Genomic DNA, 57,671 nt, shown 5'->3' with positions numbered 1-57,671 from the left:
ACCGCGTTTACCCATCTCTCTAATTGCTATCAGTAATTCTTCAATCAAAAAACCAGCTAAATCAGAATGCCCCCCTTTAGGCTTTGGCATCTCCACAATCACCCCATCATGTAATTCATAACGTACTTCTGAGTTTTCTGGATACCATTCGATAAATTCATCGAAGGTCAGTAGCTTTAGTTCCGATTGTGTTTGACTCATAAAAGTTACTGGATTTATTTTTACTGTTCATTTATCCTTTTTATTATGCTAACGAAGCGATGATGCTCCCTATGAAGGCTGAGTCCTCGTGTAAACCCTGTAACCCACAGCGTACACCCGATCTCAGCCCCAGCGATCGCTCACACATCATTTCAAGCCAAAAACCCCAAAGCATACTTACTGGCACACACTGAAAGGAATCATAACTAATACCATTTTGGATTTTAGACTTCGGCTACGCTCAGTCGAACGATTTTAGATTTTGGATTGTGAAACATCCATTGGATAAATGTTTCAGTTTTCCATCTGTCGCAATCATTTTTCAAATTGGTATAATTAGCCGGACATGATATTATAAGTTCTAATTTGTCTTTACGACCAAAAAACTAAATCACCTCCTGGCATTTTTCCAATAAAAGAGTTAATTGTTATACGTTCTCCAATGCCTGGTAAGACTTCATGAAAATTACGGCTGTTGAAAATGACCAAATCTCCTGTGAGTGGAATATTATGTTTTACTTCTGAGGTAGCTATTAAGGAGCGATCGTAGCCATAGGAACCAGGAGTTTTATATTTTTCATCTTCAGGCTGCCACTGTCGGTTATAGACTTTGCAAACACCTCCTTGGCTAGGCGCTTTGATATAGAGATTCCATACTAGCTGCGAGGTAATATTTCCTATTACCCAATTTGGAGCATCTAACCCTGCAAAGTCTATGTGTAGCAAAGCAACATTAATCTGACGTATTAATCCAGCGAAGTAATATCCATAGGCTTCATTTTCGTAAGCAATTTGTACTTGACTAGAGACATTCTGCCGGAGAATTGTTGCCAAACGTTTTAGTGGGTCAAAAGATAAGGAAGTTACCTGATTATAAGTTTTGTTAGCTTTTTCAACCGCATCAAAATATCCCCTCTTATCCCTTTTTATGTATTCAAATTGGGTTATTCCAATTCTTCCTATTGGTGGTTCCACATTTTTATAAAAATTAAACCCAACTTTTTCAATTGCCAAAGCTAATTTGTGACATTCTTCAGATGAAGCAAATTTAGAAATGCGAATTGATGGAATTTCATTTCTCAGCAATGCTTGGAAATTTTGCTGATTCATTTCACAGTCATTTAAGGTTTGCCACTTTGTTGCTCTTAGCATGTTAACTTTTTCACTCATAATTTTTGATAAATTAAGTTGTTGCCAAAACAGAAAATGATGGAAATAAAGATAAAATCAAAGTTAGTTTTTTATTTTGTCTTTAAGCTGTCAAACCCACATTCTGTAGGTGCGATCGCCATCAGCCAAAAAAGAGAGTGTCGCCTTCTCCCCACACTATAAGCAGGGGGAGAAAAAGTCTTAGTGAAGCCTATCAATTAAATAACTTATTTTTTGGACTTCGTTAAACTCTCACCCATTTCAACACTTTGGGATCTTTGTCATAGCGATAGGTTAAGCCATCCCTAGTAGTGATAGACTCCCCTTTACTTGCCTTACTTCTAATAGTGGAAACCGAATAGTTCGTTAATGCATTCATTTCTTTATGAGAAAACCTTTCGCTTGTACTGATTTCTAAGTCTTGTGATTCATTATTAGGTAAAACATCTATTGCAACTTCAGCCTTTTCAGAAGTATTATTGACAATTTCTCTTGCTTTTTGCAGTCGATAATCTTGCACAGTCACAAGTTGCCAACTGGAATCTTGTGATAGTTCTAAAACCCATTGATGATAATTAAATAGACTTTCTCGATGTCCAACACTAATAAATGTTGTTTTTGTCTCTTGTAGCTGTTGATATAAACTCCCTTCATTTCTTAAATCTAAAGCACTCGTTGCCTCATCTAAGATAGTGAAGCTAGGATGAGTAACTAATAGTCGAGCAAATGCCAAACGTTGTTGTTCTCCCAAAGATAATATGTTTTCCCAAGGAACTTCAGTATCAAAGCCTTCAACTCGACTGAGCAAGTTTTGCAGGTTTACTTGTTGCAAAACGTCTTTGAGTTCTGCATCTGTCATCTGACGATTTGTATTAGGATAAAGTAATTGTTCGCGCAAAGTTCCCAAAATAATGTAAGGACGTTGGGGTAAGAATAAGACTTCTTCTAGCGGAGGACGCACCAGACGGCCAGTTCCCGCATTCCACAAACCTGCGATCGCTCTCAATAAAGAACTTTTACCTCGACCACTTGGCCCGACAATTAATAAACCTTCTCCAGACTGAACGTTTAATGACAAGTCTTCGACTATCACTTGTTCATAGTTAGGTGTTTGTAATGTGACATGCTCAAAAGCAAATTGCTTCTCTTCTATTGTTTTAATAGTACTGACATTTTCGGGTTGTTTAGTTACTTCTTCTAAGGCATCTGAAAACTCAGATAAACGCTCAACATAACTAGAAAATCGCCCAGAAACACTAAATTCTCGAATTAATTCTTCTAAAGCACCAGCAAACATATAGCAAGCTGTAGTAGCTTGTCCAACTTGTCCGAAATCAATTTCACCTTTAATATATAAAGGTGCAAGTACTACGAGTGCGATCAGTTCGATAACAGCCCGATATCCTCTGTTAAAAATTTCCTTACTTCTTTCCCAATCAATCTTTCGTTTAATATCTTTGATCAAAATACTAAATCGGCGTTGAACTATATTTAGTTCTTGTTCTTCTCCTCGAAAAAAAGCTATCGACTCAGCGTGATTGCGAACATGAGTTAGAGAATAACTATAATCAGCTTTAGCCTCAAGTTCTGCCTGATTAATTTTAATTAATTCTTGATTTAAGTAAATAGCAATAAAGTTGCCTACAATTGTATAGATAATTAGTGCAATAGCTATCTGTTGCGAAATTGTCCAGACAACTATTAAAAAAGTTATCATTTGCAGTACTTGTTCTAGAAAAGTAGCTGAAAAACTGAGGGCATTACCAGTAACTGGTTCAATTTCTTGAGATAAACGTTGATCTGGATTATCAATATCTGATTGAAAATTAATTTTATAATAAGCACGTTTGTTTAAATATTTAGTTAAAACATAATTATTGAGCCATTGATACCAATCAAGAGAAATTTGCTTTCTGACAAATTTAGTTAGTCCTACTAAAAGCGTTATTAAGACAAGTCCAACAGCATAAAAAGCTATAGTATAAGTAAATTTAGAAGCATCTTTCTCTTGAATAATAACATCGATTAAATAGCGATGAATAAAACTATTAAAAGTAGTTACACCTACAAGAGTAAAGATGAGAAATATTAGGAGAATCAGCATTGCCCAGGCACGGATAACGTCTGAAAAAGCTCTTTCTCCTGGCTTGTTTGGATACCAATAAGGGCCAGCGATCGCTTTTACATTTTCCCAAAATCGAATAAAGTCTGTAAAAAAATTTGTTGCGGGTTTAGCTTGAATAACTTGGGTTGACATATTTGATAAATAAACTGGAATTTCTGAAAATTATATTTCATAGTTTTTAGTGTTGAATAATCAGTAATAATTACCGAATCAAGAATTACCATTCACCACTACTTATTCAAATCATATTGCCTAACTGTTGAGTGCGGCTCAAAGCAGTAAGCACTGCATTAGAGATGACAGTTCGCATCCCACCTTTTTCTAACTCGTAAAGACCAGCAGCAGTCACTCCTCCAGGACTTGTTACCTTGTTGCGTAAGACTGCTGGATGTTCATCAGTCTGAAACATCAGTTCTACACTGCCAGCAATCGTATGCAATGTGAGTTCTTGGGCTTGTGCGCGAGTTAAACCCATCTGTACCCCAGCATCAATCATCGCTTCGATGTACAGAAATATAAACCCAGTGCCGGCGCTACTTAACGCCGTTGCCATATCCAGATAATGTTCATTTTGGGTAGTAAATTCTTTGCCTAATGCTTGTAAAATGACTTGGGTATGCGATCGCTGTATTTCTGTTACACTTGGTGATGCGCTCCACACCGTAGTCCCATGACCAACTTGTACAGCAATATTCGGCATTGTACGCACAACAGCAGGATGATTCAACCCTTCGCACAGAGATGCAATACCTACTCCACCGACGATACTAATTACTAAAGCATCAGGTGAAATTTTATCCTTCAGCATAGCCATAACAGAGGTTAAAACCTGCGGCTTCACCGCCAATATCACAATCGATACGCCTTGTATAGCTTCTATATTGGAGGTTGTAGTACGTACTCCATATTCCTTTTCTAAATGCAGGCATCGTGTAGAAAGTGGGTCACTGACTATAACTAAATCGGGTTGTTGAATAGTTTTTGTCGATAACAATCTACTAATTATCATTTCGCCCATCGTACCACCGCCGATCAAGGCAAATTTTAAATCTTTGAGCATATCTTTCTCCTTATTTTATATGTTGTTGGTATCAATATAAATTAGGTTGAATTACAGCTTTTAATACAGAGCCTTGTTCTACATCCGCCAGAGCTTGATTAATTTCTTTTAATTTGTATGAACGACTAATTATGCTCTCCCAAGCAATATTTTTTCTGGAATCGCTATGACGTTTTAATAATTCAATCATTCTGTAAAAATGGCTGAAATCAATTCCCCAAGTTCCGCGAATATCAATATGTTTGAGATTAATTTCTAGGTGAGGATTGATGAGAATCTCACCCGTGTTTGTGTAATGCCCCACAACCACATAACGACCTCCATTTCTCGTCATATTCAAACCCTCTTTGACAGCAATGGGAATGCCTGTGGCTTCAATAGTGACATCAGCACCATGTCCGTGGGTCAATTCCAAAACCCGCTCAATATGTTGTTGTGGGTCGTTAGCATTAATTACAAGGGTTTCATCTATACCGAAGGATTTAGCAACTACTAATCGACTCTCAAACTTATCAATGACAATTACTTTACCTGCACCTGAGAGTAAAGCCAGAATTGCCGCACTCAAACCTACAGGCCCGCAACCCTGTACCACGACAATATCACCAATTTGAATTTGCGCTCGATCGATAGCGTGTAGTGCAGTTGGTAAAGCACATCCCCCAGCAATGAATTGCTTTGGTGAGACTTCTTCAGGTAAAGTGAGAACTTTCACCCCTGGTTTGAGGTAAATCAATTCAGACCAACCACCCAGTAATCCATCTTTGGCTGAATAAGTAACACCATAAACTTTACGTTGGGGACAGCGAGTGGATGCTTTAGCTACTAGACAATACCAGCAGTTGTAACAAGTTTCGTGGACATCGAGAAAAGTAGCGATCGCTCCAGGCTGAATCAATTTACCATTGACATCATTAACCTGTCCGCCTGTTTCCACCACACGACCGACTGAAAAGTGACCGGGGATAATTGGATAGGGTACTCCTTCTAAATGTCCACGGAGTAAATGTACATCAGTGCCACATACTTCACTATATATGGTTTCAATAATGATTCCACCCTTTTCTAGAATAGGGTCTGGTAATTGTTGGATTGTAACTGAGTGGTTAGGCGCAGTCATTACAGCTGCTTTGGGCATGAATCATTACCTCACTGATTTAAGACCAGAAAATAATTTCACCGTTAGGAAGTAAGCCAATCATGGAAGTGAAAGCTACACGCTGTCCATGCATCGGCTCAACATAGTGAAAGTTGGTTGTATTGAAAAGCAATACATCTCCTACGTAAGGTTGGAAAGCGATCGCATCTGCATCAGCAATGACTGTATCGCTATATCCGTAGGAATCGAGTTTATATTGCTCATCGCTTGGTTGCCAACAGCGATCGTAAATACAAGTTTTACCATGATTGTTGTCAGATAATTTCAAATACAAAGTCCAAGAAAGTTGAGCGGTAATTGTACAAACTTCCCATTCAGATTGCTCTATTGGCGCAAAATCAATATGAATTTGAGTACCATGCTCTATCTTTCTAATCAATCCTGCATAATAGCTACCGTAATCTGGTTCAGAAGCAATTCGCACCTTCGCGCCACACTCTTGGAATTTTTCTATGATGCGCTCTAATGGATTGAAGGAAGCTGCTGTAATGGAATCTCTTAATTTAGTTGCCCGTTCTACTTCTTTAAAATAATTTCCTTTACTAATGCTGTTGTATTCAAACACAGTGATGCCAACTTTTTCAATTTTGGGAGTGACATCTTCATAAGCGTTAAAGACGAGGGATTGAGATTGAGCATATAACATCTCACACTCTTCGGGTGTGGCAAATTCTTTCAACCGAATCAGAGGAATTCGGTGTTCGAGGAGCATTTTTAAATTTTCTGTAGTTAAGGGATACTCTTGTTTGTTTTCCCAGAGTGTCGATTTGATCTGATTAGAAGCAGCAGTCATAATATAGTTCCTTACATTTAAGTTTCAAGTTTTGGTGAAAAATCAATCCGGTTCAGTTAAAGGTTATTGGCGTAGAAAATTGGTCTTTCAGACGCGATGAATCGCGTCTCTACATGAGTTATAAATCTCAATTCATATTCAAATTCCCCATGCTCCCTGCCCCCTGCCCCCTTGCCTACGCAAGGCTTGCTGAATGCAATTTTTCAATTGTTCGGCTAAGACTTGGACATGGGGTTCAGCCATCATCGTGATATGATTGCCTGGAACAAAATGGATATCTACTGGTTCGCAAGAATACTCACTCCAGCCCCAGGTGGAATCTTGGGAAATTTCAGAAAACTTGCTAGTCAGCCGTTCCGGGGGAATCTCGCTGGCACGTATAAGCGTAATTCGGCCGGGATAAATTTGTTGTGGTACATAATTGATCGGAGATAAAGAGTTTGCTTTTAAAGCTTGCACCATGTTTTTCAGCTGCGTAATTTCAGCATTAGGAGGCAGCATATTCACCATTTTTAAATGCTGTAAAACGTATTTTAGTTGCTCCTCTTCAGATAGCGATCGCAGCGTATCATAAGAAATATCTATGTTCGTTGATAGAGAAACTTCTACTGCTTTGATCGACTCAATCAACCACCGAGCATGATCCCAATCAAGACGCTCAATACGTGCTTGTTTGTCTTTAGAGGTTGGTGCTGACATATCAAGTATGACGACTAAAGCAACCTCATGTCCCCGATCGAGCAACTGAGTCGCCATTTCAAAAGCTACTATACTTCCTAAAGAATGCCCTCCTAAAAAGTATGGCCCTTGCGGCTGAACGGCTTGCATTGCTTGGATATAATGGCTAGCCATATCCTTAATTCGGGTGGCTGGCTCTACATCTAGATTGTTTGCTTGAAAACTGTATAATGGTTGCTCATCTCCTAAATAACGCCCTAAGTGATACAAGTAGAAAGGTTCGCCCCCAGCGCCGGGAATGCAGAAGAAAGGTAACTTTGAACCGTTTGGCTGAATTGGTACTAGACAAGACGAATTTGAATAATCCGAGTCTATTTGCAAAATTGTCGCTAACTGTTCAATAGTTGGGTTTTGGAAAAGGCTTGTTAAACTCACATCTTTACTAAACTGCTGCTTAATTTGAGCCATTAAGTAGGGGGCTAAAAGAGAATGACCACCTAAGTCAAAAAAGTTATCTTGTACTCCCACCTTGTCAACTTTCAAAATCTTTGACCAGACTTGCACCAGTTGCAGTTCTAATTGGTTGCGGGGTTCGACAAATGTATCTAGGTTATTAATATTAGAAGGTGTTGGCAAAGCACGGCGGTCTACCTTGCCGTTGGGTGTCAGGGGCAAGCTATCTAGGAAGACAAAACTAGAAGGCATCATATACTGTGGTAGCTTAGTGGAGAGGAAGCTGCGGATTTCACTAATGGTAGGTGTTGAATCCTGATTGGGAATGATGTAAGCCACTAAGCGTTCTTCATGGGCAATTACTACAGTCTGATGTACAAATGGATGTTGTGCTAATACTGTCTCAATTTCTCCAAGTTCAATGCGTATGCCGCGAATCTTGACTTGATAATCTTGGCGACCGAGAATTTCTAGAGAGCCATCTGGAAGATAGCGACCGCGATCGCCTGTATAATACAGCAAATCTTGGTCATCATTGCGAAAATGGTTTTTAACAAACCGAGAGCGCATTTCTTCTAGGGCGTTAATGTAGCCCAAACTGCGAAATGGTGTCCGCAAAACAATCTCGCCTGATTCCCCAATACCACACAGTTGACCATTTGCACTCAAAACTAGTGCTTGAGTTTCTGGAAGTGTCCGCCCTACTGGCTGTACCCCTGGTGTGGGTTTACTAGGTACTTGGTAATAACATTTCGCCAAAGTTGTCTCTGTCGGCCCATACAGATTAACGATTTCACCTGGTTGAGGGAAAGCATCTCGCCATTGCAGTACAAGTGTCTCCTTCAAAGGTTCTCCAGCTAAGAATAAGCAGCGTAAGTTATGCAGAGATTGCGAGGGAACATTAGCTAACCATAATTGTGCTAAGGAAGGAACTGTGTGCAGAACAGAAATCTGTTCGCGTTCCAAGTAACCCAAAATTTTCGTTGGTTCTAACTTATCCTCTGGTGCTGGCAGACACAAGGTTGCACCACTGGTCAAAGGTAAGAAAATATCTCTGAGGACGACATCAAAGGAAAGTCCTGTTAATTGGGCAATGCGGTCTTTTTGATTAATTCCAAAGGTTTGCCTTTGCCAATTGAGAAAATGCGCCATCCCTTTATGACACCCCAACACTCCTTTAGGAACGCCAGTAGTACCAGAAGTAAAGAAGATATAGGCTGCATCATTAGCAGATATTTCCGGCAAGGGTATTGTATGACTGCTTTCTAAAGAATTTATGGCTTCTGCTGTGTCTGGATTTATACAGATAACAGTTAAAGACTGCCATATTTGGTCTTCTGGGTATTGACTATTGATGTACAGTATGCATTTAGCTTTAGCTTCCTGAAGCATTAGCCGTTGGCGATCGCTAGGAAGTTGCGGATCTATAGTAAGTATCACCCCTCCACTCAAGAGTACAGCGATCGCACTGGCAATCAATCCAAAACTTGATGTCCCGTATACGGCTACGACATCTCCCCGTTGAATTCCGTGACTCAGCAGCACCTTAGCTAAAGCTTGAGATTTATTGCCTAATTCGCCATAGTTCCAAGTGCGAGATCCTTGACGCACTGCTGAAAGTTCTGGGGCGCTATTTACCCAAGAAGTAAACGTTGTTGTAACTAATTCGTATTCTGGTTGTGGTATGGCTGTTGTGGGATCTGGTAGTAAAAATCGGGCTTGTGGTGTGACAAGAGAATAAGAGGCAATGTTACTATCAGCATCAACAACAATTTGATTCAGCAAATGATGGAATTGTTGCACCATTTCCACCATTCGTTCTGAAGTAAATAGGTCAGCATTATATAGTAGTTGCAGAGTTATTCCTTGTTCGTATTCTGCAACATACAAGCTTAAGTCAAACTTAGAAGCTGCTTCTGACATTAATATAGGTTCTACAGACAACCCAAAAAGTTCTAGTTGGGTGTTTGCCAAATTCTGTAAATTAAACCATACCTGAAAAATTGGGTTATGGCTGAGATTTCGTTCTGGCTGCAACGCTTCCACCAACATTTCAAAAGGCAAATCTTGATGGGTGTATGCGCCCAAAGCTACTTCTCGCACCCGTGATAATAGCTGCCTAAAACTGGGATTCCCATCTAAGCGGGTACGCATCACCAAAGTATTGATAAAAAAGCCAATTAGTGATTCAATTTCTGCACGGTTGCGGTTAGCGATCGGTGTACCGATGCAAATATCATCCTGCCCACTATAGCGCCATAGCAATATTTGGAATGCTGCTAACAGCGTCATAAACAAAGTGACACTTTCTTTTTGACTCAATTGTTTGAGCGCAATACTTAGCTCTTTTGAAAGTGTCAACTCTTGATATGCGCCCTGGTAAGTTTGTACAGCTCCTCTAGGTCGGTCAGTGGGTAGCGACAATAAAGTTGGTGCATCGGCTAGTTGTTGTTGCCAATACGAGAGTTGACTTTGCAATACATCACCTTGCAACCAGTTTCGCTGCCAAATTGCAAAATCTGCGTACTGAATCGGCAGTAGTGCTAAAGGTGACGACTGACCTTGAGAATAAGCATTGTACAGAGCTACTAATTCCTGGACAAACACACCCATTGACCAGCCATCACAAACAATGTGATGTATGAATACTAACAAAGCATGTTCTGTCTCGGATAGCACAACTAACGTTGCTCTGATCAATGGTTCATTTGCTAAGTTAAAAGCTTGATTAGCTTGTTTTTGCACTAATTGCTGCAAAACAATTTCTTTTTCGCTTACTTCGGCTTCGCTCAGTACAAGTGTGGATAAATGCTTCAAGTCAACAATTGAGACTGTCCAAGGTATAGATGTTAGTTGGCTCAGAGGAAGCCTCTTGCTCCCTGCTCCCTGCCCCCTGCCCCCTGCCTCTTCCCTGATGATTTGTATTGGTTGTCCATCAACGGTAATAAAGTTAGTACGTAATGCTTCGTGGCGATAAATAATTTCTTGTAAGCTTTTTTCTAAAGCTGCTTGATTAAGAGTTCCGACTAGACGCAAAGTTAGAGGTATGTTATAAGTGCCACCTAGAGACTGTAACTGGTCTAAAAACCATAAACGCTGTTGAGCATAAGACAGTGGTAGTTGTGTATTTTTTGTCCTTGGTAAGATGGGTGGTGTAGAAAATTCTAAGTCTTGTTGTTGCAATTGCTCAATCAATTGTGCCAACTCGGCTACTGTTGCTTTTGCAAATAACTCACGCAATGGTAGTTCAACTTTGAAAATGCTGCGGATACGTGAAAGCAATTGCGTTGCTAATAACGAGTGTCCCCCAAGTTCAAAGAAGTTATCATGTATACCCACTTGCTTTAGTTTCAGCACTTGTGTCCAAATTTGTGCCAGCATTTCCTCAATGGGTGTGCGTGGGGCAACGTATTTGTCTTTTTGTTCGCTGTGTAAATCCGGTGCTGGCAAGGTGCGGCGGTCTACTTTACCGTTGGGAGTTAGCGGCAGGGACTCCAGCACTACAAAAGCCTGGGGTAGCATATACTCTGGGAGTTTTGCTTTGAGAAATTGCCTCAGTTGGTTGATTGTGGGTGTCACCTGTGGATACGGCACTATGTATGCGACTAGGCGCTTCTCTCCTGGGGTATCTTCACGGGCGATGACACAACAAGTCTGTACATCACCATGTTGGCTCAGTGCTGTTTCGATTTCTCCCGATTCAATGCGGAAGCCTCGGATTTTTACTTGATTATCAATACGTCCTAAGTATTCGATGTCACCATTCGGTAAATAACGTGCTAAATCCCCAGTTTTGTAGAGACGACCAGAACCAAAGGGGTTAGAGATAAATTTCTCTTGTGTCAACTCAGGGCGGTTGAGGTAGCCTCGTGCTAGTCCTACACCACCAATGTGTAACTCTCCTGGTACACCCACAGGTACGGGTTGCAAATTTTCGTCTAAGATGTAGAGTTGCGTGTTGGCGATCGCTTGACCAATAGATATTTTCTTGTTATTGTTACATTTTGCAATCGTGGCACACACACTAGCTTCCGTTGGCCCGTAAGCGTTAAAGAAGTTTCTACCAATAGACCATTGCCTAATTAATTCAGCAGGACAAGCTTCCCCAGCGACAATTATTGTTTGCAGTGTCGGCAGTTCCTCCACGGGCATAACTGCTAACGCCGATGGTGGTAGTGTGATATGGGTAATCGAATAATTGCGTAATTGTTTAATTAATGGTTCTCCTGGCAATAGAGAGTCTTTGCTTCCCAGGTACAACGTTGCACCTGAAAACAGAGCCATCAAAATTTCTGAGATCGAAGCATCAAAACTGAAGGAGGCAAACTGGAGAACGCGACTAGAACAAGTCAAGCCAAAAGTTGTTTTCTGAGCTTGAGCTAAGTTACATAGTCCCTTATGCTCAACCATCACACCTTTGGGTCTACCTGTAGAACCTGAAGTATAAATTACATTAGCTAAATGAAAAGCTTTGACTCCAGTGGTTAGGTTATGTTGATTGTTTTGGGCAATTTGTGAGCAAGCTTCATCTAAAAAGACTTGTTTTGCTTGATTTGGAGGAAGTTGATCGACTAGTCGCTGCTGAGTTAACAGTAGCGAAACTTGAGCATCTTCTAGCATGAAGTTTAAACGCTCAGGCGGATACTCACTGTCAAGTGGTAAGTATGCCCCACCTGCTTTGAGAATACCCAACAGTCCTATCACCATTTCTAGCGATCGCTCTACACAAATACCCACCAGTACATCTGGTTTGACACCCAATGAACACAAGTAATGCGCCAATTGATTAGCACGACAATTCAACTGGTGATAAGTCAGTTGTTGATTTTCAAACACTACCGCTACAGCATCAGGTGTACGTTCTACCTGTTCTTCAAATAACTGATGAATACATTTATCTGAGGGATAGTCCAGCCATGTATTATTCCAATCAACCAATAACTGCTGCTGCTCAACTGCTGTCAGCAAAGGCAATTGTGCAATTCGCTCTTGAGGATTAGCGACAATTCCTGACAGCAACGTTACAAAATGCCCGCTCATTCGCTCGATTGTTCCTGCATCAAACAAATCAGCGTTGTACTGCCACATACCCACCAGTCCAGTGCTTGTACTGAGCGTAGTCGAAGTGCCAGTATTCTGCAATGATAAAGTTAAATCAAACTTGGCAGTTGCGCTTTCTACTGGTAAAGAACTGATAGTTAAGCCAGCAAGTTCGACTTCAGATATGGGTGCATTCTGGAGGACAAACATCACCTGAAACAGTGGCGTATGGCTGAGGTTTCGTTGTGGCTGCAATGCTTTTACCAACTCCTCAAAGGGCAGGTCTGGATGAGCATAAGCTTCCAATGTCATTTGCCGTACTCGACTGAGCAATTGCCCAAAACTGGGGTTGCCTGACAAATCGGTACGTAATACTAAAGTATTGACAAAAAAGCCAATTAACCCTTCAAGTTCTAAGTGATCGCGGTTAGCAATTGGCGTACCCACTACAATGTCATCGGAGCCTGTATAGCGATAAAGCAAGGTGACATAAGCACAGAACAGCGTCATGAATAGGGAGGCTCCCTCTTGCCTACTGAAATTGGCGATCGCTTGACTCAGTTCGCTTGATAATTCTATATATTGGACTGCGCCTCGGTAAGTTTGAATCGCTGGTCTGGGTCTGTCTGTGGGTAATTCTAGTAAGGTAGGAGCATTTTTGAGTTGTTGCTTCCAGTAGTCAAGCTGCGTTTGCAGCACTTCTTTTTGCAACCACTGCCTTTGCCAAATCGCAAAGTCGGCATACTGAATTGGTAACTCAGGTAGCTTGGGGGACAAGTTATTGCAGATGGCTGAATAGATGGTTGCTAACTCGCGCATTAATATGCCTGTTGACCAACCATCCACTATGATGTGGTGGACTGTTAGTATAAAAGCGTGTTCTAGCTCTGTGAATTTCACCACACAAGCTCGGATTAAAGCAGAACTAGCAAGGTCAAAGGGTTGAGCAAGTTCAGTTGTGGCTAATTTTTGCCAAGCGATCGCTCTTTCACTTTCAGGTAACTCTGTTAAATCTACTACTGGCACACTTAAAGTTAAGCTGTCAGCAATTACCTGGACTGGCTGCTCGTTGATGGTGCGGAAGTTGGTACGTAAAACTTCGTGGCGAGCAATAATTTTGTTGAAGCTTTGCTCTAGCGCCACAACGTTCAACTGACCGTGAAGTTTTATAGCTGTTTGTTCGTTGTAGAAGGGGCTATCTGGTTCCAACTGGTTTAATAACCAGAGTCGTTCTTGGGCAAAAGATAGAGGTAAGTTCTGAGTGCGATCGGCTTTGATAAGAGGTAAATCTGTATTAGTGGCCGCATTTTTATCTTGCAGTAACAAAATAAGTTCGGCTTTATTTTTAGCTAATAAATCACGAGTTTCTAGAGTTAATACACCCTTTGGAGCATTAGCACGCAACTGCTCACCTTCAACCCACAATTTCACACCCTGTTTAGTAAGGTTAGCTACTAATTGCTCGACATTCACAGAAACATTACCTCCACTTTGCCTAATTCGTAATTCATAATACTTCGACTTCGCTCAGTACAAGTTCGTAATTCGTAATTAAATAATTATTGTTCAAATTGCGATTTCTTCTCTATCACTTGCATCTAATTTTATATCTGGTTCTGGTTGTTTCTCTAGTTTGGATACTATTTCAGCTATTGTGGGAAAGTCAAATAAAATTTCTACAGATAATTTAACAGAAAAAGTTTTTCTTAGCCGAGATAGAACTTGAACAGCTATTAAAGAATCTCCTCCTAATTCAAAAAAGTTATCATGAATTCCTACCTGTTTAATCCCTAATAATTCTTGCCAAATCTCAGCAATTTTTTCCTCTATTTCATTACGCGGAGCTATATAGGAATTGGACAAATTAGGTCTTGTGTGGAGTGCAGATAATTTTGCAGGCTGAAAAATATCTGGCTTTGTTTGTAATGAAATCTCTAATTTATGGTCAGTCTCTTTTTGCCCAGATTTTATACTAAATGCAGCTGATGCAGAAGCAACAGCCATAATAATCTGATGCTCTAATGCTTCAGTTTCAGGAAATGCAGCAACTTGCACAAAATCTTGAGCGCGTAATGCATCAAACCACTCTTCTTTGATGATAAAAGGTTGACCTGGATTGCGTCTTTTATCGTCTAAAGGTTTCAACAGCAGACCCCAAGTGATATCAAAGTCTATTTTGGGCTGAGTTATTTCCCACACTAAGAGGAAGCCGCCAGGAGCTAATAAAGAGCGTACATGGTGGAGTGTTCGATCTATATTCCGAGTAGCGTGCAACACATTAGAGGCAATGATTACATCAAAGCTGTACTTATCAAACCCTTGCTCAGTTAGCGACTTGTCTATATCTAGTAATCGATATTCAACAAATGGATAGTCTTGAAATTTCTGTTGAGCTTGAGTCAAAAAGCCGCTACCAATATCAGTAAAAGTATAGCTGGTTTGTTGGGGCGGCAACACAGGTAATAAAGCTTGTGTAGACACACCAGTACCCGCACCGATTTCTAGAACTCTTAGCTGAACAGATGATGGCAATAATTTAACTAACTGTTCTAAGCTGGAACGCAAGATAGAGTTGTAGTAAGAAATTAAGGGAGTTTCTGAATATGAACCATTGTTTTCTTTTTGATAAACCAGTTCATCGAAAATCTCTAATGGTTCTTGTTCGCCAATAACAACAACAGCTAAATTTTCACCACAACGTTGCACTAAATCTAAATCTACTAAAGATGAAGCAGCGAACCTTGCTCTAACTTCTGCTAAATGTTCATTAATATAATCTTGCGAATATGGAACTAGCTCACTAAATAACCCCTCCTGTTGCTGTAGTTGTCCTTGCTCAACTAATATTTGCAACCATCTTGAAATCAATTGCTGATAGCGAGGAGAAATATGGCATTGCGCTAACAAGTTTCCTAAAGAATACTTTTCTTCAGGATTGCTAAAAATCCCTAATTGCTGGAATGCAGAGTTGATGTAAGCTGTACATAAACGGTCTAACCACTGTCTATTTTCTTGATAGGTTAACTCGTTGAGTTCTGCATTTCTCAAACTTGCTTGCTTTTGACCTGCTTGTGTAAGCGATGTCCACAATTGTGATGTTGTGGGTAAGATTTGCAACTGTCCCCAAGCTGCTTTTTGTGGGGGATCGATCCAATAGCGATCGCGCTCAAAGGGGTAAGTTGGTAAGGGAAGACGATAATACTCATCCTGACTATAAAATCCAAACCAATCTACTTTTACCCCAGCCAACCAGAGTTGACCGAATGTATTAAATAAAACAACGATATCGGATTGCTTTTCTTGAGGATGACGTACCGAAGTCAAAACTGTTTGTGTGGCGGCTTTGTCTGGATGTCTCTTGACTAATGTAGCTAGTGTGTGTCCTGGCCCCACCTCTAGTAAGACTTGTTCGGGTGTTGCTAATAATTTCTCGACACCAGAAGCAAACAAAACTGTAGAACGCAGATGTTGAGCGTAGTAGTCAGGATTTGTGGCTTGGGTGACTGTAATCCAAGTACCAGTTAGGTTAGAAATATAAGGAAGTTTTGGAGCATTTAAAGTAACTTTTTTGACTCGCTCTGCAAATGCCTCTAAGATTGGCTCCATCATTTGCGAATGGAAAGCATGAGAAGTATGCAGGCGGCGACATTCAATACCTTGAGTAGCTAGCTGATTTTGTAGTGCATCTACGGCTGCTGTGGAACCGGAAATTACACACTGTGAGGGTTGATTAATCGCAGCAACAGAAAGTTCTTGCCCTAATAGGGATTTTACCTTGTCTGCGGGTAAAGGAACAGAAAGCATTGCTCCAGTAGGCAATTGCTGCATCATCTGTCCGCGTGCTGCTACCAAAGATAAGGCATCTTCTAAAGAGAAAACTTCTGCGAGAGTTGCTGCTACATACTCGCCAATACTGTGACCGATCGCAGCTTGTGGTTCCACTCCATAAGACTGCCATAATTTAGCTAGGGCGTACTCAATTACAAAAATAGCGCTTTGAGCAATTCCTGTTTGTTGAAGTTGCTTTGATACCTCATCAATCTTTTCGTCACTAGGGTAAAGAATACGACGTAAATCAAGCCCTAGTAAAGGTTTAAGAATTTCTGAGCAATAATCAACTTGTTCTTGAAATACTGCCTCGGTTTCATAAATTTCCCGCGCCATATTTACGTACTGAGAACCCTGACCGGGAAACATAAAGACCACAGGGCGTTCTGTAATCTCTGTGTAGTTAGTAATAACTTGTTGGGTTGCTAAATTACTCAGGTTTTCAACAACATCTTTTAAGTCTTGACAAATTAACATCCGTCGATGATTAAAACCCCGGCGACCACTATTGAGGGTATAAGCGACATCGCCTAAATTAAGTTCTGGATGCTCTTTTAAATGAGTAATTAAATTAGCCGTCGCCTTCTCAAGCGCACTCGCACTCTTAGCCGAAAGACACAATAATTGATAATTTCTCCCCTGCTCCCCTGCTCCCCTACTCCCCTGCTCCAACACAGGAGTTTCTTCTAAAATTACATGAGCATTAGTACCACCCATACCAAAAGAGCTAACTCCGGCACGCCGAGGGATGTTATTTGTTTTCCATTCAGTCAGGGTTGTATTGACATAAAAAGGACTGTTGGCAAAATCAATTTTAGGATTAGGTGTCTCGAAATGCAAACTCGGAGGCAGCATTTTATGTTGCAGTGCTAATACTGTTTTAATCAAACCTGCCACACCTGCTGCTGTATCCAAATGTCCCAAGTTGGTTTTTACCGAACCAATAGCGCAGAAGCCTTTTTTATCTGTAGTTTGATTAAAAGCTTGAGTTAAAGCTGCAATTTCAATCAAATCTCCTAAAGGTGTAGCTGTGCCATGAGCTTCAATATAAGAAATTGTCTCGGCATCTACACCCGCTATAGCTTGAGCTTCGCCAATCACTGCTGCTTGACCGCTAGCACTAGGAGCAGTGTAGCCGACTTTCATTGCACCATCATTATTAATCGCCGAGCCTTTAATAATTGCATGAATGTAGTCGCGATCGCTGATTGCATCCTGTAATCTTTTTAATACCACAATCCCAGCACCGCTACCTGCGATCGTTCCTTGTGCTTTAGCATCAAAAGCACGGCAGTGTCCATCAGGAGAAAGAATCATTCCCTCTTGATGCAAATAGCCGATTTCTTGGGGAATGCTGATAGTAACTCCACCAGCTAAAGCTATGTCACATTCACCATTTAAAAGACCTTGACAAGCTATGTGAACAGCAACCAATGAAGTAGAACAGGCTGTTTGCACATTTACTGCGGGGCCAGTCAAATTGAGTTTATATGCAACTCTTGTCGGTAAAAAATCTTTATCATTAGAAATTCCTAATTGCACGGGGTCAATTGTGGCTAATGATTGATAATTAGGGTAAAGGTTGTTGAGCAAATATCCACTCATTCCTACACCACCATAAACCCCGATTAAACCATTGTAGGTTTGCGGATCGTAACCAGCTTTTTCTGTTGCTTCCCAAGCCAATTCTAAAAATAGACGTTGTTGTGGATCTATTAACTCCGCTTCTTTGGCGCTATAAGCAAAGAAATTTGCATCAAACAATTCAATATCTGATATAACACCCCTAGCTTTTACATAATTAGGATTATTCAGTAAATCAACAGAAACACCAGAATTTATTAATTCTTCATCCTTCAAACAAGAGATAGATTCTACACCATCTCGTAAATTCTGCCAAAATGATTCAATATCTTTGGCGCCAGCAAATCTACCAGCAACAGCAATTATTGCTATTTCAGAATTATTAAATTCATGATTGTTGTCTACTGAATTTATTGTCATCTTGTACCTTTCTTCTGAGAGCGATATTGTTGCCTGGATTGTAATTGCTGGCTTCTTAAAGCTTTAATTTCACTTTGAGATTGAGTGCGATAATTGTTTTCTTTTATTGTATCTTGTTTTTTGATTTTAGCACTTAAATATTGGCTTAAACTATGTATAGTTGGGTAATTAAACATATCAACTATTGATAGTTCCAAATCAAATTCTTCTTGCAATTGCTGATTAATTCGTGCTAGTAATAGCGAATGACCGCCTAGCTCAAAGAAATTATTGTAAATTCCCACCTTTTCTACTGCTAATTCTTTTTGCCAAATACCAGCAATGATTTTTTCTAATTCTGTATTTGGTATTACATAATCAGCTTTGTTTAGAGGAGTTAACTCTGATTTCTGTAGATTGTGACGGTCTACCTTGCCATTTGGTGTTAAGGGCAGTCGATCTAGAAAAACAAAGCTGGATGGTATCATGTAATCGGGCAATCTTTCCTTGAGATTATTTCTCAAAGACTGAGTTAGATTATCTGATTTATTGTTGTTTTCATTTTCATATTCAGCAAATAATCGTTGATAAAAAGGTGTTTGCCGGAAATTATTTTTATAGTGATAGGAGACATATTCAAATTTAATAGTTTCTCCATTCTTTCTCAGCAAACGACCTTTAATTGCATAATCGGGGTTGAGATTGTTTTCGCAAAGTGTTCTGAAACAAACTGCTTGAATGACATCACCACATTCAACTTCAATCCCTGGTTCAAATACTGGAAAATAAACAGGAAGCCAACAATGTTCATGTTCGAGAATATCTATTTCTTCTCCAGCGACAGTGTGCAAATTCAACCACACTAAAAATCCATCCAGTCGCCCAGTTTTCTGAATTTCAAATTTCACTGAATGGGAGAGTTCTGGACTAATATATTCATTAAAATTCAAGTCTTCCAAAACATCCACAGTGGACAAAACATTAGCTTGCGGAAATTTTTTAATACATATCCTTAAGTCAAATGGATATCCAACTTGCTTAAAGATTTCATTGGTGTAATGTGCAGGAGTTTCAGCAAATTTTGGCTTGTATAATATTTCATCTGGGAGAGTAACAGCAGCCATCTTGGTAACACTTCTTTCAGGAATCATCAACCCATCAGGCTTGAGAAATCTTCTAGTATTATTAATAATTACTGCTGCTCCTTCAGAGCCACCAATTGCTCCCACAATTTCGGAGACGCAAACATCAGCGAGTTCTGGAATCTCAACTTGAGTTGCATCTCCATGAATGACTGTGATTTTTGACGCTAAACCTAATTTTTCAATACAAGCTCTGGCTTTGTTGCAGGTTGACTCGTCTCTTTCAATTGCATAAATTTTCTTAGCACCCCCTTCGACACAAAATCTAGACAAAATAGCATCTTTACCTGTGCCAATTTCAACGACTATTTTATCTTTGACCAATTGATTAATGGCGACTTTATAGCTATCGTTACGCCGATGGTCATTGGTCATAGCGTAATACAGTAATTCATCATAGACATAGTATTCGGCTACAGATGGCCATAGTTCTACTTTGTCTGTTGATAAATTTTCTGTTACCTGGGATGATTCAGGGTTTTTCTGTTGTGGTACAACATAAGCTACTAAACGTTTATTGCCCGATTGGTCTTCTCGTGTGATGACTACTGCTTCTTGAACTCCAGGTTGCTGAGACACTACATTTTCAACTTCCCCAAGTTCTATGCGATAGCCGCGAATCTTGACTTGATGATCGATACGACCGAGAAACTCAATGCTACCGTCATTCAAGTAGCGGGCCAAATCGCCAGTTTTGTAAAGCCGAGAATGGGCTTCATCGCTAAAGGGATTGGGAATAAATTTCTGTTGTGTCAACTCTTTTTGGTTGAGGTAGCCTCTTGCTAACCCGACTCCACCGATGTGCAATTCTCCTGGCACACCAATCGGTACGGGTTGCAAATACTCATCTAAAATGTAGAGTTGCGTATTGGCGATCGCTTGACCAATAGATATTTTCTCATCTTCAGGGGTGCATTTGGCAATAGTCGCACAGACACTAGCTTCCGTTGGCCCGTAAGCGTTAAAGAAGTTTCTGCCAACAGACCACTGCTTGATTAATTCAGCTGAACTTGCTTCTCCCGCGACAATTATTGTTTGCAGTGTCGGCAGTTCCTCCACGGGCATAACTGCTAACGCCGATGGTGGTAGTGTGATATGGGTAATCGAATAATTGCGTAATTGTTTAATTAATGGTTCTCCTGGCAATAGAGAGTCTTTGCTTCCCAGGTACAACGTTGCACCTGAAAACAGAGCCATCAAAATTTCTGAGATCGAAGCATCAAAACTGAAGGAGGCAAACTGGAGAACGCGACTAGAACAAGTCAAGCCAAAAGTTGTTTTCTGAGCTTGAGCTAAGTTACATAGTCCCTTATGCTCAACCATCACACCTTTGGGTCTACCTGTAGATCCTGAAGTGTAAATCACATTCGCTAAATGAAAAGCTTTGACTCCAGTAGTTGGGTTAGATTGATTGTTTTGGGCAATTTCTGACCAGATTTCATCTAAAAAGACTTGGTTTGCTTGATGTTGTGGAAGTTTGTCAATCAGTCGTTGTTGAGTCAGTAGCACCGAAACTTGAGCATCTTCTAGCATGAAGCTCAAACGCTCAGGCGGATACTCACTGTCAAGTGGTACATAAGCACCACCCGCTTTGAGAATGCCTAGTAGTCCCACCACCATATCTATTGAACGTTCCACACAAATACCCACCAGCGTATCTGGTTTTACACCCAATGAGTGCAAGTAATGCGCCAATTGATTAGCACGACAATTCAACTGGTGATAGGTGAGTTGTTGATTTTCAAATACAACTGCTACAGCATCGGGTGTACGCTCAACCTGCTGCTCAAACAACTGATGGATACATTTATCTTGGGGATAATCTGCTTGAGTATTGTTCCAATCAACGAGTAACTGCTGTTGCTCAGATTTTGTTAGCAGAGGCAATTGAGAAATTTGCTGCTGTGGATTAGCAACAATTCCTTCAAGCAAAGTTACAAAATGACCAGTCATTCGTTCAATCGTGCTGGCATTAAACAAGTCAGTATTATACTCCCACATACCCATCAATCCTTGGGTAGTGTTTTCCATCGATAAACCCAAATCAATCTTTGTAGTTGTACTTTCTACTGGCAAGGAACTAACAGTTAACCCTGCAAGCTTTACTTCCTGTACGGGTGCATTTTGAAGATTAAACACCACCTGAAACAGTGGCGTATGTCCCAAGTCCCTTTCTGGCTGCAATGCTTCCACCAACATTTCAAAAGGCAAATTCTGATGAGAGTATGCTCCTAAAGCTACTTCTCGAACGCGAAGGAGTAATTCGCTAAAACTGGGGTTGCCTGCCAAGTTAGTACGCATGACTAAAGTATTGACAAAAAAGCCAATTAACCCTTCGATTTCAGAGCGATCGCGGTTTGCGATCGGCGAACCTACCAAAATGTCTGATTGTCCTGTGTAGCGGTAAAGCAGGGTATCATAAGCTGCCAACAGCGTCATAAATAAAGTACAACCTTGCTCCTGGCTCAGTTTTACCAATCTATCGGTTAACTCAACTGAAAGTGCAAACTTCTGATATGTCCCAGCGAAAGTTTGCACAGCAGGTCTAGGTCGGTCTGTAGGTAGCGACAATAAAGCTGGTGCGTTTGCTAGTTGTTGTTGCCAGTACGAGAGTTGGCTTTGCAGTACATTTCCTTGCAACCAGTCTCTTTGCCAAATAGCGAAATCTGCGTACTGAATTGGCAGTGGTGTTAAAGGTGACGGCTTCCCTTGAGAATAAGCATTGTACAATGCTGCTAGTTCTTGAACAAACACACCCATTGACCAGCCATCAAAGACAATATGATGTATAAACACTAACAAGGCGTGTTCTGTTTCTGACAACGTTACTAATGTTGTCCTGATTAATAATTCATCTGCCAGGTTAAAGGGTTGTTGCGCTTGTTGTTGCGCTAATCGCTGCAAAGCAATTTCTTTTTCACTTACTTCGGCTTCGCTCAGTACAAGTGTGGATAAATGCTTCAAGTCAACAATAGATACTGTCCAAGGTATAGATGTTAGTTGGCTCAAAGAAAGCCTCTTGCCCCCTGCTCCCTGCCCCCTGCTCCCTGCCTCTTCCCTAATAACTTGAACTGGTTCTCCATCAACTGTAATGAAGTTAGTCCGTAACGCTTCGTGGCGATAAATAATTTCTTGTAAGCTTTGTTCTAAGGCAGTTCGATTCAGAGTTCCAGCTAGACGTAAAGCTAAAAGTAAATTGTAGAACGCACTGTTGGGATTTAACTTGTCTAAAAACCACAAACGCTGTTGAGCATAAGACAGTGGTAACTCTGCATCCCTTGCTTTTGGTAAAATGGCTGATGCTGTTAAATCCTGTTGCTGCAACTGTTGAATATTTTGGGACAATTCAGCGATCGTTGGTGCAGCAAATAAACTCCGCAAAGGTAATTCTACATTTAAGCTGGTACGCACGCGGGAAACTAGTTGCGTTGCAAGTAGCGAGTGTCCGCCAAGCTCAAAAAAGTTATTATGTATGCCCACTTGCTCTAATTTTAAGACTTGCGCCCAAATTACTGACAAAATTTCTTCGATGGGGTTACGTGGAGCAGCATACTCATCCGATAATTGGCTGTGTAAATCAGGCACAGGCAAAGCGCGGCGGTCTAGTTTACCGTTGGGGGTAATTGGTAAAGCGTCCAAGATAACTATTGCACTTGGAACCATGTAGTCTGGTAACTTTGACTTCAGGAAGTTACGCACAACGCTTACAGAGAGTGTACTTCGACTCCTTTCGACTTCGCTCAAGGCAAGTCGCTCAGTACAAGTCTGTTCTGGTTGCGGCACTATGTAAGCGACTAGGCGTTTATCACCTGGGGTATCTTCCCGAACAACTGCACAAGATGCCTGCACATCACTTAGTTGACCGAGTACTGCTTCAACTTCGCCCAACTCAATGCGGAAACCGCGAATTTTAACTTGATTGTCAATGCGTCCTAAAGATTCGATTTTACCGTCCGGTAAATAACGTGCCAAATCTCCAGTTTTGTATAGTTTTGAATTATTAAAGGGATTGGGGATAAATTTCTCTTGTGTTAACTGGGGTCGGTTCAAGTAGCCTTGGGCTAACAGGACACCAGCAATGTACACTTCTCCTGTTACACCCACGGGTACAGGCTGTAAATATTTATCTAGGATGTAAATTTGCGTGTTGGAAATCGGTCGCCCAATTGGAGGTAATGGCGGCCAAGTTTCTACTGAATTAGGTAAAGTAAAACTGGTGGCTAAATGGCTTTCGGATGGCCCATATTGATTGTGCAATGTACAATCATTGAGTTTACCCAACCACTCATAAATCGCCCCAGTAATTCGCAATTGATCCCCAGAAGTGATGATTTCTCGCAAATGAGTATTCACTAATGCATTACTAATAGCGAATTCCGCTAATTGCTGTAAGCCCACAACGGGGAGAAACATTCTTTGAACTGCTTTTTCTTGGAGAAAACCTAACAAAGCTCTTGTATCGTGGCGTAATTCCTCTGTGATGAGGCATAATGTGCCGCCAGAACACCAAGTAGTGAAGATTTCTTGGAAGGAGACATCAAAGCTAACCGAAGCAAATTGCAGGGTTTTTGCTCCACGAGCAATTTTGAGATTGTCCCGATGCCACAAGATATGATTGCAAAGGGCAAGCTGACTCATAGCTATACCCTTGGGTTGACCTGTGGAACCAGAAGTGTAAATTATATAAACTAAGTTATCGGGTTGTACGCCAGAAATTACGTTATCTGTGCTGCACTGAGAAATTAATTCAGCATCAGTATCTAAACAAACAAGTTTTGCTTGATTTGGCGTTAGCCTGCCAATAAGTCGCTGTTGAGTCAGTAAAACTTTAACTTGAGTATCGTCTAAAATAAAGCTCAAGCGATCGCTCGGATACTCTGGATCAAGTGGTACATACGCTCCACCCGCTTTGAGAATTGCCAGTAATCCTATAACCATCTCTAAAGAACGCTCAACACACAGACCAACTAAGACATCTGGTTTTACACCTAATGAGCGTAAGTAGTGCGCCAACTGGTTAGCACGGTAGTTTAATTGCTTGTAAGTAAGTTGTTGATTTCCAAACTCTACCGCCACAGCATCGGGTGTCAGCTCGACTTGTTCTTCAAACAATTGATGGATGCACTTATGAAGTGGATAATCAACTTCTGTATCGTTCCACTCGACAAGTAACTGCTGTTGCTCAACTGCTGTTAGCAATGGCAATTGAGAAATTCGTTGTTCTGGGTTAGCAACAATACCTTCAAGTAATGTAACAAAATGACTTGTCATTCGTTCAATTGTGCTGGCATCAAACAAGTCAGTGTTATATTCCCACCACCCTGCTAATCCGATGGCAGTGTTTTCCATCGATAAAGTTAAATCAAACCTAGAAGTTGTGCCTTTGATTGGCAATCGATTTACAGTCAGCCCGGTTAGTCCTAATTCAGATGTGGGTGCATTCTGGAGGACAAACATTACCTGAAACAGTGGTGTATGACTGAGGTTTCTTTCTGGCTGCAATGCTTCCACCAACATTTCAAAAGGCAAATTTTGATGGGAATATGCCTCCATTGCCATAGAGCGAACACGGGTGAGTAATTCGCTAAAACTGGGGTTGCCTGTCAAGCTGGTACGCATGACTAAGGTATTGACAAAAAAGCCAATTAACCCTTCTATTTCAGAGCGATCGCGGTTAGCAATTGGCGAACCCACCAAAATGTCTTCTGTACCTGTATAGCGATAAAGCAGGGTATCAAATGCTGCCAACAGCGTCATGAACAAAGTTACACCTTGTTCTTGGCTGAGTTTGGAGAGCTTATCAGTTAGTTCAACAGACAGGACAAACTCTTGATGTGTGCCGTTGTAGGTTTGCACAGCTGGTCTAGGTCTGTCTGTGGGGAGCGACAATAAGGCTGGTGCATCTTGTAGTTGTTGTCGCCAGTAATTTAATTGGCTTTGTAGTACTTCCCCTTGCAACCAGTTTCGCTGCCAAATTGCGAAATCTGCATACTGAATCGCCAATGGTGCCAAGGTTGAGGGCTGACCTTGAGCATAAGCATCGTACAGTGCTGCTAGTTCTTGGACAAACACACCCATTGACCAACCGTCACTAACAACATGGTGCATACACACTAACAAGACGTGTTCCGTCTCATTAAGCACTACTAATATCGCCCTGATTAATGCTTCCTTTGCCAAATCGAAAGGTTGAGTAACTTGTTGTTGCGCTAATTGTTGACTAGTAATTTCTTGTTCTGTTGTAGATAAATACTTCAAGTCAACAACTGAAACTGTCCAAGTAGTTTCTGTTTGAATAATTTGAGAAGGTTTGCCATCAACTGTAATGAAGTTAGTGCGTAATGCTTCGTGGCGATGAATAATTTCTTGTAAGCTTTGTTCTAAGGCTGCTCGATCCAAATTTCCTACTAGCCGCAAAGCCATAGGAATGTTGTAAAAGGGGCTGTTAGGCTCGAACTGATCTAAAAACCACAAACGCTGTTGTGCATAAGACAGTAGTAATTCTGCATCCCTTGTCCGCCTTAAAAGTGGCGGGGAAGTTATTTCTGAGTCTTGTTGCTGTAACTGCCCAATTGATTGTGCTAATTCGGCTACTGTCGATGCAGCAAACAACTCACGCAATGGTAATTCTACGTTGAAAATGTTGCGAATGCGTGAAAGCAATTGCGTTGCTAGTAGCGAGTGTCCGCCAAGCTCAAAGAAGTTATCGTGAATACCCACTTGCTCTACTTTCAGCACTTGCGCCCAAATTTGCGCCAGCATTTCTTCAGTAGGTGTGCGCGGTGCAACATACAATTCTCGCAGTGTGCTGTCTAACTCATGTGTTGGCAGGGCGCGGCGGTCTACTTTTCCGTTAGAGGTGAGGGGTAAGGATTCCAGCAGCACTATTGCACTTGGCATCATGTACTCTGGTAGCTTTGCCTTAAGAAACTGACGCAGTTCTGGGACTGTGGGGGATTGTTCTTTTTGCGGGACTACGTAAGCTACTAAACGTTTGTCGCCCGGTTCATCTTCTCGTACTATTACCACGCTTTCCCAAATGGCTGGGTGAGAAGTTATTAATGCTTCAATTTCGCCCAACTCAATGCGGAAACCACGAATCTTAACTTGGTTATCGATGCGTCCTAAATACTCTAACTCGCCATCGGGTAAATACCGCGCTAAATCACCTGTTTTGTATAATTTTTTGTAATTATCAAATGGGCTAGAAATAAAACGTTCTGCTGTCAGTTCGGGACGATTCAGATAGCCACGTGTCACCCCTGCGCCACCAACGTACATTTCACCAGGAACGCCTATCGCTACTGGCTGTAAATATTCATCCAGCACGTACACCTGTAAGTCGGGTATTGGATGACCAATTACACTAGCAGTATGATTTAAATCGGCTTTGCTCAATGGGCGGTAAGTGACGTGTACGGTGGTTTCTGTAATCCCGTACATATTCACTAATTGAGGCAAGGAGTCGCCATGTCGCTCAAACCAAGGTTGTAAACTCTTCAGTTCTAAAGCTTCGCCACCAAATATGACTAGGCGTAAGTTTAAGGAGGGGGCAGGGGAAAATGTTATTGACTGTTCGGCTTGAATTAACTGGCGGAAAGCTGATGGTGTTTGATTGAGAATTGTGACTTTTTCTTGACACAATAATTGATAGAAAGATTCAGGCGATCGCGTCACTAAATAAGGCACTACTATTAGTTTTCCACCATACAACAATGCACCCCAAATTTCCCATACAGAAAAATCGAATGCATAAGAGTGAAACATTGTCCACACATCATCTTGATTGAAGTGATACCAAGAGTCTGTGGCTGCAAACAGACGAGTTACATTTGAGTGATTGACTAAAACGCCTTTGGGTTTACCTGTAGAACCGGAAGTATAGATGATATAAGCTAAATTATCGGGTGTTGCGGTATTTTCCGGGTTTAACTCGCACTCTTGAGCAATTTTTTCCCAATCGCTGTCTAAGCAAACAATATGCGCCTGATGTTGAGGAATAGTATCTACTAATTGCTGTTGTGTTACCAGTACTTTAACTTGAGCATCTTCTAACATGAAGCTTAAACGCTCAGTTGGATACTCAGGATCGAGCGGCACATAAGCACCACCCGCTTTGAGAATGCCTAGTATTCCCACGATTGTTAAGAGCGATCGCTCTACACACAACCCCACCAAGGTATCTGATTTTACACCCAATGAACGCAAGTAATGCGCCAACTGGTTAGCTTGATTGTTCAACTGCTGATAAGTCAGTTGTTGATTTTCATACACAACTGCGACAGCATTCGGGGCACTCAAAGATTGTTGTTCAAACAACTGATGAATACACTTATCAGAGTAATAATCCGCTTGAGTATTGTTCCATACTAATAACTGCTGCTGTTCGGGTTGCGTCAATAGGGGCAATCGGGAAATTGGCTGAATAGGATTTGCCACAATCCCTTCAAGTAACGTTATAAAATTCCCCGCTATGCGCTTGATAGTGCGCTCATCAAAAAGGTCAGTGTTGTATTTGAAAATTCCAGCTAAAGAAGAATTATTTTCTGCGATCGTCAAATCTAGATCGAACTGACCCTCCATTTGGGGCATTTCAAAAGGTTTGAGGATAAATCCGTCTTGATTTACTTCACCTTCTAACAAAAGTTGTTGCGTCTGCTCAAACTGTCCCAAGTTCTGCAAAATAAAGTTGAATACAGTTTGAAAAATCGGGGAACGGCTGGAATCGCGCTGTGGCTGCAATCGTTCTACCAATAAAGCAAAGGGAAAATCTTGATGCGCCAATGCTTGTGATACGCAGGAGCGAATTTGAGCGAGAAATTCCCCAAAACTAGGATTTCCTGACAGATTTGCCCGGATGACAACTGGATCGACGAAGTAGCCGACAATTGGGGCAAATTCTATCTGAGTTCTACCTGAAGTAGGAACGCCGACTAAAATATCCTCTTGCCCTGTATAACGATACAGGAGAACCTGAAATGCAGCCAGAAGCAGGATATATTGGGTAACGCCTTCTGTTTGAGCTAATTTTTTCAGTTTTTCGGTCAGTTCTGGCGAAAGAGTAAAGTTATGGGAAGCACCGTTATAAGTTTGGATGGTTGGCCGTGGTTTGTCTGTCGGCAGATTGAGTACAGGTAATTCTCCTGCTAGTTGTTGCTGCCAATAGTTCCAGAGCTTTTCTCCTTGGGCGGTGGTTAATAATTCTCTTTGCCAACGAATGTAATCGATGTAAGAGTGCTGTAGAGGAGTTAGAGATGGCTCAATCCCCGACTCTAGTGCAGGATAGCTGACGATTAACTCTTCCATCAGTAAGGGCATAGACCAACCATCACCTGCAATATGATGTACTGACATCAACAGGATGTGTTCATCTGGCGAAGAAGTAAATAAACGTACCCGGATTACTGAGCCGTTTTCGAGGTCGAAAGGTTGCTTGTATTCCTGAAAAACTCTTTGTTCAAGCTCCTGCTCGCTCCAATTAGAGGCATTTATTTGTTGAAAATCTGGTAATTGAGTTTGACGGGTTTGTTGAACAACTTGATTCCCTTGCTTGGAAAAGGTGCTACGTAACTGAGGATGACGGTTAATCAGCAGTTGGAAGGTTTTTTGTAAAGTCGTGACATTCACCTGCGAACAAATACGACAGGCAAACACCATATTGTAAGCTGCACTTTCAGGTGCTAGTTGCCACAAAAACCATAGCGCTTGTTGACCGTAGGAAAGAGGATAAATATTTAAAATATCTGGGCGATCGCGCAGTAATTGTAAAATTTCACTTTTATGCTGCTGTAGTTGAGCAACTACATCAGGAGTTAACAGCGACTTAGAACCCCCAATACGCAATTTTTCGCCGTCATTTCCCAATTTAATCCCTTTCAAAGAAAGGTCTTGTAAAAATTCAACCAAGCTCATAGTTCCAACTCCACCCAATCATTATTTTCGAGATTCTCTAGCGGAAATTGCTCGCTACCTGTGCTTTGGCTTTCTTGAGCAAAATCTAGGGGAAAAATTTCTAATGCCAAATAATTAGCCAGTTTTGTAACTGTAGGATAATCAAAAGCTAAATTTGGGGGTACAGAGCATCTTAGAGAGTTTTGCAAGCGGTTTCGCAACTCAACAGCCGTTAGAGAATCCATCCCTAGCTCAAAAAACCTCTGCTCTCGATCTAGGGTTGAGAGATTACGCCCTAGCACTTTAGCTACTTGCGAGCAAATATGCTCAATTAAGAGTGGTTGGCGATCGCTAGCATTAGCCATCTCTAATCGAGTCCGAAAATCAGATTGTTCGAGTTTCTTGGCTGTGTGGCTGAAGTTAGCAAAGAAAGGCGAGTTTAAACTTGATTTACTGAGAAATTCTGACCAATTGATCGGTATTACCGCTACTTGAGCAGAAGATTGATTCAACAATTGCTCTAGCACAGTTAATCCCTGTTGAGGAGCAATTGTACCAATCCCGTTTGTCTGTATGCGATTTTGATTTTGGCTATCTAAGTTAGCCGCCATACCCACTTGCGACCAAGGCCCCCAGTTAATGCTGATTCCAGGTAGACCCAAAGCTTGGCGATGATGGGCTAAGGTATCCATAAAGGCATTCGCTGCTGCATAGTTGCCTTGTCCCGCAGAGCCAATCAGCGAACTTATCGACGAGAAACAAACAAAAAAGTCAAGCGACAGATTTTGTGTCAAAGTATGGAGATTCCACGCACCTTGCACTTTCGGAGCCATTACCCGCCAAAAACGCTCTAAAGACTGTTGCCGTAAAACACCATCATCCAGCACGCCAGCCGCATGGATAATTCCCCGCAGTGGCGGTAACTGAGAGTCGATTTTTTCTAATACTTCAACCACGCGATCGGCTTCGGAAACATCCGCTTGCACCACCAGCACTTTTACACCCGATCGCTCAAAGCTAGATATTCTTTGTTTTGTGGCAATAGATACCTCACTTCGCCCAATTAATATTAAGTGTCGCGCACCTTTTTCTATCAACCACTCAGCCACTTCCATACCCAGTGCGCCGAATCCACCAGTAATCAAATAACTCGCGTCTGGTTGTACAGATAACTGCCCTTCATTAACTGTTGTAGTGATTTGCGGCATCGATACTACTACTTTACCGATATGCTTGGCTGCTGCCATATAGCGGAAAGCATCTACTACTTGCTCTAGGGAAAATACTGTTTGAGGTAAAGGCTTAAGAGTACTTGTTTGGAATTGTTTTGTTAGTTGCTGCAACATCGGGGAAATTAAACCCGGATACTTTTGGTGAACTTCCCCTAAATCAAAAGCAAAATATGAAACATTATCTCTTACGGCTTTGACTTGGCTTTCATCCCAGATGCCAATTTTGCCGATTTCGATAAATCGTCCCTTGTGAGCCAGTACTTGTAAGCTTTTGTTGATGAATTCACCATTTAAGCTATTGAGAACAACATCTACCCCTTGTCCATGTGTCAGACTCATCACTTCGTCGGCAAATTCCAGGCTGCGGGAGTTCATTACATACTTAACTCCCATTGATTTGAGAAATTCCCACTTGTTAACAGAAGCAGTAGCAAATACCTCTGCACCAGCACTTAGCGCTATTTGCACCGCAGCTAAACCGACACCACCAGCTGCGGCATGAATCAAAACTCGTTCGCCTGGTTGAATTTTTGCTAGATGATGCAACCCGTAATGGGATGTTAAAAATGCTAAAGGTATGGTCGTTGCTTCTTGGAAACTTAAGTTTGTGGGCTTTTTGACTACAGTCGTTGCTGGTAACGTGACAAAACTGCTGAAGGCATCGTGAGTTGTCACCCATGCCAGAACTTCATCCCCAACTTGGAGATGGTCAACATTCTCTCCCACGGCGACAATATTTCCAGCACATTCAAAGCCAAAAGTCAACTGACTCGCTTGGGTAATGCCCATTTTTTCAGCATAATATTCTTTAAGCATTCCTAAAGCATTTAGGACATCCCGGAAATTCACGCTTGCGGCTTGCACTTGAATTTCCACCTCGTTGTTTTGCGGTGGGCGACGAGTCATCGCTTGCAACGATAGATGATCTAAGACACCATACTCAGATAGCTTTAATTGCACAGGCTGGCGCGGTGCGATCGCCAGTTGTTTGTCCTCATCAGAAATGGCTTTGCGCCGCACCAGTCGCGCTACGTAGCGTTTGCCGTGACGAATGGCTATTTGGTCTTCTGTATCTGGAGAACAGATTTCTGACCACAGCAATTGCAGATTGTCCTCATCGGCAGCTAAATCTAAGCGCACACATTGTAATTCGGGATGTTCTAGAGCAATGACTCGACCTAATCCCCATAATGCCGCCCCACTGAGTTGAACTGGTTGTGGCAATGCGTTATCTATCGCTTGAGTGCCACGAGTTACCAGCCATAGCCGAGGAGGTGTTGGGAAGTTGGCTTGCAGCAAAGTTTGTACTAGGTGTAAGACACTACCACAGTTTAGAAGTTGTTCTTGTTCTATAGCAGTAAGGGAGTTTTGCGATCGCTTTTGGTAACTCCACAGATGAATGATATTGCTTATTGTGGGTAGTTTTTCTCCCCTGCTCCCTGCTCCCTGCTCCTCTGCTTTTTCATGCTGACTGACGGTACTAATCAATTTTTGCCAGTGGTCTGGGAGGCTGGGATCGATTTGATAATGTTGCCGATCAATTTTCTGATAGCTAACACCAGCAGACACTAAGATACAAGCAACTCCTTGCTGTTGCAACTGTTTGGCTAGTCGTTGGCCTAGTCCTTCTGAATCAGTCAAAATCAGCCAACTGCCACCAGAGACAGCAGCCGATTGACTTTTTTCCACCGCTTGCCATTCAATTTCATACAACCAGTCTGCGAAATCTTGCTCAAGAGATTGCAGCAACGCTTGGCGAGTCGCTTTTTTGGCTTGTAAACCTTTAATGTCTGCAATCAAGTGTCCATGAGTATCAAACAGTCTAATATCTGTTAGTAGCTTATCGGGCTGGGAATTTTCTAGCTGTCGTTGCACCGCATGACACCATAACTGCTGACTTTGAGGACGTTGGTAAAACTCGAAACTCTCAATTGCAAAGGGTACAAAAGTCTCATCGTCAGAGAAGAAAATGCTGGTCAGTTGTAAGCAGGAGTCTAGAAGACCTGGATATAATTGATACTCTTCTAAATTCTCTACTTCCGAAACCCATTTGAGCTTGGCTAGGGCTTCTCCTTCTTTCCACCAAACAGAATCAAGCCACTGGAAGCTTTCACCCAATTGAATTTGTCGCTTTTGCCAACTTTGATAAATTTCGAGCGCAGCTATTTGTTGAGTACAGCGTGTTTGTATCTGTTGGAGAGAGACAGCTTCTAGTTTAGTATTAAAGCCTTTCGAGATTTTTCCTGTGGCATGAACTAACCACTCATTTATCTGAGTACTACCATTTGGAACTGTATCAAAGCTGATAAGTTGGAAAGATGCGCCACTTCCCTCAAAAGACAGCACCAACTGTAGTGTGCGCGCTTTACCTTCGGGGATAGGCAATGCCTGTGGGAAAACTATATTTTCTAACAGACATGACTCACTGGCGAAAGTCAGCCCTGCTGCACCCAATAATAAGGAGAGATGACAAGCTCCAGGTACTATAACTTGGTTATAAACTTGATGTTCTGTTAAGAACGGTAGAGTTTGAGTACTAAATTCCGATTCAAACAAGATTTCCTTGCTTAAGGGCAATTGAAGCTTTTTGTCTAATAATGGATGCAGTTTTGCTGGTTGTAGCTGTTGATGCCGACGCGGAGTATTTTCAATCCAATAACGTTGTCTTTGAAATGGATATGTTGGTAGTGCAACTTTGCGGCGAGGATAATCTTGCTCAAGTTCTAACCAATTAACTTTGCCTCCGGCTAAATATAACTCTCCTAAACTAGAGAGCAATTGTTGCCATTCTGGTATGCCCTCACGTAAAGAAGGTAGCCATAAACCTTCACCATCTGGCAAGCATTGACGACCCATGCCTAACAAAATCGGCTTCGGCCCAATTTCTAAGAAGACTTCACATTCAAGAGTACGCAATGTCTGCATACTATCAGCGAACCGCACTGGTTGACGGATATGATTGACCCAGTATTGTGCTGTTGTGATGCGATCGCCTGCCAATTCTCCAGTAATATTAGATACTAATGGAATTTGCGGCTGATTGTAGGTAACTTGATTAGCTATTGCCTCAAAGTCAGCCAACATCGGTGTCATCAACGGCGAATGGAAAGCATGAGATACTTGCAAACGCTTTGTCTTGATTCCTTGGGCTTCTAGTTGCTGACAAACAACTGTGATATCTTCCCTAGCTCCAGAAATTACCACACTTTCGGGGCCATTGATGGCTGCTATTGCCACTCGTTGATTGTAGGCTGCAATAACTTCCCTCACTATCGCCTCTGAAGCCATCAGGGAAACCATTTCACCCCCAGATGGCAATTGTTGCATCAACCGTCCGCGATGAGCAATGAGTTTTAATCCATCTGACAAACTAAAAACACCAGCTACAGTTGCAGCCACATACTCGCCAACACTATGCCCCATGACTACATCCGGCTCAATCCCCCAGGATTTCCACAGTTGATATAGGGCATACTCAATCGCAAATAGCGCAGGTTGAGTATATGCAGTTCGATCCAGTAGAGATGAAGCTTGACTAGAATACAGTACCTCTAACAAAGAATGCTCCAGTAATGGGCGAAGAATTTCGTCGCACTGCTCTAAAGTTTGGCGGAATATAGGTTGAGTGTCGTATAATTTACGACCCATATTGATATACTGAGAGCCTTGGCCAGTAAACAATAAGGCTATTTTTGTTAGCTTGTTATTAGACTGAAAGCTCTTAGAAGATGTCAAATCAGCCAGTTTCTCTACTAACTCCTCTCTAGAGTCAGCCACAATCGCCAGACGATGGTTAAAATGCTCCCGCCCTGTATTCGCTGTATAGCAAACATCTGCAATAGATACTCCAGAATTCGATATCAAAAATTCCCGATACCGATGTCGCAATTCATCTAAAGCATTCAGAGTTTTTGCAGAGATAGCAAGTAGATGGTAAGGACGTTCAATAGAATTTTCATTTTGAATTTTGAATTTTGAATTTTGAATTCCTATTGGTGCTTCTTCCAAAATCACATGGCAATTAGTACCACCGATTCCCAGAGAATTCACCCCAGCACGACGGGGATAATCTTGGCTATGCCAATCCTGCAACGTAGTATTAACGTAAAAAGGCGTATTGGGTAAATCCAGTTGAGGATTAGGTTGTTCAAAGTGCAAACTTGGTGGAATTTTTTGATGGTACAGTGACAGGACTGTTTTGATAAAACCAACCACACCAGAAGCAATCTGGAGATGACCGACATTGGTTTTTACTGAACCGATACCACAAAAGTTTTTTGACTGCGTACTAGAACGAAATGCTTGGGTAAGTCCGCCAATTTCAATCGGATCTCCTAAAGGTGTGCCAGTTCCATGTGCTTCCACGTAGCTGATGGTTTCTGCATCAATTCCCGCCATCGCCATTGCTTCTGTGACTACAGCTGCTTGACCGTCTCCATTAGGAGCCATGTAGCCAACTTTTGTACCACCATCGTTATTAACGGCGGAACCTTTAACTACAGCATAGATGTTATCGCCATCAGCGATCGCATCCTCCAACCGCTTCAAAACCACAAGCCCCACACCACTACCAAAAATCGTCCCCTGCGCTTTAGCATCAAAAGCCCGACAATGACCATCTGGAGTGACAATCATTCCTTCTTGATACAAGTGACCAACCTTTTGGGGTGCATTCACAGAAACCCCACCAGCTAAAACCATGTCACTTTCGCCACTCAGCAAGTTGGCACAAGCCATGTGAATTGCCACCAAAGATGTAGAGCAAGCGGTTTGCACATTCACGCTTGGGCCAGTCAAGTTGAGTTTGTAAGAAATCCGTGTGGTTAAATAATCTTTATCATTAGCAACCATCATCTGCAAACCACCCATTGAATCTATGGTTGCTATTTGCAGATTATCGTTAATATCAAGCTGATGGCGGTTGGGATAAACATTATTCAGTAAATAAGTGTTCATCACCGCGCCAGCATAGATCCCGATCGCACCATTATAAGTTAGAGGATTATAACCAGCAGTTTCTAAGCTTTCCCAGGCACACTCGAGTAAAAGACGCTGTTGAGGATCTAGTAATTCTGCTTCTTTTGTGCTATAGCCGAAGAAATCAGCATCAAAAGATTCCACATCAGATAATATGGGCTTGGCTTTGACGTAGTGAGGATTTTTGACTAGTACCGGATCTACACCTGCTTTGATAATTTCTTCATCGCTAAAAAATGAAATCGATTCTACGCCATTGCATAAATTTTGCCAGAATTCATCGATATTATTCGCACCAGGAAAACGACAGGACATCCCGATGACGGCGATATCCGATTGATTAACAGCTTGGCGAGAACTACGAACCTTGGCACGTTTTTGACCTTGGACTACAGAAGGTGATTCTGTTTGCCCTTGACTTAAGAAATTCGCTAAGGTGCTGATGCTGGGATATTTAAACATATCTACAATCGACACCGGAATCTGGAAGAACTCCTGCAATTTACTCTGAGCCTGCACTAGAAGTAGTGAATGTCCTCCTAGCTCGAAAAAGTTCTCATGGATGCCTATTTCTTCAAGATTCAACACTTCTTGCCAAATCTGTGCAACTTGGCGTTCAATGTCTGAAACTGGTTGTGCTTGGTCGTTGGCGCTTTGGTGCAACTCGCCTCTGGTAAGCTTTTCTAAATCGATGATGCCTGTTTTGGTTAATGGCATCTGTTGTAGCTGCACAAAATTGCAAGTACTGGGTGTACCATAGCGATCGCGCACCACTAATTTAGATAATTGCTCTCCAACTAAAGAATTACTAGCGGTAAAATAAGCAGTTAATTTTTCCAGAGGATAAGTATCTTCTACATAACTGCGGATATATCGGTTACTACCATCTAATCCCACTAGTAATTGCACCTGATTATGGTGTAAACCAACGAGCAAAGAATACAGCCCTTGTCGTGCAGACATGGCATAGTAACCCGCCTTTTGAGCCAACTTGCTTCTTTGAGAGTCAGAGCTAATGCCGAGGCCATCCCACAGACTCCAGCTAAAGCAATAGCTCTTTAACCCCAAAGAGCGCTGATAATGTGCAAAACTCTCTAGAAACTGATTAGCTGCAACAAATGCGCCGACAGTAGCGCCTCCCAAGAAACTACTGACTGAAGAAAAGCTGATAAAAACTGCTTGGGGATCATCTAGTAGTAGTTGATTGAGTACCCAAGCTCCTCCAACTTTTGAGCGTAAGGCTGCTGACCAACTGTTATGATTTTCTGCGATGAGCGATCGCTCCTGATAAGATCCTGCTAGATGTAATACCCCGTCTAATTGGCATCCCCAGCTAGACTTTGCCTGTTCAATCACACCTTGCAAAGCTGGCAAATCGCAGACATCCACTGCCTCATAGATGATTTCTCCTCCTAGCTTTTCTAGTTCTTGATAAGCCGCGATTTTTTGAGATATAGCATTCGACTGTTCTGTGTAGTTGTGCCATGTATTTCTTTCGGGTAAGTTAGTCCTACCAACCAACAAAAGCTTTGCTTTGTAATGCTTCAACAAATACTTAGCAATTTCAACACCAACACCCCCAAGACCACCGCTAATTAAATACATTCCACCTGATTGAAAAGCAAAATCTTGCTTTGGTGGAGAGCAAAAATCTACTTTCTCTAATCGAGGAATCCAACGCTGTCCTTGGCGATAAGCTACCTCAGATTCTCCTGATAAGATATGCAACTCTTGCAGAATCCGCTCTGCATTCACTACTGTTTTATCTACAGTTAAATCTACATGACGACTACTCAATCCTGGTATTTCCTGCTCGATTACTTTCAATAACCCAAGCAGTGGTGATTTCTCATAAGCTATTTCGTCAGCAGGTGATGTAAACTGCGTATAATTAGAAACTACTAACAAATCGATAGGATATTGAAATTTCTGGATATTAGCTAACGCTTTAATTAAGAATAGTAGACTATAAACACCAGATGTTTGAGCTTGTTCTAAGGACTCTAAACTAGAAACCTCATTAATACAACTGTCATAAGTCCATAAATGTATAATTTTATCAATTTGAAAGTTATTAGCTTTCAGGGCAGATAGCAAACGTTGATAATCTTCGGGATTATTTGGTGCAATTTGATAGCGGTTATTGCTCAGTTGCTTAAAGTCTACTCCCGCTTCAATACCAACCCACGGCTGCCCCTGTTTTTGGAGTTCTGCACCCAAACATTCCCCTAATCCTAATTGGTCGAGAAATACTAGGAAGCGACCATTAATTGTAGACATTTGGCTTACAGGTAGTTTCTGCTGCCATATCCGACGATAAAACCAGTCTGGTAATAAGTTAGGATTGTCTAAATTGATGCCAAGTTGTTGAATAATAGTATCAAATTCACCAGCCAAGAACATCCTGCTTAATTGGGCGCGCTGAATTTTACCAATTGCAGTCTTCGGAATTACTTCCTTTTTGACAGGAATAATGTAATTTGGATTTACCCCAATCTTTTTGACAACTGCCCCACGAATCTTTTTTATCAGCTCTTTCAACAAAGTCTGTTCAGAGACAGCAGAACTAAAGAATATAGCTAATTGATCTGCGTTTTGCCCAGAGAATCGCACGGCACAGGCAGCCGTATAAGATATCTCTACACCTTCGACTTCTTCAACTACTGATTCAATTTCATGACTGTAATAGTTGATGCCATTGATAATAATGTCATCTTTATCTCTGCCAGTCAGCACAATTCGTCCTGACTGTAAATAGCCGATATCTCCAGTGTTAAACCATCCATCTTCGGTAAAAGCTTCGCGGTTGCGCTCTGGATTTTGATAGTAACCAGAAGTCACTGAAAGTCCTTGAACTTGAAATTTCCCGATCGCCCCTTCGGGAACGATTTGATTATTATCGTCAGTAATGCGAATCGATGCTCCCGGAATCGGTGGCCCAAGTTCTACAAATGACATATCATCTGATGAAGATTCTAAAGAAAAACCATCAGACCAAGTGATTCCTGAGCAAGTCTCAGACATCCCAAAGGCTGGATGAATGGCGTTAGGTGGTAAACCATGTCGTTGGAGAAGCTTAAGAAAACTACGTGCTGTTTTCGGTACGATTTGCTCCCCAGCGTTCACTAGAAAGCGCATAGAAGATAAATCCCATGACTGCTGATTTATTTCACTAGCGCGTTCATTAAGTAAGGAAAAAGCGAAGTTTGGGGCCCAAGAAATCGACGCTTGGTGGCGTTGAATCAATTCCAACCAACGAATGGGATTTTGCAGAATGTATTCTGTAGATGCATGGATTTGCTTGCAACCTAAATCAACTGCCATCAGTCCTAGAAAAACAATTGCACCCACATGCTCTAATGGCATCCAGTTCAAAACAATCTCATCACTGGAAAAATTGTTCATTTGGGCTGTGCCAGCCGTCATACTTAAGAGATTGCGATGAGTTAACATCACACCTTTAGGAAAACCAGTACTGCCTGAAGTGAGTAATAGTAGTGCTAAATCATCTTCGTGACTTTGATGAATATTTCTATCTGGTTGGTTTTGGCGTAAGTTATCTACTGTCTCAACTTGAAAATTTTCTACATTTAAAAGTGCTGGTAATTTCCGAAGGCTTTGAACTAATTTTGAGCTTGTCAGAACAATAGGTTGCTCTAGCATCTGCCAAGCATTGTGTAATTTGTTAACAGCGCTGTTAATCTGCTCGTAGGCAGGTGCGATAGAAACTGGTACGGGAATAAAACCGCCTAAGATACAACCCCAAAACGCAGGTATGAAATCTTGACTGAGATCGATTTGAAATATTACTTTGTCTAATGGTTTTAAACCTATCTTTCTTAAACCAGCTAATATCTTTTGAGCATCTAATAGTAAATCTTTATAAGATTGAATAATTTCATAACCATCGGGTTGAATATAAACTAATTCTTTTTCTGGGAATTGAATAGCTGTTTTTTGCAGGGCTTCCCAAAGAAGTTTTGGAGCGTTTTCTTCTTGTTTGAGTTCTTTGCCATGACTAACAGCTAGTCTGTTATTAGCGAAATCCTGATTGATAGTTGAGCGAGAAAATTGAGGTGTAACTGTATTGTTTTCTTCACCTGTAAGCGTTTTCCAATCACTTAGCAAGTCTGATAAGCGTAACGATCGCTGCTGCTTGAGGTGTTCTTGAACTACTACTGCTACTTGCTTAACTTCAGGTACTAACTGAATTTGTTCTGACCATTGCTGTACAAGGTTTGTATCCCTTACTTCCAAATGATTTAAGACAGTTTCATCTATCTGTCCCGATGGAGTTAATGGTAAAGTGGAGACTGGCACAATCGCCTTCGGTATTAATTCGCTAGACAGAATTGTTTGCAAATAAGATAGCAATTGTTCTGGTACAAATAATCCTGATGGAACTACATAAGCAATTAAATCTTGTTTTAAATTTTCTGTCTGCCTCTCTATTACTACACAATCGTCAACAGCCGAACTTGACTTGATAGCAACTTCTACTTCTCTATAGGTAAAAATTTTATTGTTTGAATTTACTAAAAGCTGACTATGATTATCTAACTGCATTAGCTTGTATATCCTTTTTAAAGTCCGCTCTTCAATAATTAACATTACCTAAATAAACTTTTGCTAAAAGTGGATTGACATTAGGTAACAACTAGCCATCAAAATCATTTCTCAGCAATTTCAATTGTTTTTGTAATCTCTAATTTTCAGCATTAATTTTTAACTCCAAGCTCAGTCTATTGTAATCGATAAATATTTAATTTCTTTAAGGATAAATTAAACAAATTCAGTTTTGTTACTTTCTTGATAAATAGCTTTAACAATAGCTTAAAGTTCATATCCTGCTACAGCAACCCCTACAACCGTTATTAGACCAAGTAGCCCGATCCCTCCTACGATACTAAACGGATTTCCCAATGGTGTAAGAATAGCTGCGATCGCAGCAGAATCACCCTTGATATAACTGATGATTTGACTTTTTTTTTGATAAAAACTAATCTATAGGACTCATCTTTGATTGCATGAAAAACTCAGTATCCTTCTAACTTTTTTTCTCTCCTGTTAAGAGTTACCTCCCGATCGCGCTTGCGCTGCGCTTTTCTAGGAGAGGCTTCTCTTCCAGAGACGCTAACGCGCACCACGCAAATAATTTCAGAAATAAAAACAGATTCCTATATCGTTGAAACAAAGTTACTTTCTTTAAATTAACATACCGAAAATTTCAGTTAAAGAATCATCTCATTTTTCTCAATAAAATGCAACAGCATTTCAAACAATTCGGTTGGGACAGTTAGGACAGTTAAGACAGTTAAGACAGTTAAGACAGTTAAGAAATTAATCGCCAACAAGTAATGTTGTTCGCAAAGATTTAAAGCATAATAATTTTATAAATTTAAGTAAATATTTAGATAGATATCTTGACTAAAAAATTCAGATAACCTATGTTTCTGATACAATGAACATAAATTTTGAATATTTGGGCAATAATTGAAAGTTTTCAGAATTGTAATAAATTATAGTTTTGAATAAGTTATAAGTTTATAAAGGTTTATTCATTTTGTTTAATACTTGCCAAGATTTTAATTGGAAAAATCTTAATGGTGAGTGAGATATGGGAACTAACAAAGAGCGCAGCCATAGTGGTATAGTCAGTCGTAGAGAGTGCGACGATGGACGATGATAGGAATCCGAGTACACCCCATTAATTCAAGCGAACGCCAAAAATTTTATTTTAATCATCGCTAAGGACTTTCTTCAGTTCTACTCTTATTTGGAGATTAAAATATCGTGACAACCCAGGTATATAGCCAATCAGTTATAACATTTGATGGTCAAGATGATTATATAAATTTTGGCAGGAATGATATTGGTGGTGTTTTTGCTGAGGGGAGTTCAGCCTTTACGATTTCTGGATGGATTAATCCTCAAGAACTAAAAAATCAAGCCACTACATACGGAACGCACAATGTTTTTTTTGCCCGTTCCTCAGACCGATATAGTGATAACTTTGAGTTTGGCATCAATGAATCAGGAAACCTAGATATATATATTGATGAGAAGGTTGAGAAGGTTATCAAAACCTTTGGTAATGGAGAATTAACTGTCGGACAATGGCACTTCTTTGCTATTGTTTTTAATCGGGGTCAACTGACTATACACCTTGATGAGCATGAGTATTTTGGCTATTTGACAGGTGACTCTTTAAACAAAGCAACTAGTCCTGTAACTCTGGGCGCGACTTTACACAACAGTATATATTTCACAGGTCAATTAGCTAACATTAGCGTCTGGAATTACCCTTGTCCGCCAGTAGAAATCCAAACACACCGCTCTGGGCCTCTAGTCGGGAATGAACAAGGATTAGTCGCTTATTGGATCTTAAACGAAGGAGAAGGAACCACCGTAAAAGACCAGACTGAAAATACTCATAATGGAACTTTGCATGGTAATCCCAGTTGGGGTTTAGCAGAAATTCCATTTGGAATTACCCAATCATCGAACCAGAGCCAGACAACAAGCAATTCCCCAGAAGAGAACCAGTCAGTTGCAGAGGTTTTCTCCACTGAACTAACTGCTGTTGGCCAAGCTGACTTGCAGCAATCCATTGAGGTTTCCCCAGATGTAGAAAACGCCGTTCTTGTAACTCCCTCTCCCGCAGCCTCGACTAGAGGAAAGGGAAAAAAAGGGGCAAAGAAGCAGAGTGAAAATACCAACATTCAAACTTCCCAGCCAAAGCAGGAGGAGAAAATCGAAATAGCTCAAGCAACTGAAAGTCAAGTTATAGCCGATATCCAACAGCCCAAAAAACCACAAAAATTAACTCAGGAGCGATCGCAAAAAACTATGATTACTACAGCCAATCCTAGATATAAAATTCTTTCCATTGATGGAGGCGGTATTCGAGGCATTATCCCAGCGATAATATTAGCAGAAATTGAAAAGCGCACAAAAAAACCGATTTTTAGTTTATTCGACTTAATTGCAGGCACTTCAACCGGAGGAATTCTGGCACTAGGATTGACTAAACCTCAATTAAGTTTAGATCCATCTATACCTGAAAGTGAGCCACAAGCTCAGTACAGTGCCGAACAGATGGTCAAATTATATGTCGAATATGGGGCTGAGATATTTTACGAGCCATTTTTTGAACATCTGCTCGGCCCTCTTGAAGATATGTTTAGTCAGCCCAAATATGCGTCTGATGGCAGAGAGGAAATTATCAACAAATATTTTGGTAATAGCCCTCTAGAAAATAATCTTAAAGAAGTTTTTGTCACTAGCTACGATATCGAACAGCGAATTCCGATATTCTTTACCAACAAAATCGAAAAACAACAGATAGAATCTAAAAAGTTTCGGAAGGTGAGTGTCGGTTTTACACTCAAAGATGCGGCAATGGCAACTAGTGCGACACCTACTTATTTTCCTCCCTATCGAGTTGCGACTTCCCATAATCCTAGTGGCTTCTATAATTTAGTAGATGGAGGATTGGTTGCTAATAATCCAGCAAGCTTGGCGATTACAGAAGCGAAAATCAGTAGACAAGCTCAAAGAACAGCGCTACATACCAACGATATCTTATTAGTTTCCTTGGGTACAGGTTCCCTGACGAGTGTCTACAAGTATAACGATGTCAAAAATTGGGGACAATTGCAATGGGTAAAACCTCTTTTAAACATTGTTCTGGACGGTGGTAGTGAAGTTGTAGCTGGAGAATTAGAACACTTATTTGAGTCTACTGAAAAAGAAATCAGAGGCTCTTATTATAGATTTCAAACATTCCTCACAGGTGAGTTAGAAGACATAGATAATGTCAAATCAGAAAATATTCGTCAGCTACAAACTATAGCCCATCGATTGATTACAGAAAGAAGTCAACAAATCGATGAGTTATGTAGTATTTTGTCAGCCTAAAAAAGAGGCAGGGGAGCAGGGAGCAGGGAGCAGGGGGACAAGGGAGACAAGGGAGACAAGGAGATAAAAAAAACTCATAACTCATAACTCCTAATTTTTGTACAGACGCGATTAATCGCGTCTCTACTTCTAACTCCTAACTCAGCACTCAGCACTCAGTTTTGTAAAAGTAAAAATTAGTCACCATCTCGATTAAGTACTAAGCTAGCAAGTAAGGGTGAATAAATTCTATTACCCTTAATCAAGATTTAACCAAGAATGTAAGGATTTGAGGTAATTCCAATGGATGAAGTCGTTAAAAAAATCGCTGCTTTGGGTCTTCCTGGCATACTTCTGGTAATTGCAATTTCTGCAACAGGTATGGCGGGTGGTTACGGCGTTGTAGCTGCCCTGGCGGGGTTGGGAGGCCCGCTTGGCATCATCGGCGGTCTAGGTGTGCTTGGTTTGACAACACTTGTAGGAGAGGCTATAGCGGGATTTGGAATTGAAGCAGTTCTCAAGAATATTTATGTAGAACGTCGCAAAACCGAATCTGTGAGATATCTCCTCAAAGAAATTAAAGATTTACCCATTACAGAGGATCTAAAACTCAAACTAAAAAATGAACTGAACCCAACAATCACTGATAATTTTGAAGAGGTTCAGCCGCCAAAGACAATTGAAATCGTCGAGGAATAATTTTCCTGTTACATTTGTTGAGACTGCCAACAAAATGTTACTAAATTAAGTGCGATCGCGCTTAATTGCTCTCAAATAATAAAATGGCCTCTGAGTCCGATTTATACCGGATTAAACACTCAAAGGCCATTATTCAAAATAATGCAATGCCGCATGAAAGTATATTTAAATAGGAAGAAATTAAAACCTAAAAACTTATTCTGCACTAATTCATTCAATTTATAGTTTTTAACCACCACTTATAACAGTATGGGTTGATAATCAAATGAATTTTTCAGAAAAAAAAAGTTTAAGTTTGGAGAAAATACAGCAAATCAAAACTGATTTTGAATTAGTTTTATTGGAGAAAACTTCAATAAACGAATGTACAGTAATTGTTAAGAAAATATCTTCTATAGAAGTCATACTATATATTGTTTCAAGCTCAAATGTTTTGCTAGAAGAAATTCGCTTTTATCTTCAAGATATATGCGATGAAGCATTACTACCAAGAGCTATTGTATCAGTGTCCAATCTACCTTTAACTGCCACAGGAGAGGTAGACGAATTAGCTTTGAGTAATATTCCTGTTATTGATGAAAGTTTAATAGAGCAAGTAGAAAAGGAACTTAATTCTCATTATAAAATCGAACAGGCAGTGGTAGTGATACAGGAGTTGAGAAAGCAGATCCCCTCACTCCATTTGTCAGATTTGCTCCCAGATTGGCAAAACAAAAATGCGATCGCAAACTTTTCCCCAATCCTCAAAGACTCTCAGCCCAATACACAACAATATTTCTCAGAACTAAAACCATTTGCCATCAGCCACGGTGGTATTCTCCCGAACGATCGCAATGCACCTATTACCTTACCGGAAGTTTTGCAAAGAACTGCTCAACAGGCTACAGGTGAGGGTATTATTTACCTGTTGCCCGATGGCACAGAACTACGCCAATCCTACACTGAGTTACTTGAAATTGCCGAGCGAATTCTTACCGGTTTGAGAAAGTTGGGACTCAAGCCAAAAAACAAAGTCATATTGCAGATGGAACTTAGCTGTGACATTATTCCAGCTTTTTGGGGCTGCATATTGGGAGGCTTTGTACCTGCGATCGTGGAAGTGTCACCAACTTATAGAGAATCAAACAAGGTGGTGGATAAGCTTTGTCATATTTGGCAGTTCTTAGATAGTCCAGTTATCTTAACTACAGAAGCTCTCAAACAAGAAGTAGAATTACTATCGCAATGGCTACCAGAAGAACGCCTAAAAATAGACACGATTGAAGCATTAAAAGACAACATTGCCAGCAAACAATATCACGAAAGTCAACCAAATGAAGTAGCTCTTTTTAACTTAACTTCTGGCAGTACAGGAATCCCAAAATGCGTTCAATTGACTCATCAAAATCTCATTGCTCGCGCCAGAGGGGCTAACCAACTTAATCAACACGCGCCAGAAGATGTAATTTTGAATTGGCTGCCGTTCGATCACATTGGCAGCATTTCTGACTGGCATATTCGTGGTGTAGAAATCGGTTGTACCCTAGTTTATGCCCAAAAAGAATATATCTTAGGTCGCATCCTCAACTGGTTGGATTTAATCCATAAATACCGGATTACTCATAGCTGGGCCCCCAACTTTGCTTACGCCATAGTTAATAACTCTCTCAAACAAGAACCAGAACAAAACTGGAACTTATCTTGCGTAAAATTTCTCCTAACAGCTGGTGAAGCAGTATCTAGTAAAGCTGTGGAGGATTTTCAAGAAAATTTAGTTACTTACGGACTCAAAGCAACGGCAATTAAACCAGCTTTTGGGATGGCAGAGATGGGTTCAGGGATTACATATTATCAGCCGCACCAAGAAGCACCTTTGTTGTTCCATAGGATAGACAAATCTAGATTGCAAAGTACTATTAAACGAGTAGAAATAGACCATCCAAATCATCATATTTTTACTGATTTAGGTTCAGTTATTCCTGGAATTACCATTCGCATAGTAGATAATAACAACTCTGTATTAAGAGAAGACACCATAGGTCGTTTGCAAGTCAAAGGTGATGCAGTTTCTCCAGGATATTACAACAACTACGATGCCAACAGTCAATCATTTTTAAAAGACGGCTGGTTTGATACTGGAGATTTAGGATTTATTGCCAACGGACAATTGGTGGTTACTGGTCGCGCCAAAGAAACCATTATCATCAATGGAGCTAACTACTACAGTCATGAAATTGAAGCAGTAGTTGAAGAAATTGGCGCAATTGAAGTGTCCTACACCGCCGCTTGTGCAGTCTGCGATGCTGATGGTGCAACAGAGAAACTAGCTATTTTCTTCAATTCGCCAATTACAGAAGACCAAAAACTATTAGAACTACTAACTAAAATTCGGCAGACAGTCGTCAGTAAAATCGGGTTGAATCCTGATTATTTAATTTTATTACCTAAAGAAGATATACCCAAAACTGTTATTGGTAAAATTCAGCGATCGCAACTTCGCGATCGCTTTGGTGCAGGTGAGTTTAACCATATTATCAAACAAGTTGATATCGTACTAAATAATACTAATACTATTCCTGACTGGTTTTATCAAAAAGTCTGGCGGCGAAAGCAAGCCAAACTTATAAAAGCTTTACCTCAAGGTTGTCTAACTATAGTCTTCCTCGACGAGTTAGGATTGGGGACATTTGTTTGTCAGCAACTAGAACAGCAAAACCTGCCATATCTGTGTGTTTCACCCGGTTCTGATTTTGCTAAAAAAGGTTCCCATCACTTCTTTTTAACTCCTGAAAATGCAGAGCATTATCAGTTATTGCTTGACACCATAAAAGCAGAAAACCAGACCATTGGCCAGATTCTCCATCTGTGGAATTATCAAGAGTATGGCGGAGAAATCACAAGCCTAGCAGCTCTAGAAAAAGCGCAAGAACAGGGAATTTACAGTTTATTATTTCTTATCCAAGCCCTAGCAAAAACTCAAAGTTTACCAGATTTACAGTTATTGTTTGTTTCTAGCTACACCCAGTATACGCAAGAAACAGACAAGATTGCTTATGAAAAATCTCCAGTTCTCGGTGTCATTAAAACTATTCCTCAAGAAATACCCTGGTTAAATTGCCGTCACATAGATTTGACACCAAATTCAATACAGGCAGATGGTAACTATGTTTTACAAGAACTCCAGGTTTTATCCAAAGACCAAGAGATTGCTTACCGAGATGGACAGCGTTTAATTGCAGGTTTAGAAAAAGTTAATCTGCAAGGAAAAGCAAAGCAAGAACTTCCCTTGAAAGTGGGGGGAATGTATCTGATAAGTGGTGGGCTTGGAGGCGTTGCAGTTGAAATTGCTAAATATCTAATTAAGTTTTTTAATGCCAAATTATTATTAGTAGGTCGGACTCGTTTACCAAATGTCTCATTAGAAAAAGTCAAGGTTTATCAGGAATTAAAGCAGCTTGGTTCCGTGGTTTATGAAGCAGTGGATATCTGCGACTTTCAAGCCGTGCAACAAGTGGTGGAAAAAGCCAAGGCTAACTGGGGATGTCAACTGGATGGCGTAATTCATCTGGCGGGAACTTATCACGAACAAATGCTAGTGAATGAAACACCACAGAGTTTATCTGCAATTTTGCAACCCAAAGTGTTAGGGACTTGGGTGCTACATCAGGTACTTAAGAAGCAAGGACAGGGGGTTTTCATTAGCTTTTCGTCTTTAGCAAGTTTCTTTGGTGGAGCAACAATTTCTGCTTATGCTGCTGCTAACAATTTTTTGGAAAGCTTTAATCAATATCAACGTTCTGTTAGCAGGTTGCACAGCTATTGCTTTGCTTGGACAAATTGGCGTGATATAGGAATCAATAAAGGTTATCAGAGGCAAGAAATCACCCGCGCTCAAGGCTATTATGAGATGAGTTTGCAACAAGGATTATATTCCTTTTTGGCTGGTTTATATCACGACCAAGCCCAACTAATAGTCGGTTTAGATGGCAGCAATCCCAAAATTCGGCGTTTCACCTCTGAGTTTCCAGGTTTAGAGAAATTAACTGCTTATTTCACTACGAGTAACGGTTCTACCGTACCAGATTTATCAGATTTGACGGTGCGCGATCGCTTCGGAACAACCGTTAACTGTGACTTCGTGCAACTATCCCAAATGCCTCTCACCGCTAATGGTGAAATCAATCGAGACTTATTAGCTAGAGGTATAACTCAAAGAGCGATCGCTCCCCGAAACGAAACGGAACGGCAAATTGCTCAAATCTGGCAAGAAATTTTAAAAATACCCCAGATTAGTATTTACGACAACTTCTTTCAACTAGGAGGAAATTCTTTGCTAGCCTTCCAAGTCATTTCTCGGTTGCGCGAGGCTTTTTCGGTTGAATTGTCGCCAAATCGTTTTTTTGCATCCCCAACTGTAGCTGGTTTGGGAGAAAGTCTTGAGGCGCTGCTAACTGTCGTCAGCAAGTGGAATGTAGCTATTGATGACGCAGAAGAAGAATATGAGGGAGGCGTATTATAAATGACGACAATAGAATTTGTATCTTATTTAAATAGTTTAGGTATAAAAATTTGGTTGGAAGGCGACCAGTTAAACTATCGCGCTCCCAAGCAAGTGATGAACCCAGACCTGAAAAACCAACTGCTAGAGCGAAAATCAGAAATCCTGGCTTTTCTAGAAGAAGCTAAAACTGCAACAGACTCCTCCTTTGAGCCAATACCATCTATACAGCGTTCTGAGGAGTTGCCCTTATCCTTTGCCCAGCAGAGGATGTGGTTTCTCTATCAATTAGAGAGCCAAAGCCCATTTTATAATGAGAGTTGCCAGCTACGCCTTCAAGGTGTACTCAACACAGAAGCTCTTGAGCAGAGTATCAACGAAATCATCCGTCGTCACGAAATTCTGCGAACAACATTTCCAGCAGTAGATGGAAAACCCTTACAGGTCATCTCTCCCAGCTTGACAATCACTATGCCAGTTCTAGACTTGCAAGGTTTAGAAGCATCAGAGCTACAACAGATTGTCACAAAAGAAGCTCGCCAACCTTTTGATTTAAGTAACAACCCTTTGCTACGGGTTACTTTACTGCGGCTGGGGTCAGAGTCCTATGTACTGGTGTTGACTATGCACCACATCATCACAGATGGCTGGTCAATGGGGATATTCATCCAAGAGTTGTCCACCCTCTACCGAGCTTTTACTCTTGGTTCTCCTTTGCTCCTTTCTGAGTTGCCCATCCAGTATGCTGATTTTGCAGTTTGGCAGCGACAGTGGTTAACAGAGTCAGTTCAAAAACAACAACTGAATTACTGGAAGCAACAGTTAACTGGTGCTACACCTTTATTAGAACTACCCACAGACAAACCGCGTCCCCCCGTTCAGACTTTTTGTGGTGCTACCAAAGAATTTCAAATTGACCAGAATTTGAGCAAGCAAATCAAAATTTTCAGCCAACAGTCAGGAGCTACCTTATTTCATACCCTACTGGCGGCTTTCGTAGTTTTAATGTTTCGTTACAGCGGTCAGGATGATATCTGCATCGGTAGCGCGATCGCCAACCGCAACCGCAAAGATATAGAACCATTGATTGGCTTTTTTGTCAATACATTGGTACTGCGTCACCGGATTGAGGGAAATCCCAGTTTCTCTGAGTTTCTCTCTCAAGTGCGACAAGTTGCAACCTCTGCTTACACTCACCAAGATGTTCCTTTTGAACAAGTAGTAGAAGCGTTGCAACCAGAACGTTCTCTTAGCTACAATCCCCTTTTTCAGGTGATGTTTGTCTTAGAGAATTTCTCGTTAGATACATTAGAGTTGCCTAATCTTACCTTGACTCCCCAACTGGTAAAAAGGGAGACATCTCAGTTTGATTTGAGCTTGGCAGTTTGGCAGACAAAAGCGGGATTGATGGGTTCGTGGGAATATAACAGCGATCTCTTTGAGCCAGATACCATTGCGAGGATGACAAGTCATTTCCAGACTTTGTTAGCAGCGATTATTGCTAATCCCAATCAACCTATTGCTGAGTTACCACTATTGAGTGAGTGCGAACGTCATCAGTTGCTAGTGGAATGGAATGATACTTATACGCCTTATCCTCAGAGCAAATGCATCCATCAGTTATTTGAAGAGCAGGTTGAAAAAACACCAAATGCATTAGCTGTAGTCTATGAGGACGAGTCTCTGACATACCAACAGTTGAACCTCCGCGCCAATCAATTAGCGCATTATCTGCAATCTTTAGGTGTTGGTGCAGAAGTATTGGTAGGAATTTGTGTTGAGCGATCGCCTTTAATGATAGTAGGATTGCTGGGCATTCTCAAGGCTGGTGGGGCTTATGTACCGCTTGACCCGGCGTATCCTCAAGAGCGGTTGGCGTTTATGCTAGAAGATGCCCAAGTTAAAGTACTGTTGACCCAGGAAAGCTTGGTCGCAACGCTACCGTCACATCAAGCGCAGGTGATTTGTCTGGATAGCGACACAGCAATCTTCAGCAGCAGTGTAGAGAATTTACTCCATACAGCGACAATTGACAATCTGGCTTATGTGATTTACACTTCCGGTTCCACTGGCAAACCCAAAGGAGTGCAAATTGAACATCGACGATTGTTAAATCTCGTCTTTTGGCATCAACAAGCTTTTGCAGTGTCGCCCCTTGACCGAGCAACACAAATTGCGGGAGTCGCATTTGACGCTTGTGGTTGGGAAATCTGGCCTTATCTGACTGCTGGAGCTAGCATTCACTTTCCCAATGATGAAACCCGGCTTTACCCTGAGCAACTACGAGACTGGTTGTTGTCAAAGGCAATAACCATTAGTTTCTTACCGACACCAATGGTCGAGAAAATTCTATCATTAAATTGGCCGGCGAATGCTGCTTTGCGGACTTTGCTCACAGGTGGGGATCAACTTCATCAATATCCTTCGGCTGCTCATCCCTTTGACGTGGTGAATAATTACGGGCCAACAGAGAATACTGTAGTTGCAACCTCTGGTACTGTTCCTAAAAGACAACAAGACTATATACCACCTGCGATTGGGCGGGCGATCGCTAATACCCAAGTTTATATACTCGATTCCCTGTTGCAGCCTGTACCCATTGGTGTGACTGGAGAATTGTACATCGGTGGTGAAAGCTTGGCACGGGGTTATCTCCACCGTCCCGACCTGACGGCTGAAAGATTCATTACTAACCCTTTCCAAAAAGGCAGAGGGGCAGGGGAGCAGGGAGCAGGGAGCAGGGGGACAATTCAGCACTCAGCACTTTTATATAAAACAGGCGATTTGGTTCGCTACCAAGCCGATGGCAATATAGAATTCTTGGGTCGCATTGATAACCAAGTTAAAATTCGTGGCTTTCGCATTGAACTTTCCGAAATTGAGGCGGCTTTGACTCAACACCCACAGGTACGCGATGCTGTTGTGCTTGCCAGAGAAGATAAACCTAGTATTAAAAGTTTGGCAGCATATATCATCCCAGAATTGACACAGCCAACCAGTAATGAGTTACGCCTGTTTCTCAAGTCAAAGCTTCCCAGTTACATGATACCTGCATCCTTCACAGTTCTAGAAGCTTTGCCGATTACCCCAAACGGCAAAGTAGATCGTCGTGCATTACCAGTACCAGAGTTCGAGTTCGATGAATCAACTGGCTTTGTCTCTCCCTACACCCACACTCAAGAAGTCTTAGCAAAGATTTGGCGGGATGTTTTAGTACTAAAACAAGTCGGTATCCACGACAATTTCTTTGAATTGGGCGGAGATTCCATCATTAGTATGCAAATTATCGCTAAAGCTAATCAAGCCGGACTCAAGTTGACTCCGAAACAACTTTTTCAACACCAAACAATTGCTGAATTAGCTGCTGTTGCTGGTACAATTAACTTGGTTCAATCAGAACAAAGTTTAGTTACAGGGGTTGTCCCTCTAACACCGATTCAGCACTGGTTCTTTGAGCAAAATCTGCCGGAACCTCATCACTTTAACCAATCCTTTCTGCTAGAAGTTCCCGCAAATTTGCAACCGGAATTATTAAAGCAGGCACTACAAAAGTTACTGTACCATCACGATGCTTTACGCCTGCGGTTTGTGCAGCAGGAGGGGCAATGGCAGCAGTACAACAGTGATGTGAGCGATGGCGTATCGTTGGGTATTGCAGATTTGTCCTATCTGCCCCAAGCAGAACAGTTAAGGACAATTGAAGCAAGGGCAGACGAAGCACAAAGAACGCTGAACTTAGCAGATGGGCCGCTAATGCGGGTCGTTCTGTTTCAATTAGGCAATTCTCCCGGACGTTTACTCATCGTCATCCATCACTTGGTTGTCGATGGGATCTCGTGGCGGATTTTACTAGAAGACTTATCTGAGGCATACAAACAATTAGAAGTTGGCAAAAGTATCCAACTACCTGCAAAAACCATATCCTTTAAAGATTGGGCAATGCGATTGCAGGATTATGCCCGCACTCAAGAATACTCACAGCTAGATTACTGGCTGGACTCAATGCAGTTCCCAATTGCTCCTTTACCGTTGGATTATGCTGCTGTTGCCCAAGATAATACTGTAGCTTCCAGTCGGATTGTATCTGTATACCTGAGTGTAGAACAGACTCGCGCTCTATTACAGGATGTCCCTGGAGCTTACAATACTCAAATTAACGATGTGCTGCTGACAGCGTTAGTGCAAACTTTCACTCGTTGGACAGGTTCTTACTCCTTATTGATTGACTTAGAAGGTCATGGACGAGAGGACTTGTTTGAGGATGTGGACTTGTCTCGTACTGTAGGCTGGTTTACTACTATATTCCCCGTGCTGTTAAAACTTGAGGATCGTTTCGATCCCGGAGAGGTTCTCAAGTCGGTAAAAGAGCAACTGCGACGTATTCCCAACCGGGGTATTGATTATGGCATCTGGCGCTATCTTAGCCTGGATGAGAGCGATCGCAGTGAAAAAGCTCTTGAGCAGGGAGCGGGGAGCAGGGGAGCAGGGGAGCATACTTCGACTGCGCTCAGTAACCGGGGGAGCAGGGGAGAAAAACTATCTATACAAGTCCTACCCCGAGCTGAGGTGAGCTTTAACTACTTGGGTCAATTTGACCAAACGCAGTTAGCAACCCTTGGCTGGAAATATGCTCAAGAGTCTAGCGGTTCAATTCACAGCCCTAAAGGACAGCGCCATCATTTGTTAACTGTAAATGGATTAGTCGTTGAAGGAAGGCTGAAACTGGAATGGCAATATAGCGAGCATTTCCATAGCTGGGCCACTGTAGAAAATCTGGCTAATGAGTATATAGAAGCTTTAGAAGCTATTATTGTCCACTGTTTATCCCCAGAGGCCGGTGGTTATACTCCTTCAGATTTCCCGGAAGTTGAGTTTAGCCAAGAAGCTTTGGACGAACTGCTAGCAGAAATTCAATGAAGTAGTCCACATCTAGAAATCCGGTTTCTGTTTTAACAAGGTTTTCTGTAAATCAACTAAGTTTCAGGAGGTTATTTATAACTAAGCTGCCAATAACTCGTTACCAAAAAAGATCGTTGTGAGTACTCAGGAAAAACTATGCTGGAATTTCAGATTGAATTTAAACCTCGTATCCCTCCTGCCAAAAATTTAGTTATAGGTACTTTAGGGCCTAGTGCTACTAGTAGCGATTATGCTTCCCAGTACATAACTAATCAACTGCTCTCAAAACAATTTACTGTATCAACTCAGTTGTTTGATAGTTTTACAGATGTTAGAGAAGCTTTGCTGCAAGACAAGGTGGATTTGGCTTTAGTTCCTCATGCTTACGACCGTATTAATGAGTTTTATATGGAGCCAAGTTTTGAGCTAGGCTTCATTTTTATATATCCTACTCCAGTTTATGGATTGGCTAAGAAAAAAAATACAGAGGTAGTTTTCAACGGATCTAGAATTGTTACTCATCCTGCTCCGTTACCTCTGTTAAGAGAACTCTTGCCAGATTCTCAAGATCGAACACAAATACAAGTGGATTTGTCTCCTTCTACCAGCGATTCAGCAATTCAAGTAATGCAGGGTTTAGCTGATTTGGCTATTACTAATGAGAATGCTGTTAAAGCCTACGATTTAGAGTTTATTTCAACCTACGGAAATATCCAGATGAGTTGGTCAATTTTTCAGAAAAAATTAGCAGAAAATAATGTCTAAATATTTTCCTCAGCCAAAAATCATCAAAATTAATTCTGATGTTGAGTTAATCGCATTTCAATGTCAAGACACAGTTGTGCAATTAGCTTCTATTCCCCCAGGAGCTATTTTTGAATTGCATCGACATCCCGAAAGCCAAATTGGAATGCAAATTGCGGGACGTTTGGAATTTAACCTCAACGGTACTAAAGAAATTCTGGAGCCATTCGAGCAAGTTTATGTAGCTGGTTCTAATGTTCTTCATGGTTCTATCAACCCTTTCTCAGAAATAGCGTTAGCGTTTGATGTGAAACGCATCACAAATTCTGAGGAAGCTGAGGAGGCTATTCTGAAAGTTACATCAACTCAAGATGAAGTTACAAGTTTTGAGTGTAAGTCTGTTGTTGGTTCTTGGTTTAAGATTATTATCACTCAAATTCCTCCCAAAGGAATAATCCCAATTCGCCAATCGGCTGATGAAATAATGGGAATAGTCCTGAATGATAAATTGACGATCGCAGTTGCAGAACAACAGCAACAGGTAGAATATGGTAGTGTTTATTATGTTCCTGCTGATGTTGTTTATGGAGGATATAATTCTTCTGATGAAACAGTATCTTTGATTGAACTTGTGATTAAACCTCGCTCTCATTTTTCGCTGAAAGATAGTTTTTCTAAGACAGCGCTAACTACTTCCTAAAGGAATATTCATCATGGATTTAGGATTAACACAAAAAGTAGCTTTAGTGACCGGAGCAAGTGCTGGCATAGGTTATAGCGTTGCCCAAAAGCTGGCAGCAGAAGGTTGTCAGTTAATAATTTGTGGGAGAAATTCTGAGCGGTTAGAACAAGCTTATCAAGGTTTGATTGATTCTCAAGCAAAAATTGTCCCGATTTCTGCTGATGTGCAAAATCCAAGTGATTCTCAAAACTTAGTCCAAGAAGCTCTCAACCAATTTGGCAAAATTGATATATTAGTCAATAATTCAGAAGGGGCTAGTTTTTCTAATGAAGCAGTAGAAAATCTATCTGATGAAGATTGGTTGTCTGTCTTTGAAGGCAAGTTAATGGGCTATATTCGCATGACGAATTTAGTGCTACCGACGATGAAAAGTCAGCAATGGGGGCGCATTATCAATATTGTTGGGACATCAGGGAAAGAACCTTCTAGTCGTCTTGTTAAATCGGGAGTGGCGAATGCTGGATTAATCAATTTTACTAAAACTGTTGCTTCGCAAGTTGCTAAGTGGAATGTTTTAATTACCTGTGTAAATCCTGGTCTGATTGATACTCCAAGGCATAGAGAATATTTAGAAGTATTTGCCGAACAGGAAGGTCGAACGGTTGATTCAATCATTGAAGGAACGAATAAGATGATTCCTCTTGGTCGTCGCGGTTTTTCTAGTGAGGTTGCTAATTTGGTGGCTTTTCTAGCGTCAGAATGTGCTAGTTATATTACAGGTGTTACTATTCCGGTAGATGGCGGATTGTCAACGTCTGCTTTTTAATAAATTTGGTAAGTTTTTAGGTTATATAAGTTCTATTTGATTTATGAAAATTACTTTTTGTAAACGAACCGCAGAAGCCCAGAGGTTATTAATACATTGCTAATAAAATTGGGCAAACCTTTGCGTACCTTTGCGCTTGACTCTGCGCTCCTCTGCGTTAAAAAACATTGGTTTTATACCTCGCTTAAATGAAAATCGCAATAACATAATTAATATCATCTTTAAAAAACAATGGTAGTTGTACAAAAAAAAAGTTCTAGTAAAGATATTGAATCTATTTATCCCCTTTCACCTACGCAGGAGGGAATACTCTTTCATACTCTCTATGAGCCGGAATCAACAATATATTTTGAGCAGTTTAAATTAACTATTCATGGCAATTTAGATTCAGGTATATTTGAACGAGCTTGGCAACTTTTAGTAGAGCGACATTCTGCTTTGCGGACTCTTTTTGTTTGGAAGAATCGCAAACAAGCAGTTCAGGTGGTGCGTAAACAAGTGAATTTGCCTTGGTCTAATTTAGACTGGCGAATGTTTCCTCAGCAGGAGCAAGAAATCCGGCTCAATTCTTTTTTAGATTCAGATAGAAAACAAGGTTTTGAACTTGACAAAGCTCCATTAATGCGCTTTGTTTTAATTCGCGTAGCTGATGAAACTTATGAGTTTATCTGGAGTTTTCATCACCTATTAGTTGATGGCTGGAGTTGGCCGATTATCTTCAAAGAATTGTTTGCTTTATATGAATCAATTCAGAACGGTCAACAGTTATATTTAGCTCCCAGTCGTCCTTACCGAGATTATATTAATTGGTTGCAACAGCAAGATTTGGCTGGAGCGAAGGCTTTCTGGCAACAAAATCTTGAGGGGTTTACTGCACCTACGCCTTTGATAGTTGAACGATCGCTAAAACAGAGTTCTCACCAACAGCAAAATATTGAGGTGCGATCGCAACATCTATCAGCCGAGACGACAACTACCTTAAAATCTTTTGCCCAGCAACATCATCTGACACTTGCCACCTTGGTACAAGCAGCTTGGGGGCTGTTACTAAGTCGCTATAGTGGCGAGTCTGACGTAGTTTTTGGCACTACTGTATTTGGTCGCCCACCTACTTTATCTGGTGTGGAGTCGATGGTGGGATTGTTCATTAATACATTACCCGCACGGGTGAAAATCCCGGATACAACCGATTTGTTAACCTGGCTGCGGTTGTTGCAACAAGAGTACACCGAACGGGAGCAGTATTCATACACTCCACTGGTAGATATTCAAGGCGTAAGTGAAGTTCCTCGCACTCAACTTTTGTTTGAAAGCCTGGTTGTATTTGAAAACTATCCTGTAAATGTAACGTTGCAACAACTTCCTGGAAACTTAAGCATTGGGGAACTACAAGACAGAGGACAAACCAATTATCCTCTCACATTGCTGGCAATTCCTGGCGAGGAAATGACCGTAAAAATTTACTACGATCGCGATCGCTTTGATATAGATATTATTGATCGCATGGCTGGCCATTTCCTCACTTTGTTGCAGGGAATTACCGCCAATCCTCATCGCACCCCAGGCGAGTTACCGCTACTAACTTCAGCAGAACAAGATTTGCTTTTGGTACAGTGGAATGCTACCTCAGCAGCGCATCCCATCAATCGTTGCATCCATCAATTATTTGAGGAGCAAGTTGAAAAAACACCCCAAGCCTTGGCGGTGGTATATGAAAACCAAAGTTTGACTTAT

General features: G+C 41.1%; 18 protein-coding genes (1 of these 18 running past the window's edge). 8 read left to right on the top strand and 10 right to left on the bottom strand.

Annotation, left to right across the window (positions count from 1 at the left end):
- The 10 genes from RM368_RS22750 to RM368_RS22705 all read right to left on the bottom strand — a co-directional run.
- Positions 1-201, bottom strand: the beginning of a protein-coding gene (locus RM368_RS22750; RefSeq protein ID WP_322696137.1) for a Uma2 family endonuclease. It extends 429 nt beyond the left edge of the window; only the first 201 of its 630 coding nucleotides appear in the window; its start codon is at positions 199-201; its stop codon lies beyond the left edge, outside the window.
- A 372-nt stretch (positions 202-573) separates the two neighbouring features.
- On the bottom strand, positions 574-1,353 hold the full coding sequence (locus RM368_RS22745; RefSeq protein ID WP_322696136.1) for a hypothetical protein: 780 nt from the start codon (positions 1,351-1,353) through the stop codon (positions 574-576).
- A gap of 241 nt (positions 1,354-1,594) precedes the next feature.
- Positions 1,595-3,607 carry an ABC transporter ATP-binding protein/permease gene (locus tag RM368_RS22740; RefSeq protein WP_322696135.1) on the bottom strand — a complete coding sequence of 671 codons (2,013 nt, stop codon included), beginning with the start codon at positions 3,605-3,607 and terminating at the stop codon, positions 1,595-1,597.
- Positions 3,608-3,713: 106 nt separating this feature from the next.
- Entirely contained in the window at positions 3,714-4,535 is an 822-nt protein-coding gene (gene proC, locus RM368_RS22735) for a pyrroline-5-carboxylate reductase (RefSeq protein ID WP_322696134.1), read from the bottom strand.
- 31 nt (positions 4,536-4,566) lie between these two features.
- The gene (locus tag RM368_RS22730) at positions 4,567-5,673 is read right to left on the bottom strand and encodes a zinc-binding dehydrogenase (RefSeq protein ID WP_322696133.1); all 1,107 of its coding nucleotides are present in this window, start codon (positions 5,671-5,673) and stop codon (positions 4,567-4,569) included.
- A gap of 19 nt (positions 5,674-5,692) precedes the next feature.
- Positions 5,693-6,487: a hypothetical protein gene (locus tag RM368_RS22725; RefSeq protein ID WP_322696132.1), complete on the bottom strand. Its 795-nt coding sequence runs from the start codon at positions 6,485-6,487 to the stop codon at positions 5,693-5,695.
- Between the two features lie 138 nt (positions 6,488-6,625).
- Positions 6,626-14,131 (bottom strand): non-ribosomal peptide synthetase, encoded by a 7,506-nt coding sequence (locus tag RM368_RS22720; protein ID WP_322696131.1) that lies wholly within the window; start codon positions 14,129-14,131, stop codon positions 6,626-6,628.
- 93 nt (positions 14,132-14,224) lie between these two features.
- Positions 14,225-18,490, bottom strand: a complete 4,266-nt coding sequence (locus RM368_RS22715) for a beta-ketoacyl synthase N-terminal-like domain-containing protein (RefSeq protein ID WP_322696130.1) — start codon at positions 18,488-18,490, stop codon at positions 14,225-14,227.
- Positions 18,487-29,523, bottom strand: a complete 11,037-nt coding sequence (locus tag RM368_RS22710; RefSeq protein ID WP_322696129.1) for a non-ribosomal peptide synthetase — start codon at positions 29,521-29,523, stop codon at positions 18,487-18,489. The genes RM368_RS22715 and RM368_RS22710 overlap by 4 nt, the downstream gene beginning before the upstream one ends.
- Entirely contained in the window at positions 29,520-40,277 is a 10,758-nt protein-coding gene (locus RM368_RS22705; protein WP_322696128.1) for an SDR family NAD(P)-dependent oxidoreductase, read from the bottom strand. Before RM368_RS22705 ends, RM368_RS22710 begins: the two co-directional genes overlap by 4 nt.
- A gap of 1,227 nt (positions 40,278-41,504) precedes the next feature.
- On the opposite strand from RM368_RS22705, the gene RM368_RS22700 reads away from it, so the two are divergent.
- The 8 genes from RM368_RS22700 to RM368_RS22665 form a co-directional block, all read left to right on the top strand.
- Entirely contained in the window at positions 41,505-43,631 is a 2,127-nt protein-coding gene (locus RM368_RS22700) for a patatin-like phospholipase family protein (RefSeq protein WP_322696127.1), read from the top strand.
- 282 nt (positions 43,632-43,913) lie between these two features.
- Positions 43,914-44,309: a hypothetical protein gene (locus RM368_RS22695; protein WP_322696126.1), complete on the top strand. Its 396-nt coding sequence runs from the start codon at positions 43,914-43,916 to the stop codon at positions 44,307-44,309.
- A 265-nt stretch (positions 44,310-44,574) separates the two neighbouring features.
- Entirely contained in the window at positions 44,575-48,807 is a 4,233-nt protein-coding gene (locus RM368_RS22690; RefSeq protein WP_322696125.1) for an SDR family NAD(P)-dependent oxidoreductase, read from the top strand.
- On the top strand, positions 48,808-53,703 hold the full coding sequence (locus RM368_RS22685) for a non-ribosomal peptide synthetase (protein WP_322696124.1): 4,896 nt from the start codon (positions 48,808-48,810) through the stop codon (positions 53,701-53,703).
- Between the two features lie 138 nt (positions 53,704-53,841).
- The gene (locus RM368_RS22680; RefSeq protein WP_322696123.1) at positions 53,842-54,450 is read left to right on the top strand and encodes a LysR family transcriptional regulator; all 609 of its coding nucleotides are present in this window, start codon (positions 53,842-53,844) and stop codon (positions 54,448-54,450) included.
- Positions 54,443-55,129, top strand: coding sequence for a cupin domain-containing protein (locus tag RM368_RS22675; RefSeq protein ID WP_322696122.1), 687 nt, complete (start codon positions 54,443-54,445; stop codon positions 55,127-55,129). Before RM368_RS22680 ends, RM368_RS22675 begins: the two co-directional genes overlap by 8 nt.
- Positions 55,130-55,142: 13 nt before the next feature.
- On the top strand, positions 55,143-55,937 hold the full coding sequence (locus tag RM368_RS22670) for an SDR family oxidoreductase (RefSeq protein WP_322696121.1): 795 nt from the start codon (positions 55,143-55,145) through the stop codon (positions 55,935-55,937).
- A 231-nt stretch (positions 55,938-56,168) separates the two neighbouring features.
- A partial coding sequence (locus RM368_RS22665; protein ID WP_322696120.1) for a condensation domain-containing protein occupies positions 56,169-57,671 on the top strand: 1,503 nt, incomplete at its 3' end.

The organism is Nostoc sp. DedSLP03 (genome assembly GCF_034530815.1).
Lineage (GTDB): Bacteria > Cyanobacteriota > Cyanobacteriia > Cyanobacteriales > Nostocaceae > Nostoc.
The sequence above is the reverse complement of the archived record's forward strand: the minus strand, read 5'-3'. Positions and strand labels throughout refer to the sequence as shown.

What these genes read in the sequence shown, in the direction of transcription:
- RM368_RS22745 (WP_322696136.1), bottom strand. Translation starts at nt 1,353, where the DNA reads ATGCTAAGAGCAACAAAGTGGCAAACCTTAAATGACTGTGAAATGAAT.
- RM368_RS22740 (WP_322696135.1), bottom strand. Translation starts at nt 3,607, where the DNA reads ATGTCAACCCAAGTTATTCAAGCTAAACCCGCAACAAATTTTTTTACA.
- proC (WP_322696134.1), bottom strand. Translation starts at nt 4,535, where the DNA reads ATGCTCAAAGATTTAAAATTTGCCTTGATCGGCGGTGGTACGATGGGC.
- RM368_RS22730 (WP_322696133.1), bottom strand. Translation starts at nt 5,673, where the DNA reads ATGCCCAAAGCAGCTGTAATGACTGCGCCTAACCACTCAGTTACAATC.
- RM368_RS22725 (WP_322696132.1), bottom strand. Translation starts at nt 6,487, where the DNA reads ATGACTGCTGCTTCTAATCAGATCAAATCGACACTCTGGGAAAACAAA.
- RM368_RS22715 (WP_322696130.1), bottom strand. Translation starts at nt 18,490, where the DNA reads ATGACAATAAATTCAGTAGACAACAATCATGAATTTAATAATTCTGAA.
- RM368_RS22710 (WP_322696129.1), bottom strand. Translation starts at nt 29,523, where the DNA reads ATGAGCTTGGTTGAATTTTTACAAGACCTTTCTTTGAAAGGGATTAAA.
- RM368_RS22705 (WP_322696128.1), bottom strand. Translation starts at nt 40,277, where the DNA reads ATGCAGTTAGATAATCATAGTCAGCTTTTAGTAAATTCAAACAATAAA.
- RM368_RS22695 (WP_322696126.1), top strand. Translation starts at nt 43,914, where the DNA reads ATGGATGAAGTCGTTAAAAAAATCGCTGCTTTGGGTCTTCCTGGCATA.
- RM368_RS22690 (WP_322696125.1), top strand. Translation starts at nt 44,575, where the DNA reads ATGAATTTTTCAGAAAAAAAAAGTTTAAGTTTGGAGAAAATACAGCAA.
- RM368_RS22685 (WP_322696124.1), top strand. Translation starts at nt 48,808, where the DNA reads ATGACGACAATAGAATTTGTATCTTATTTAAATAGTTTAGGTATAAAA.
- RM368_RS22680 (WP_322696123.1), top strand. Translation starts at nt 53,842, where the DNA reads ATGCTGGAATTTCAGATTGAATTTAAACCTCGTATCCCTCCTGCCAAA.
- RM368_RS22675 (WP_322696122.1), top strand. Translation starts at nt 54,443, where the DNA reads ATGTCTAAATATTTTCCTCAGCCAAAAATCATCAAAATTAATTCTGAT.
- RM368_RS22670 (WP_322696121.1), top strand. Translation starts at nt 55,143, where the DNA reads ATGGATTTAGGATTAACACAAAAAGTAGCTTTAGTGACCGGAGCAAGT.